General features: G+C 69.6%; 51 protein-coding genes and 2 pseudogenes (1 of these 53 running past the window's edge). 28 read left to right on the top strand and 25 right to left on the bottom strand.

Going from position 1 to position 57500, the window contains the following annotated elements:
• The 8 genes from AB0J69_RS44045 to AB0J69_RS44010 form a co-directional block, all read right to left on the bottom strand.
• On the bottom strand, positions 1–339 hold the 5' end (the start) of the coding sequence (locus AB0J69_RS44045) for an acyl-CoA dehydrogenase (RefSeq protein ID WP_364130962.1). 1341 nt of this gene lie to the left of the window's left edge; 339 of the gene's 1680 nt are visible here — the first part of the coding sequence; the start codon lies at positions 337–339; its stop codon lies beyond the left edge, outside the window.
• Positions 332–1900, bottom strand: a complete 1569-nt coding sequence (locus AB0J69_RS44040; RefSeq protein ID WP_364130960.1) for an acyl-CoA dehydrogenase — start codon at positions 1898–1900, stop codon at positions 332–334. Before AB0J69_RS44040 ends, AB0J69_RS44045 begins: the two co-directional genes overlap by 8 nt.
• The gene (locus AB0J69_RS44035) at positions 1897–3657 is read right to left on the bottom strand and encodes a fatty acyl-AMP ligase (protein WP_364130958.1); all 1761 of its coding nucleotides are present in this window, start codon (positions 3655–3657) and stop codon (positions 1897–1899) included. Before AB0J69_RS44035 ends, AB0J69_RS44040 begins: the two co-directional genes overlap by 4 nt.
• A gap of 97 nt (positions 3658–3754) precedes the next feature.
• The gene (locus AB0J69_RS44030) at positions 3755–4252 is read right to left on the bottom strand and encodes a hypothetical protein (RefSeq protein ID WP_364130956.1); all 498 of its coding nucleotides are present in this window, start codon (positions 4250–4252) and stop codon (positions 3755–3757) included.
• A gap of 22 nt (positions 4253–4274) precedes the next feature.
• The gene (locus tag AB0J69_RS44025) at positions 4275–5276 is read right to left on the bottom strand and encodes a hypothetical protein (RefSeq protein WP_364130953.1); all 1002 of its coding nucleotides are present in this window, start codon (positions 5274–5276) and stop codon (positions 4275–4277) included.
• A 47-nt stretch (positions 5277–5323) separates the two neighbouring features.
• Positions 5324–6316 (bottom strand): polysaccharide deacetylase family protein, encoded by a 993-nt coding sequence (locus AB0J69_RS44020; RefSeq protein WP_364130950.1) that lies wholly within the window; start codon positions 6314–6316, stop codon positions 5324–5326.
• A gap of 78 nt (positions 6317–6394) precedes the next feature.
• Complete coding sequence (locus AB0J69_RS44015) at positions 6395–7384, bottom strand: Gfo/Idh/MocA family oxidoreductase (protein WP_364130947.1); 990 nt, start codon at positions 7382–7384, stop codon at positions 6395–6397.
• A complete protein-coding gene (locus tag AB0J69_RS44010; RefSeq protein ID WP_364130944.1) occupies positions 7381–8694 on the bottom strand; it encodes an aspartate aminotransferase family protein in 1314 nt (437 codons plus the stop codon). The genes AB0J69_RS44015 and AB0J69_RS44010 overlap by 4 nt, the downstream gene beginning before the upstream one ends.
• A gap of 134 nt (positions 8695–8828) precedes the next feature.
• Here AB0J69_RS44010 and AB0J69_RS44005 point away from each other — a divergent pair, with 134 nt between their 5' ends.
• Positions 8829–9692, top strand: a complete 864-nt coding sequence (locus AB0J69_RS44005; RefSeq protein WP_364130941.1) for an inositol monophosphatase — start codon at positions 8829–8831, stop codon at positions 9690–9692.
• Positions 9673–10299: a LuxR C-terminal-related transcriptional regulator gene (locus AB0J69_RS44000; RefSeq protein WP_364130938.1), complete on the top strand. Its 627-nt coding sequence runs from the start codon at positions 9673–9675 to the stop codon at positions 10297–10299. Before AB0J69_RS44005 ends, AB0J69_RS44000 begins: the two co-directional genes overlap by 20 nt.
• Here AB0J69_RS44000 and mftF read toward each other — a convergent pair.
• Genes mftF through AB0J69_RS43975 form a run of 5 tightly spaced genes read right to left on the bottom strand, consistent with a single transcriptional unit; the run spans position 10262 to position 15905 of the window.
• A complete protein-coding gene (gene mftF, locus AB0J69_RS43995; protein WP_364130936.1) occupies positions 10262–11647 on the bottom strand; it encodes a mycofactocin biosynthesis glycosyltransferase MftF in 1386 nt (461 codons plus the stop codon). The genes AB0J69_RS44000 and mftF overlap by 38 nt on opposite strands.
• Positions 11644–12999, bottom strand: coding sequence for a condensation domain-containing protein (locus AB0J69_RS43990; RefSeq protein WP_364130933.1), 1356 nt, complete (start codon positions 12997–12999; stop codon positions 11644–11646). The genes mftF and AB0J69_RS43990 overlap by 4 nt, the downstream gene beginning before the upstream one ends.
• On the bottom strand, positions 12996–13565 hold the full coding sequence (locus tag AB0J69_RS43985; protein WP_364130930.1) for a hypothetical protein: 570 nt from the start codon (positions 13563–13565) through the stop codon (positions 12996–12998). Before AB0J69_RS43985 ends, AB0J69_RS43990 begins: the two co-directional genes overlap by 4 nt.
• Positions 13552–14598, bottom strand: coding sequence for a hypothetical protein (locus tag AB0J69_RS43980; protein ID WP_364130927.1), 1047 nt, complete (start codon positions 14596–14598; stop codon positions 13552–13554). Before AB0J69_RS43980 ends, AB0J69_RS43985 begins: the two co-directional genes overlap by 14 nt.
• Complete coding sequence (locus tag AB0J69_RS43975) at positions 14595–15905, bottom strand: MATE family efflux transporter (RefSeq protein WP_364130924.1); 1311 nt, start codon at positions 15903–15905, stop codon at positions 14595–14597. Before AB0J69_RS43975 ends, AB0J69_RS43980 begins: the two co-directional genes overlap by 4 nt.
• 171 nt (positions 15906–16076) lie before the next feature.
• Between AB0J69_RS43975 and AB0J69_RS43970 the strand changes: the two genes are divergently transcribed.
• On the top strand, positions 16077–17237 hold the full coding sequence (locus AB0J69_RS43970) for a Gfo/Idh/MocA family oxidoreductase (protein WP_364130921.1): 1161 nt from the start codon (positions 16077–16079) through the stop codon (positions 17235–17237).
• Complete coding sequence (locus AB0J69_RS43965) at positions 17234–18169, top strand: Gfo/Idh/MocA family oxidoreductase (protein ID WP_364130918.1); 936 nt, start codon at positions 17234–17236, stop codon at positions 18167–18169. The genes AB0J69_RS43970 and AB0J69_RS43965 overlap by 4 nt, the downstream gene beginning before the upstream one ends.
• Here the strand turns inward: AB0J69_RS43965 and AB0J69_RS43960 are convergent.
• Both AB0J69_RS43960 and AB0J69_RS43955 read right to left on the bottom strand, forming a co-directional pair.
• Positions 18166–18438: a helix-turn-helix transcriptional regulator gene (locus AB0J69_RS43960; RefSeq protein WP_364130915.1), complete on the bottom strand. Its 273-nt coding sequence runs from the start codon at positions 18436–18438 to the stop codon at positions 18166–18168. The genes AB0J69_RS43965 and AB0J69_RS43960 overlap by 4 nt on opposite strands.
• Positions 18439–18628: 190 nt before the next feature.
• The gene (locus AB0J69_RS43955) at positions 18629–21580 is read right to left on the bottom strand and encodes a BTAD domain-containing putative transcriptional regulator (RefSeq protein ID WP_364130912.1); all 2952 of its coding nucleotides are present in this window, start codon (positions 21578–21580) and stop codon (positions 18629–18631) included.
• A 530-nt stretch (positions 21581–22110) separates the two neighbouring features.
• Between AB0J69_RS43955 and AB0J69_RS43950 the strand changes: the two genes are divergently transcribed.
• The 3 genes and pseudogenes from AB0J69_RS43950 to AB0J69_RS43940 all read left to right on the top strand — a co-directional run.
• Positions 22111–23223 (top strand): integrase core domain-containing protein, encoded by a 1113-nt coding sequence (locus AB0J69_RS43950; RefSeq protein ID WP_364130909.1) that lies wholly within the window; start codon positions 22111–22113, stop codon positions 23221–23223.
• An 852-nt stretch (positions 23224–24075) separates the two neighbouring features.
• The gene (locus AB0J69_RS43945; RefSeq protein ID WP_364130906.1) at positions 24076–25170 is read left to right on the top strand and encodes a glycosyl hydrolase 53 family protein; all 1095 of its coding nucleotides are present in this window, start codon (positions 24076–24078) and stop codon (positions 25168–25170) included.
• A 27-nt stretch (positions 25171–25197) separates the two neighbouring features.
• Positions 25198–25563 (top strand): annotated as a pseudogene (locus tag AB0J69_RS43940) (discoidin domain-containing protein); the annotation flags it as partial.
• Here AB0J69_RS43940 and AB0J69_RS43935 read toward each other — a convergent pair.
• Complete coding sequence (locus tag AB0J69_RS43935) at positions 25539–25700, bottom strand: hypothetical protein (protein WP_364130903.1); 162 nt, start codon at positions 25698–25700, stop codon at positions 25539–25541. The pseudogene AB0J69_RS43940 and the gene AB0J69_RS43935 overlap by 25 nt on opposite strands.
• Positions 25701–25727: 27 nt before the next feature.
• Positions 25728–26042 carry a hypothetical protein gene (locus AB0J69_RS43930; protein WP_364131027.1) on the bottom strand — a complete coding sequence of 105 codons (315 nt, stop codon included), beginning with the start codon at positions 26040–26042 and terminating at the stop codon, positions 25728–25730.
• On the opposite strand from AB0J69_RS43930, the gene AB0J69_RS43925 reads away from it, so the two are divergent.
• The 5 genes from AB0J69_RS43925 (at position 25994) to AB0J69_RS43905 (ending at position 35197) form a co-directional block, all read left to right on the top strand.
• Positions 25994–26614 carry a GDSL-type esterase/lipase family protein gene (locus tag AB0J69_RS43925; protein ID WP_364131025.1) on the top strand — a complete coding sequence of 207 codons (621 nt, stop codon included), beginning with the start codon at positions 25994–25996 and terminating at the stop codon, positions 26612–26614. The two genes, AB0J69_RS43930 and AB0J69_RS43925, sit on opposite strands and share 49 nt — an antisense overlap.
• Positions 26615–26645: 31 nt before the next feature.
• Positions 26646–28883 (top strand): carbohydrate-binding protein, encoded by a 2238-nt coding sequence (locus AB0J69_RS43920; protein ID WP_364130900.1) that lies wholly within the window; start codon positions 26646–26648, stop codon positions 28881–28883.
• A 321-nt stretch (positions 28884–29204) separates the two neighbouring features.
• Positions 29205–31535 (top strand): CBM35 domain-containing protein, encoded by a 2331-nt coding sequence (locus tag AB0J69_RS43915; protein ID WP_364130897.1) that lies wholly within the window; start codon positions 29205–29207, stop codon positions 31533–31535.
• Positions 31536–32022: 487 nt separating this feature from the next.
• On the top strand, positions 32023–33423 hold the full coding sequence (locus AB0J69_RS43910) for a family 43 glycosylhydrolase (RefSeq protein ID WP_364130894.1): 1401 nt from the start codon (positions 32023–32025) through the stop codon (positions 33421–33423).
• A 268-nt stretch (positions 33424–33691) separates the two neighbouring features.
• The gene (locus AB0J69_RS43905; protein WP_364130891.1) at positions 33692–35197 is read left to right on the top strand and encodes an RICIN domain-containing protein; all 1506 of its coding nucleotides are present in this window, start codon (positions 33692–33694) and stop codon (positions 35195–35197) included.
• A 256-nt stretch (positions 35198–35453) separates the two neighbouring features.
• Here the strand turns inward: AB0J69_RS43905 and AB0J69_RS43900 are convergent, their stop codons facing one another.
• Together AB0J69_RS43900 and AB0J69_RS43895 are read right to left on the bottom strand one after the other, a co-directional pair.
• Positions 35454–37172 carry a potassium/proton antiporter gene (locus tag AB0J69_RS43900; RefSeq protein ID WP_364130888.1) on the bottom strand — a complete coding sequence of 573 codons (1719 nt, stop codon included), beginning with the start codon at positions 37170–37172 and terminating at the stop codon, positions 35454–35456.
• Between the two features lie 104 nt (positions 37173–37276).
• Positions 37277–38311 carry a tyrosine-type recombinase/integrase gene (locus AB0J69_RS43895; protein WP_364130885.1) on the bottom strand — a complete coding sequence of 345 codons (1035 nt, stop codon included), beginning with the start codon at positions 38309–38311 and terminating at the stop codon, positions 37277–37279.
• A gap of 182 nt (positions 38312–38493) precedes the next feature.
• Between AB0J69_RS43895 and AB0J69_RS43890 the strand changes: the two genes are divergently transcribed.
• The 4 genes from AB0J69_RS43890 to AB0J69_RS43875 all read left to right on the top strand — a co-directional run bounded on the left by AB0J69_RS43890 (position 38494) and on the right by AB0J69_RS43875 (position 41685).
• On the top strand, positions 38494–38976 hold the full coding sequence (locus AB0J69_RS43890) for a cation:proton antiporter regulatory subunit (protein WP_364131023.1): 483 nt from the start codon (positions 38494–38496) through the stop codon (positions 38974–38976).
• Positions 38977–38984: 8 nt separating this feature from the next.
• Entirely contained in the window at positions 38985–40145 is a 1161-nt protein-coding gene (locus AB0J69_RS43885) for a cation:proton antiporter (RefSeq protein ID WP_364130882.1), read from the top strand.
• A 242-nt stretch (positions 40146–40387) separates the two neighbouring features.
• Complete coding sequence (locus tag AB0J69_RS43880) at positions 40388–41206, top strand: alpha/beta hydrolase (RefSeq protein WP_364130879.1); 819 nt, start codon at positions 40388–40390, stop codon at positions 41204–41206.
• Positions 41203–41685, top strand: coding sequence for a MarR family transcriptional regulator (locus AB0J69_RS43875; protein ID WP_364130876.1), 483 nt, complete (start codon positions 41203–41205; stop codon positions 41683–41685). The genes AB0J69_RS43880 and AB0J69_RS43875 overlap by 4 nt, the downstream gene beginning before the upstream one ends.
• 426 nt (positions 41686–42111) lie before the next feature.
• Here AB0J69_RS43875 and AB0J69_RS43870 read toward each other — a convergent pair whose 3' ends face one another.
• The 4 genes from AB0J69_RS43870 to AB0J69_RS43855 all read right to left on the bottom strand — a co-directional run bounded on the left by AB0J69_RS43870 (position 42112) and on the right by AB0J69_RS43855 (position 46268).
• Positions 42112–43299 (bottom strand): MFS transporter, encoded by a 1188-nt coding sequence (locus AB0J69_RS43870; RefSeq protein WP_364131020.1) that lies wholly within the window; start codon positions 43297–43299, stop codon positions 42112–42114.
• A gap of 166 nt (positions 43300–43465) precedes the next feature.
• Positions 43466–44446, bottom strand: a complete 981-nt coding sequence (locus AB0J69_RS43865) for an ABC transporter substrate-binding protein (RefSeq protein WP_364130873.1) — start codon at positions 44444–44446, stop codon at positions 43466–43468.
• Positions 44443–45243, bottom strand: a complete 801-nt coding sequence (locus tag AB0J69_RS43860) for an ABC transporter ATP-binding protein (protein ID WP_364131017.1) — start codon at positions 45241–45243, stop codon at positions 44443–44445. Before AB0J69_RS43860 ends, AB0J69_RS43865 begins: the two co-directional genes overlap by 4 nt.
• Before the next feature lie 2 nt (positions 45244–45245).
• The gene (locus AB0J69_RS43855; protein ID WP_364130870.1) at positions 45246–46268 is read right to left on the bottom strand and encodes an iron ABC transporter permease; all 1023 of its coding nucleotides are present in this window, start codon (positions 46266–46268) and stop codon (positions 45246–45248) included.
• Between the two features lie 336 nt (positions 46269–46604).
• On the opposite strand from AB0J69_RS43855, the gene AB0J69_RS43850 reads away from it, so the two are divergent.
• From AB0J69_RS43850 to AB0J69_RS43825, 6 genes and pseudogenes are all read left to right on the top strand, one after another.
• Entirely contained in the window at positions 46605–47525 is a 921-nt protein-coding gene (locus AB0J69_RS43850; RefSeq protein ID WP_364131015.1) for a permease, read from the top strand.
• Entirely contained in the window at positions 47522–48235 is a 714-nt protein-coding gene (locus AB0J69_RS43845; protein WP_364130867.1) for a TIGR03943 family protein, read from the top strand. Before AB0J69_RS43850 ends, AB0J69_RS43845 begins: the two co-directional genes overlap by 4 nt.
• Positions 48236–48245: 10 nt before the next feature.
• Positions 48246–49064 (top strand): TIGR03943 family protein, encoded by an 819-nt coding sequence (locus AB0J69_RS43840; protein WP_364130864.1) that lies wholly within the window; start codon positions 48246–48248, stop codon positions 49062–49064.
• 364 nt (positions 49065–49428) lie between these two features.
• Positions 49429–49635 (top strand): annotated as a pseudogene (locus AB0J69_RS43835) (NADP-dependent oxidoreductase); the annotation flags it as partial.
• Positions 49636–49912: 277 nt separating this feature from the next.
• Positions 49913–50374, top strand: coding sequence for a zinc-binding dehydrogenase (locus tag AB0J69_RS43830; protein WP_364130861.1), 462 nt, complete (start codon positions 49913–49915; stop codon positions 50372–50374).
• Between the two features lie 42 nt (positions 50375–50416).
• On the top strand, positions 50417–51367 hold the full coding sequence (locus AB0J69_RS43825) for an alpha/beta hydrolase (protein WP_364130858.1): 951 nt from the start codon (positions 50417–50419) through the stop codon (positions 51365–51367).
• Here the strand turns inward: AB0J69_RS43825 and AB0J69_RS43820 are convergent.
• Positions 51359–51685 carry a hypothetical protein gene (locus tag AB0J69_RS43820; RefSeq protein ID WP_364130855.1) on the bottom strand — a complete coding sequence of 109 codons (327 nt, stop codon included), beginning with the start codon at positions 51683–51685 and terminating at the stop codon, positions 51359–51361. The two genes, AB0J69_RS43825 and AB0J69_RS43820, sit on opposite strands and share 9 nt — an antisense overlap.
• A gap of 82 nt (positions 51686–51767) precedes the next feature.
• Positions 51768–52451: a helix-turn-helix domain-containing protein gene (locus AB0J69_RS43815; RefSeq protein WP_364130853.1), complete on the bottom strand. Its 684-nt coding sequence runs from the start codon at positions 52449–52451 to the stop codon at positions 51768–51770.
• 90 nt (positions 52452–52541) lie between these two features.
• Between AB0J69_RS43815 and AB0J69_RS43810 the strand changes: the two genes are divergently transcribed.
• The 6 genes from AB0J69_RS43810 to AB0J69_RS43785 all read left to right on the top strand — a co-directional run bounded on the left by AB0J69_RS43810 (position 52542) and on the right by AB0J69_RS43785 (position 57456).
• The gene (locus tag AB0J69_RS43810; protein WP_364130850.1) at positions 52542–53042 is read left to right on the top strand and encodes a DUF1772 domain-containing protein; all 501 of its coding nucleotides are present in this window, start codon (positions 52542–52544) and stop codon (positions 53040–53042) included.
• Positions 53043–53745: 703 nt separating this feature from the next.
• Positions 53746–54183 carry an SRPBCC family protein gene (locus AB0J69_RS43805; RefSeq protein ID WP_364130847.1) on the top strand — a complete coding sequence of 146 codons (438 nt, stop codon included), beginning with the start codon at positions 53746–53748 and terminating at the stop codon, positions 54181–54183.
• A gap of 418 nt (positions 54184–54601) precedes the next feature.
• Positions 54602–55540 (top strand): cyclase family protein, encoded by a 939-nt coding sequence (locus AB0J69_RS43800; protein WP_364130844.1) that lies wholly within the window; start codon positions 54602–54604, stop codon positions 55538–55540.
• A gap of 367 nt (positions 55541–55907) precedes the next feature.
• The gene (locus AB0J69_RS43795; protein ID WP_364130841.1) at positions 55908–56150 is read left to right on the top strand and encodes a hypothetical protein; all 243 of its coding nucleotides are present in this window, start codon (positions 55908–55910) and stop codon (positions 56148–56150) included.
• Between the two features lie 572 nt (positions 56151–56722).
• Positions 56723–57052: a PadR family transcriptional regulator gene (locus tag AB0J69_RS43790; protein WP_364130838.1), complete on the top strand. Its 330-nt coding sequence runs from the start codon at positions 56723–56725 to the stop codon at positions 57050–57052.
• A 2-nt stretch (positions 57053–57054) separates the two neighbouring features.
• Complete coding sequence (locus AB0J69_RS43785; protein ID WP_364130835.1) at positions 57055–57456, top strand: DUF1048 domain-containing protein; 402 nt, start codon at positions 57055–57057, stop codon at positions 57454–57456.
• The last annotated feature ends 44 nt before the right edge of the window (positions 57457–57500 follow it).

Raw genomic sequence — 57500 nt, 5'->3', positions numbered from 1 at the left:
GCCGCCCAGCAACTGCTCAGCGAGCCTCTTCTGCTGGTCCGGCGAGCCGCCCGTCCATACGTTGACCGCCGCGATGAACGAGCTGAGGCCGTATCCGAGGCCGAGGGTGGGGTCGCGGCGCCACACCGGCCGCATGATCCTGACCAGCCCGTCGAGTGTCGTCAGGCGGCCGCCGTACGCCGAGGGCACGAACTCGGCGCTCAGCCCGTAGGCGTCCAGCTCTCGCTCAGCCGCGGCGAACATCTCCCGGCGCTCGTCGGCGGCCACGACCTCCGCGTAGCCGAGGGGATTGGCGGGATCCCAGGGATCTCCGAGCAGCCGCTCCAGCGCTTCAGGCATCGAGCACCTCCTCGGCGAGCCGGTCGTAGGCGGCACCGGCCGGCCGGCCGGTGAGCCTGGCCAGGATGTAGGCGAGCGCCGCCGTGGCCCGGCTCTCGTCGCCGCCGTTGACCACGTGCAGTCCGAGCACGGCCGCTCCGGCGAAGCAGAGCTCGTACCGCTGGGCCAGCGCGAAGGACTCGGGGCTGACGTCGCGAACCGCCGGTGCGACCCGGGCCAGTTGCTCGTGCACCTCCTCGCACGCCTGCCGCAGCTCAGCCGCGCCTGGCAGCTCGGGCAGATAACCTGCGCGCAGGCGCTGCACGAGGCTGGAGCCGTTCCTGGAGGACAGGGCGAGCTCGTGCGTGTCAGCCGCCGGCGGCGGGAGGGACATGTCGAGCGTACGGCGCAGGCCCGGCTCGTCCACCGTGCCCTTCCGGTAACCGCGGGCCAGGGCCGGGAAGTGGTTGATCAGCGTGTTCTGGTTGACGAACGAGCTGCCGTCGAAGATCGCCACCACGCGGTGGTCGCGATCGAGCTTCTGGAAGGCGCCGTGATCGAGGACCTCGGTGAGGAACGCGCGGGCGCCCAGCAGCGTCCCGCACGCGGCGATCAACTCGTCGACCCTGGCCGGCACGAATGCCTTGGCCACGGCTGAGACGACGGCCATCTCGCCGGGGAGGGTGTGGATGGATCTGGCCGCGACCGTGGTGACGGCCTCGGCGACGATCCTGCCCGCGTGCGCCTCACCCAGCGTCCTGCGCACGTGGGGCATGTCGATCAACCGCCTGCCGTACAGATGCCTGTTCCGCGTGAACGACGTGGCCTGGCGCAGCGCCTGGTCGGCTGCGCCGAGCGACAGCCCGGCGCAGAAGGTCCGGGTGAGCTGGAGTGCCTTGAGCACGAGTTCCAGCCCGCCGCCGGGCTCGCCTACGAGGGTCGCCGGCGCGTCACGGAACTCGATGCCGCTGATGTCGGCGCCCCTGATGCCGTGCGTCGGCACCTTGGGTAGGTGGCGGTAGCTGCCCTCCGGCAGGGTCCGCTTGTCCGCCAGCATCACGCTGAACCCGCGGGGCCCGCCCGCGCGGGACGTGCGGGCGAGGACGGTGAGCAGGCTGCTGCGGGTGGCATTGTTGATCAGCCACTTCTGACCCGTCAGCCGCCCGCCGTAGGCGGTGACCTCACCGGCCAGCAGGTCGCTGCCATGGCCACGCTCGGTGAGCGCCCAGGAGACGGGGGTTCCGGCACGGACCTCGCGCGCCAGCCTCCCCGCCTGGTCATGGTCGCCGGCCAGCCACACACAGATCGACCCGAGGAACGTCTTGGCGTGCGCCACGGCGACCGTGAGGTCCCGGCGCGCGACGGTCCTGATCAGCTCGAGCAGCTCCGGGTAGGAGCGCAGGTCCCCGCCGAATCGGGCGGGCGCGTAGTGCGCCGGCAGGCCGAAGCGGTCCAGCTCGCGGCAGTGGTCCGCCGGAAACTCCTCGGCCCGGTCGAGCTCGGCGAGGCGCGCGTAGGAGAACAGGAGCCGGGGGTCGGCCGGGTCACCGAGCACGCGGTCCAGATCCGCGGCCGTGGTCATGTCGCGCTGTCCCGGTAGCAAGCGCGCACGGCGGGCGTGAGGTCCTCGTGCAGGGCAGTGAGCTGATCCTTGGTGAACAGGTCGCGCGTCAGCCCACGCTGGATCTTCCCGCTGGTGGTCCGCCGCACTTGGGACGGCCGGACCAGGACCACACCGCCGACCGCCACGCCGAAGTCACGCCGGATGGCTCCACGGATCTCTGCGGTGAGCCCGGACGGTGTCATGTCCACCAGGACGTGTGCGCGGCACTCCTGCACGATCACGATCTCCTCGTCAGGGGTGGGAACCGTGAAGACCGCGCCGACCCCACGGGCGAGCGCCGGGTGCGCCGCGCGCACCGTCGCCTCCAGGTCCTGGGGGTAGAGGTTCTGCCCGTGGACGATCAGCAGTTCCTTGATGCGGCCGGTCACGTAGAACTGGCCCTCGTGGATCGTCCCGAGGTCGCCGGTGCGCAGGTATCCACCGCGGCCCCGGTCGCTGGTCGCTCCGAAGACGGCCCTGGTCGCGTCCGGACGGTTCCAGTAGCCGCGCGCCACCTGGGGACCGCGTACCCAGATCTCGCCGATCCGCCCGTCCGGCAGGATCTCGCCCTTCACGGGATCCACGACGACGACCTCGTCGCGGGCCAACCCGCTGGAGATCAGCAGCCGGGTGTGCTCCTCGGCACCCACCACCGGGCGAGCGGGCACGAAGCGGCCGAGGGCGAGTTGGATGGCGTCCACGTCGGCGGTCACCATGCCGCGCCCAGGATCGGTGCAGGTCACCGCCAAGGTCGCCTCGGCCAGTCCGTACGCCGGGAGCATGGCCGCGGGATCGAGCCCATGAGATCTGAAGCGCTCGATGAAAGCGTGCTGGGTCGCGGCGCGGATCGGCTCGGACCCGTTCAGCACATGGGTCACCGAGGAGAGGTCGAGCCCGGACACCTGCGCCTCGGTGACCCCTCGCACGCAGAGATCGAAGGCGAAGTTCGGGCCACCCGTGAAGTTGACGCGGTGCCGGTCGAGCAGCCGCAGCCAGGCGTACGGCCGTTTGACGAACGCGAGAGGGGACATCAGCACCGTCGTGGCGCCCAGGCACAGTGGGAACAGCAGCAGGCCGATCAGCCCGAAGTCGTGGAAGGTCGGCAGCCAGCCGCCGAAGCGTGTCCGTGATGAGGCGCCGGTCAGGCGGCGGAACAACTCGGTGTGCTCCCGGATGTTGCCGTGGTCGACCATGACGCCCTTGGGGTCTCCGGTGGAACCGGACGTGTACTGCAGGAAGACGAGGGTCGCCGCGTTGATCGTCCCCGGGTCGGCCCACTGCCCGGCCGGTGGAAGCGCTCCGTCGACCGCCAGGCAGGCCATCGTCTCCAGGCGGGCGTCGTGCGCCCACTCCTGGACGGCGTCGAGCCCCTCTCGCTCGGCCAGTGCCACTTTGACGCCCGCGTCTCTGGCGATGCCGGCCAGGCGGGCCTGATGACTGCGGTGGCCGCCGGGCGGCGGCGCCGGAACCGCGATCATGCCCGCGTAGACGCAGCCGAGGAAGGCGAAGACGAAGCCGAGGCCCGGCTCGCTGAGCAGCAGGATCCGATCACCCGGGTTGGCGTGCAGTTGGAGCAGCGCGGCCACGCGGCGCGCGGTTCGATCCAGCTCGGCGTAGGTGACGCACTGGTCGGCGGTGGCGTCCATCGGGTCTGACGCGAAAACGACCGCTTCCTGATCGCCGTGGACGACGGCCCAATCCCGCAGGAGTGCCGTCAAGGTGTCGTGGTCAGGCATGCAACCCTCCCGGATGGAACCTGATGGGGATGATTTCGCCCGGTTCTCGGGGGCGACAGCCGCATTCGAGCGGCCCTTGGGCTATGCCTGATCGGCTTCATAGCCCCGCCCGGACGGCCGCGTACCGGACCCGTGCGTAGAGCGTGTTCAGATCGTCGAGTTCAGAGCTCGGATGGGGTGAGAGGAAGTGCGAGGGCACCTCGTTCGCCAACCTGGTCGAGGCGGGCACCACCGCGTCGAGGCCGTTCGGGGCGCTCCTCCCCGGATCCACCCAGCTCTCGGCCGTGTCCAGGGTGGCCAGCAACTCGCTCACGTTCCCGGACGGTCGGCGCCTGGCCACGAACACCCCTCGGGACAGGTAGCGGCCGGGAGTGACTGCGGCAAGCACTGGGAGCAGGGCCCGGTTGGCGAGTGTCTCGCAGGCCAGGACCGTCACGACCGGCCGGTCATCCGGCTGCTCGCCCGGCGGCCCAGGCCGGGCATCACACCAGGGACAGGTGACGGCACGCAGGCTGACCTGGGGATCGAGTACCCCCGGTGGCGCGGGGATCGAGGGCGGGATGAGCAGCAGTGCCCGTGCCTCACGCCGTGCCATTCGCTCGGTGATGGTCGCTTCCTCACGCACGGACGAGCTCCCCCTGCCGCGGCCGGGTCGCCGCGCGACCGCGTTCGACGGCCTCGACGCCGAGCCCGATCAGGGCCCTGTACGAGCGCTCGTCTAGGCGGGCGCGGTCGGCGGCGCTGAGTCCTGAGGCGACCCACGAGGCGATCGCCCGGTGGAGGATCCAATCCGCGCCAGGCCCCGCGCGTTCACCGGCGTCCGCCCCGAGGATGTAGGCCGCGGCCCACAGCTCCCGCGCGTACGCCGGGACGTCCCGGCGCGGCAGGGTGGCGAGGATCCGCCGAGGATCCAGGCCGATCAGGGCGGACCAGTCCGCCCAGTACCAGCCGAAGGGATGCTCCACGGGCTCGCCTTCACGCAACAGCCGCAGGAAGCACCGGGAGTCGATCAACTCCACCGCGAAAGCGCCGCGCTCCCGGTCGTCGCACGTGCGCCAATGGCCGGGGGCGAGGTGCCGGCCGCCGGCGTAGACGGTCGCGTGGAAGGAACCGGGATGCCCGGCAAGGCTCGGCGTGTCCTCATGGTCGACCAGGTGCGGCACCGCGGCGACCACGGGCAGCCCGCGCTCGACGCAGAAGAGCGCGACCATCTCGTCGTCGTCGCGGATGTCGTCGCTGATGGGGGCGAGGAAGGCGGCCAAATCCCTGGCCCGCTCGGCGGGGAGCACAAGTCCTTGGGTCGGGATCCACTCCGTGTGCGACAGCGGCGCCCACGCGGACCCGGCCGCGGCCGCCCGCCTGACGAGATACGAGTTCTGCGGGCTGTTCCAGTTGGAGTGGAGGGCGACGGCGTACCGCGGCCGCGCGCGGATGGCGTCGGCCAGGTGGGCGGCGAATCCGGCGCTCAGCCGTACGTCGTCCTGCAGGACGAGATGGTGGGTGGCCTCGTCGGGCACGGCCGCCCAGGCTCGCTTGGCCGTGCGTAGCGGGCTGGGAGTTCCCGAGGGGTCGGGATCCACGATCACCTGCGCCGCGAGCGGGGCGCAGGATGCGAGCAACGAGGGAATACGATCGGCTCGACGTGGATGATGCATGATCGCGACGCTTATGCGGATGTCCATGAAGGTGCCACGCACTCTTTCTGCTCGTCGACGTCGATCAGGTCTTCAACGGGCACGAATCTGCACCCGCTCACCATGAGGGTCTCCAGGATCAGCGGGAGCGCCTCGATCGTCTGCGAACGGTCGCCGCCGCCGTCGTGCAGGAGGATGACAGATCCGAAATCCGTGTCGCCGATCACCTGGTGGGCGATCGCCGGGGCGCCGGGGAGCGCCCAGTCGGCGGCCTCGACGTCCCAGAGCACGGTGGTCTGCCCGTGCTCGGCCAGCCACCTGAGCACGTCGGCGTTCCGGCCGCCGAAAGGTGGCCGGAACAACGTCGGGACCTCCCCGGTGATGCCGGCCAGGACCTCGGCCGTCCGGTCCACCTGGGCGAGGACCTCGTGCTTGGTGAGGTCGGGCAAGTAGGGGTGCGACCATGTGTGGTTGCCCACGCTGTGGCCTTCCCCGGCGATCCGCGCCACCAGGCGGGGGTGGGCCGCGGCGTGCAGCCCGAGGCAGAAGAAGGTGGCGGGCACTCGGTAGTGGTGTAGCAGGTCGAGAAGGCGCGGCGTGTGGTCGGGGTCGGGGCCGTCGTCGAAGGTGAGCGCCACCCTCGGGTGTGCGCGGCGGCCGTGCAGCAGGCACCGGCCCGAGGCGACCTGCTCGGCCTCGACGAGCGCGGCCGAATCCAGGTCGTCCTCGATCCGCTGGTCGAGCCCGGTGAGCGTGCCAGAGTCGGAGGCGATCCTGGTCAATCGTGACCTGCGGGTCCGGCCGAGCCCTGCCAGGACGACCGGATCCGGCGAGCCGAACGCCCGCCGCGGCGGGGCGACGTCGCCGTCGGCGCGGTAGACGTCGAGTCCCGCGGCGGTCAGATAGCCGTCGATGACTCCATTCGTGCTGTCGATGACGCACATCAGCGGTTCCCGTTCGGCCAGCCGGAGGAGGCGGGCCACGACGTCCCGCACGCCCACGGTCTCGAGACGGATTGGGGGCACGACGTGGGCACCTGCGTGATCGAGGACGGCCAGCTCGTATGCGCCCCTCTCCCATCCGACGCCCGCGTACCACATCAGTCAGCCCTGCCTGAGCAGGACAGGCCGGCCATCATGCCGAGCCGACGTGTACGCCGCCTCGATGACCTCGGCGGTGGAGACGATGTCGTGGACAGGCTCGGCCCACGACGCGGGTCTCGCCAGCAGAGAGGTGAAGTCGGCGAACAGGTCCGCGAACCATTCCTCATGGGTGGAGCTGTGGGTCGGCGGCTCCAGGGAGCGTTCCTCGTCACCTCCCGGCCCGGTCAGGACGGCGGCGCCGTCCGTGATGGTCACCGAGGAGGAGGGGCCCTCCAGGCTGTAGTGGTTCGTACGCCGGTCGCCAACCCAGCTCAGCTCGATATCGGCGGTTCCCGAGGGGAAGTTCAACCGCACCTCGATGGCCTCGTCGAGGCCTTCGGTCTGCCAGCGGGCCAGGGCGGAGACCTTGGCGGGCGGTTCCCCGAAGAGGCGGGCGGCCATGTAGACGCAGTGCGAGCCGTGGTCCAGCAGAATGCCCCCGCCGGCGACCTCCGGGTCGCGCCGCCAGTCCGGCCGGTAGGCGTCGTTGCCCCTGGCATGCGTCTGCCGCTCGATGCGGAAGCACAGCGTTCGCGGGGTCCCGGCAACGGTCGCGCACTCCTCCAGCAGCCGCATCATCGGCGAGAACAGGTAGTTGTGCGCTGGGTAGAGCAGCCGCCCGGCCCGCCTCGACGCTTCGGCCAGGTCGAGCGCGTCCGCCGTGCGGAAGGCGACGGGCTTCTCACAGATCACGTGACTGCCGGAGGTCAGGGCCGCCACGGCCAGGTCGCGGTGGTAACCCGGCGGTGCGCACACGTCCACGATGTCCGGCGCGTGTTCGGCGCTCAGCGCGGTGAGCGCGGGATACGCGCTGAGGCCTGCCCGCCTGGCCGTCTCGCGTCTGGCCGGCGACGGGTCGACGACCGCGACCACGTCCACGTCCGGTATGCGGTTGTAGGCCGACAACCGGGCTGCGCCGGCGACGCCGAAGCCCGCGATCGCCACCTTCATCGGGAGCCTCCTGTCAGAGTCGCGCGAATCACGCCGGCGGCCTCGCGGGCGAGGTCGGCGTCGACGTTGAGCGGCGGATAGAGCCGCAACGTGTTACCGCCCGTCATGACCAGGACCCCGGCCTCCAGCAGCGCGCGGAACGTCTCGCGAAGCACCTGGCCGGACACGGGTTCCTTCGTGGTCTTGTCGGCCACCAGCTCGATGCCGATGGCCAGGCCCAGCCCGCGCACGTCTCCTACCAGCGGCGCCTCGTCGGCGAGCGGGCGCAACAGCTCCAGCAGCTCGGCGCCGAGCTTGCGCGCGTGTTCGGCGAGGTCCTCCTCGACGAGCACGTCCGTGGTGACGGCCACCGCCCGGCAGGCCATGGGGAACGCGCCGAAGCTGGACGAGCTGGCGCTGGGGCCGGAGAAGGGCGCGGCGGACATGTGGGCCGCGGTGGAGATCACCCCGGTGACCGGATACCCACCGCCCATCCCCTTCCCCACCGTCACGATGTCCGGGGTGACGTCTTCCTGCTGGTAGGCCATCGCCGCTCCGGTACGGCCGAAGCCGGTCATCATCTCGTCGGCGATGAGCAGGGCGTCGAACTCCTCGGCCACCTCCTTGAGCGCAGCGAGATACCCGTCGGGCGGAACGACGTTGCCCGAGCGGCCCTGCACGGGCTCGACCACGATGGCGGCGAACGCCCCTGTCGATTCGCGTTTGATGACGTCGCGCGCCAGGTCCACGCACGCGAATCCGCACGAGGGGCTCTTCAGCTTCAGCGGGCAGCGGTAGCAGTTGGCGTACGGCGCGCTGAAGAAGCCGGCGGGCAGCGGGCCCAGCCCGGCCCTGGCTCCCGACGTGAGCGCCAGGCTTCCCATCGTCTTGCCGTGGAACCCCCCCCAGAAGGACAGGAATTCGTGTTTCCCGGTGACCGACTTGGCCAGTCTCAGGGCCGCCTCCACAGCTTCGGTGCCGCCGCTGTAGAGCTGGATGCGGTCGAGGGGTGCACGCAGCACGCGGCGCAGGGCGTTCACCATGTCGAGTCGGGCGGGCGAGCCGAACGCGCCCGCGGGTGTGGCGGTAAGCTGGGCGGCCAGCTCCGCGACGTATCGGGGATGGGAGTGTCCGATCGAGTTGACGCCGCCGGCGCCCTGAAAGTCCACGATCTCGTGCCCGTCGGCGTCCGTGAGCATGGCGCCTTCCGCATGCTCGACGCACAGCTTCGACCACAACATCACGGCTTGCAGGCCGGGCCCGATGACCCTCTGCTCGGCGGCCCAGTGCGCGTCCGACCTGCTGCGCTCGGACGTCAGTCCAATTGCCATCTCCAGGCCCTTCCAGGTGGGTGTGCTCCAGCGTGCCGACTGTCCGGACGGGACATAAGCGGCGATCGGCCGGGCGAGAGGGCATAGCCGAACGAGCCGATGCCGCGGCGCCCTCACCTGCCTAGGGTGAGGAGATGGATCATGTCGAGTTGGTCGCCCTCGCCGCGACGGCCGCCGTCGAAGCCGGCTCGCTCCTCGTCACCCGCTACGGCCACAGCGTCAGGATGCGGGCCAAGAGCGGCCGGCATGACGTGGTAACGGAGGCGGACGCGCAGGCCGAGTCGCTGATCCGGGCCATGTTGTCGGCGTCCTGTCCCGACAGCGTGATCGTCGGGGAGGAGGCGGGCGCGAGCGGCGCGGGCGAGGTCGAGTGGTACGTCGATCCCATAGACGGCACGCACAACTTCGCGCGCGGCCTCGGCCTGTACGCGGTGTCGATCGGGGTGTCGGTGCGCGGCGAGCCGATCGGCGGAGCCGTATACGAGCCGACGCGCAGCGAGTTGTTCACCGCGGCGGAGGGCGTCCTCCGGATCGACGGCCGGCCGCACCCGCTCGTCGCTGAGCCCGATCCGCTGCCGATCGTCCTGACCGACATCCCGACACCCGGGGTCCGGGACCCGGCCGAGGCCCGGTTGCACGCGGAGCTGGTGGAGACGGCAGACGTGCGCAGGATCGGATCCTCGGCACTGGCGCTCGCCTACGTCGCCGCGGGCCGGGCGGACCTGGCCCTGAACGCGGACGTATTCGTCTGGGACGTGGCCGCCGGGCGATCACTGGTCAGCGCAGCAGGAGGGGGTTTCGCGGTAGTGCCCGGGGAGCCCGGGACGGAGAGCCGATCTGGTTTCGTGGCCTGGGGTCCGCTCTTCGCCGCGCACGGAAGGCGTCTGGCGGACCGCCTGGCGGAATTCGCGGAGCTCGCTGTCCGGAACTCGTCAAATACCTGGCCCTGCCGAACGACGACCGTATTTGATGCGAGTCATGACGCCGACCTTTCCTGAAGGCACAGAAACCGCACAGATCAACGTCGCGATCCTCGTCGGCAGCGAGTTAATTCATCGGGGTCTGGAGACCGTTTTGCGGCAGCTCCCCATGGTGAATCTCACGGTCAACGGCGAGGCCTGCGACGTCCTGATCACCACGGAAGCGCTGTCCGGCACGCGTGACAAGGACGTCAAGACCATTCTCCTGCTCGACGAGGCCCAGGTGGCCGCCCCGGCGTTCACCCTCTCATCAGAATTCGACGGTTATCTCATCCAGGAGGAGATAACGGCGAATCATCTGCGCAACGCCATTCTGCGGGTGGTCGCGGGCGAGCTGGCGATCCCCGACCGGTTGGCACGGGAGCTGCTCACGCGCGCGTCAGGTCCGGCGGCCGGCGGGGACGCGCCACAGCGCCGGCCGCCGGTCAGCCTCACCGCCCGCGAGAGCGTGACGCTGTCCCTGCTCGCCGACGGTCTGAGCAACAAGCAGATCGCGCGCCGCCTGTCGATCTCGGAGCACGGCGCGAAACGGCTGGTGGCCAGCGTGTTGCTGAAGCTGGACTCGCCCAACAGGACGGCGGCGGTCGTCACGGCCATGAGGGCCCACCTGATCGAATACGCCTGAGGCGCGGTGACAGCGGCCGGAACGTACGCTCGCGCAGCATCCCCTTCCACAACCCGACCGCCCCCACGACGTCGTCCAGCACGTGCGCGGCGACGTACCTGACCGGGTCGAGCGGTGGGCGGCGCTCCACCCACTCGGCCAGCGCGGGCAACGTCAGCGCGGCGACGAGCGGGAGGCGCAGCCGGGGAACGGCGATCGCGGCGGGAAGCGCCAGCGGCCACCACACCTGCGTCACCGACGCTCCGGCCAGGCGGCCCGCCGTCAGCGTGTCGGCGCCGGCGAGCACGGCCGCCCGCGCGGGCTCGCCGGGCAGTTCCCTGGCCAGCCTGGCCGCGTGAGCGGCCACGCAGGCGGCCGCCAGGCCCACGCGGGCCGCGCGGCCAGGGGCGCACACCGCCACGGCCCAGGCCAGAGCACTCCAGGCGGAGGCGTCGAGCGCTGGGATGGCACCTGGGTACCTGCGGTCCAGCGCCGCCACCGCGGTGCCGTACTGGACACGGCGGGCCAGCCAGGTGCCCAGCCGGATCCGGTGACGGTGCGCGACCCTCGCGCCGGGCTCGTAGCGGACCTGCCACCCCGAAGCGGCCAGCCGCCAGACGAAGTCGACGTCCTCCCCCAAGGCGAGCCGCTCGTCGAAGCCGGCTCCCGCCGCCGCTCGCCGGACCACGAGCGCCGCCGTCGGTACGTACGGCACCGGGCCGTCGGGCCTGACCACCGCAGCGGTGTCCCCCATGTCGAGCGCGGAGCGGGCGGCCTCGTAACGCGACAGCCACCCGCCGCCGGCATCGTGCGACACGATGCGCGGGGCGACCGCCGCCACCTCCTGGGCGGCGAAGTGCGGCAACAGCCGGTCCAGCCAGCCGGGTTCCAGGACGCAGTCGGAGTCCACGAACGCCACGTAGGGCGTGGTCACAGCGGCCAGCCCGGTGTTCCTGGCGGCGGCCGGGCCGCCTTGCGTGTCCCGGCGCACGTAGGTGGCCCCGGCATCGGACGCGACCTTCGACACGGCCTCCTCGTCCGGAGAACCGTCGTCCACCACGATCACCTCGAGCCCGCGCAGCCCGGCGAGGCACGCGGCCAGCTCTCGCACCCGTCCGTGCACGGGGACGACGACGGTCACCTCCGCGTCCCGGGGCCCGCCTGCTTCGGGCTCAGGCCGCAGCAGCCCTGCCTCCACCAGCAGACGGGCGAGGGCGCGATGCGAGCCGGAGACCGGCCGCCCTGCACGCCAGCGGGCGACCTCGTCGGCTTGGGCTCGATCGAGGTGCAGCACCCGGCGGGGAGAGCCGCCCACCAGGATGCGCCCCTTCGCCAGGACACGCGTGCCGGGGTCCAGCCGCGGGATCACGCGTACTCCCCGAGCCGCGCCACCGGAACATCCCGGGAGAGCTGGTCGACCAGCAACCGTTCGAAGCCCCACAGGTACCGTTCCATGGCGTCAGGAGGCATGTACGTGGTATCGGCGCACAGCGACAGCAGGACCGCGCCGGGATACCCGGGTGTGTCCCCCACTTCCAGGAAGAAGGTGATGCCGTCCTCGTCGGTGCTGTCCGCCCAGCGGAATTCGGATGCGACCGGGGCGCCGTGCGCATTCGCCGGTGCGGAGTTCGTCCTGAAGTCGTTGAAGAAGGAGCGCAGCTCCGGATGCCCACCCCTCTCTTCACCCAGGTCGGCGATGATGTCCCAGGCTTTGTCCGGATCGAACCTGCCGTGGCGGTAGGCGCGGACGGACGATTTCCAGGTCGCCCGGATCACGTCGGAGAACGCCGGGCCGGCCACCTCGATCAGTGCGGGGACGTCCTGCGTGAGCGTGCCGACCGCATGCCGTAATTCGGCCGGGATCCGGTTGCCCGCCACGAGCAGCAGGCCCACCTCGTGGCGACCGGTGACCGCGCCTAGCATCGCGGCCGCGGCGGCCAGGGCCACGGTCGAGCTGCCGACGCGGTAACGGGCGGCCAGCGTGTCCAGCGCGGCGGCGGCCACGTACGAGCCTAGGCCGCCCTGCCGGTAGCGAGGCGTCTGAACGGGCCCGGCCGGTCGCGGGAAGTTGGCGCGTGGGAAGGCGCTCAGCGTGGAGCGGACGTGGGCCAGCGCGGCCGACTCCATCCGCCGCCCCGAGGCGGACTGTTCCACGGCCGCCACGTCGAGCGGCTGGGCCGCCAGTGCGGGCTCCGGCAACGGGCCGCGCTCCGCCCGGCAACGGAGCATGCGCTCCAGCTCCGCGGCGAGCAGCCGGGTGCTCAGCAGATCCGCCGCCAGATGAGTGACGCACACGACGACCGCGTGCGGCACGCCGTCGCGCGCCGCCACCGCCGCGCGGAAGGGCACGTCGGCGGCGTGGTCGAAGTACGCGCAACGGAGCCGGGCCGCCAGCACGTCCACCTGTTCCGGGCCTGTTTCCGAATCATCCAGGACACCAACCAGCACCTCGCCGGAGGCGAGCACCCGCTGTCTGAGCCCGCCTTCCTCGGTGAAGACGGTGCGTAGGGACTCGTGCCGTCCGATCAGCTCCGCCGTCAACTCCAGCACGTCGTCGAGGCTGATCCCCGCGGCGACGGCCAGCGGGCAGGCGATGTTGTACGGCGTGCCGTCCGGCATCTGGCGTATGTCACGCCAGACCTGTCGCTGGCCCCACGTGGCCGGCCCCGTTTGCGCACGTGTCCCGGTGAAGGGGACCTTATGCCAGGTCAGTTCGTTCATATCCCTTCCTCGGCCAAGGCCATCAGGCGGACTTCCAGGTACATGTCGTTGAGCTCGGCTTCGGAGTCCGGCGCGTGCGGCCCGGTGAACATCGGCCGGAGATCGCCGTCTCGCGCCCTGGTTACCGCCGGCAGCGTCGCCTCGCCGACCTCGCCCGCGGTGCCGTGCCCGTCCACCAGGGCGTCCGCCCAGGTCTCGCTCCGGTCGACGGCCCGCAGGTCCCGGCCGCCCAGCCGCGCCACGGCCCGCGTCCGGTACGCAAGTGGCCCGGTTCCGCGCTCGATCGCGACGGCCATGGGCAGCACCGCCCGCGGAGTCAGCCATTCGCAGCCGAGCACGGCGAGCGTGGGTAGATTGGTCTCCTCGCCGGTCACGCTCCAGTGGTCGAACGGCGGATCGGCGCCGACGGCACCGCAGACCGGGCACGGCACCATCCGCACCACCACGTCGGGAGCGGGCGGACAGATGACACCGGGTGGCTGGTCGGGGGCGATGAGGCGGTTCAACCGCGCCTCCCGGCGGGCCATCCGCACCGCCACGATCCGCAGGTCATCAGTCCGCGACATCGGCGGTCCTCCTGACCGAGAAGCCTTCCAGGCACGCCTCCACCAGCACGTCGCGCCCTTCCGGGCCGAGCCGCGACAGGTCGGCGGGCCGGAGGCCGGACTCGACCCAGGTGGCGAGGGCCGGCCGCAGCCAGTCCGCGCGGCGCAGCTCGGGAGTGTCCGCTCCAAGCAGGTACCCCGCCGCCCAGACCTCGGCCTCTATGCCCCGCCCTGGGACCGCGCGCGGGTCGATGCCGATCAGTGGCGCCCAGTCATGCCAGTACCAGCCGTACTCGTGTCCTGCCGGCTCCTCCGTGCCGGGGCGGGTGAAGCGCAGGTAGCATCGCGAGCCGCGGAGCTCGACCACGTGCTCCCAGGGGTCCGCGCGCTCGAACCTGGCCGCCAGCGCAGCATCCTGTGCGGCATCGCGCACCCAGTGAGCCGCCGGCGGCGGGGCCGGGCCGGCGAACACGGTCGCGTGGTACACGTCCTGGTGTGCGGCGAGGGATTCGACGTTCCCCTTCTCCACGAGGTGAGGCACGGTGGCCAGCATCGGCAACCGCCGCTCGCGGCAGAACCGGGCGATCATCTCGTCGTCGTCGATCACCTCGTCGGGAATGGGCGCGAGATAGGCGGCCAGCTCACGGGCCAGATCGGCGGGCATCAGGAGAGCGACGGCGGGCGCCCAGTCGGTGCGGGAGAGCGGGGCCCACGCGGCGCCCGCCGCCGCGGCCCGCCGTACGAGATAGGAGTTCTGCGGGCTGTTCCAGTCGGAGTACAGGGCCACCACGTGCCGCGGCCGGGCCGCGATGACGGCCTGGACCTGCGCGGCGAAACCGTCGCAGACCAACGCGTCGTCCTGGATGACCAGATGGTGGGTGGCGCCCTCGCCCACGGCGGCCCAGGCCCGCTTGGCCGTGCGCAGGGGACTGCGGATGCCCGACGGATCGGGATCGGTCACCACTCCGGCGGTGAGCGGGAGGCACGATCCCACGAGCGCGCCCACCAGGTGGGCGCGGGCGGGATGATGCATGATCGCGACGCTGATGTTCATCGGGCCTCCCCGGGAAACCCTCTCCGGACGAACCTGGACACGACCAGCGGCGCGATCAGCATGCCAGTGGCGTTCAGTACCGCGACCGTCCAGTAGAGGCCCTGCACGCCGGCCGACTCGACGATCAGGGCTCCGACGGCGACGCTGCCGAGGAAGTACGGGAGGTTCATCATGAGTGCGATGAGCCCGCCGCCGATCTGCTGGAGGATCACGATGGCGGTAACCGTCACTCCCATGCATCCGTAGGTGAGCCCGACGATGGTCAGGAGGTGCTCGGTCTGCCCGGCCACGTCGGGCGCTCCTGCGATGAGCGCGGCCAAGGGCGCCCGCGGCAGCCACACCAGCAGGGCCAGCACTCCATAGGTCAGCCACGCCAGCCCCAGCCCGGCCCGCAGGGCCGGCAGCAGCAGATCGGGCCTGCCTGCACCGCGCAGGCGGTTCATGGTGATGGCCGTGGCGGAACCGATCGCCGTGGACGGCACCAGGATGAGCGCCTCCAGCGTCGCCGCGGCCGAGAACCCGGACACGACATCGGGCCCGAAAGGGGCCACCACCCAGATCAGGCTGAAGTTGCCGACCGCGATCACCAGGAAAGAGATCGTGACGGGCCCGCCGACTCTCGCGAGGCTGGAGATGGCCTCCGGTCGTCGGCCGAGCGAGCCACGAGCCCGCCAGATATCCGTTCTGACCAGCGCGGCGAAGGCGAAGGCGAGTCCGGCGCCGCCGCCTGCCGCCGTGGCGATCGGCAGCGTGTACATGCCGATGTCTGTGCCGAATCCCAGGACGGCAACCACGCCGACCTCCACGCCCGCGCCCAGGAGGACCGCGCCGGCCGCGCGCCGGGCGTGGCCGTACCCCCGGAGGCTGGAGGAGGCCAGCGAAAGGGGCAACCACAACAGGTTCGCGACGCAGAACCAGCGGACGAAGGACACAAAGTCGCCGGTGGAACCGGGCGGGACTTCGAGTAGCGACGCGATCAGTGGAGCGCAGATGACGATGACGAGCGTGAGAGCACCCCAGACCGCGGCGCCCACGCGGATCATGTTCATCGCCGTGGGCAGGACGTCCTGGGGCCGCTCGCTGCCCCGGCTGACGGCGGCGGCGACCTGATTGCTGATCTCGAAGCCCACCTGCAGGGCGATGAACAGGAAGGCAAGGGGCATGTAGAGCGATCGGGCGTAGAGCGCCTCCTCGTCCACGCGGCCCATGATGGCCACGACGACGAGCGGCGTGATCACCCCCACGACCTCGCCGTACAGGATCGGAAAAGCCAGGCGGGCGATCTCCCGGCGACCGGCCCACAGCACAGACTCAGGTGGACGAACGACCTGCGCCACGTTTTCCCCTTCCGGGTGAATGCAATATACGCTGCATTTCGGCAACCATAACCAGGATGAAGAAGGGCGACCAGCTCCCTGAATGGCTATGCCCGTTCAGGGCCCTATTGCCAGAATAGGCAACGGGTTAGGGTACTGGACATGCAGCGATCAATGGGCGTCGCAATAGTGGGATGTGGATATGTCGCCGACTACTATGCGAGCACACTCCCCAACCACCCGCAGCTCAGAGCGGTCGGCGTCTATGACAGGAATCCGGCACGGGCTGCGGATTTCGGCCGCCATCACGGCATTCACGTTTTCGCTTCCATGGCCGACTTGCTGGCCGACGAATCCGTCCGCATCGTGGTCAATCTCACCAATCCGCAAAGCCACGCGCACGTGACCAGGTCGGCGCTCGAGGCGGGCCGGCACGTCTATTCGGAAAAACCTCTCGCCCTTTCGCTCAGTGAGGGGCGCGAGCTCGTGGAGCTGGCCGGGTCCCGCGGCCTGACTCTCGGCGTCGGCCCGTGCACCCTGCTCGGAGAGACGGCACAGACGTTGTGGCGCGCGCTTCGCGACGGTGTCGTGGGGCGGCCCAGGCTCGTCTACGCCGAGCTCGACGACGGGGCCATCCACCAGATGCCGTACCGGACCTGGATCAGCGAGTCCGGCGCGCCGTGGCCGTACCTGGACGAGTTCCGCGTGGGCCCGGCCCTGGAACACGCGGCTTACTACCTGAACTGGCTGACCGCCTTCTTCGGCCCGGTCACGGAGGTCACATCGTTCTCGGCGCTGGTGGTCCCCGACAAGGTTCCCGGCGTAACCGGCTCGGAGTTCGCCCCTGATTTCACGACTGCGAGCCTGCGCTTCACCTCGGGAGTGATCGCGAGGCTGACCTGCTCCACGCTGGCCCCCGAGGACCGTGCGCTGCGGATCATCGGCGACGACGGGGTGCTGCGCGTCGCCGAATGCTGGGATTACGGGGCCGGCGTGACCTTGCGGACGCTGGTGCCCGCCGAGCGGCGCGAGTCGTGCGATCACTACCTCGAGCCGCCGGTTCCCTTTCCCTTGGTCCGGCCGGCCGACTACCGCTACCGCTACAATCAGTCGCCCGAGCAGGACCTGCACGACATGGACTTCGCGCGAGGGGTGGCCGAAGTGGCCGACGCCGTCATCGAAGGCCGCGGGGCCCGCGTGTCAGCCCAGCAGGCGTTGCATGTCCTGGAGATCATCCTGGCGATGATGGAGTGCGGCATGAACAAGATCGAGTCCACGTTCGAGCCTGTGACTCCTATGCCGTGGGCGGGCCTTCCGGCATGACGGCGCTCGGCTGGGGCGTGCTGGGGGCGGCCCGCATCGCTCGCTCGGACTTCCTGCCGGCGGTGGCGGCCTCCCCCGTGGCGCGCCTGGCCGCCGTCGGCGCGCGCGATCTCGGCAGGGCCGCGGAGATGGTCACCGGCCATCCCGGCAGCCGTGCGTACGGCTCTTATGACGAGGTCCTGTCCGACCCCGCAGCCGACGCGATTTATGTGGCGCTGCCCAATTCCCTGCACGCAGAGTGGACCGTGCGCGCGCTGGAGGCCGGCAAACACGTGCTGTGCGAGAAGCCGATGGCGAGATCATCGGCCGAGGTGAAGGAGATCGCCGCCGCCGCCGATCGAGGCCGACTGGTGGCGATGGAGGGGTTCATGTACCGCTTCCACCCCCAGTACGACACGCCGGCCTTCAAGTCGCTGCTCGCCGAACTCGGCGAGATCACCACCGCGCACGCGCACTTTTCCGTTCCGCTCGAAAGCCAGGACGATTTCCGCCTTTCCGCCGAGCTGGGCGGCGGAGCGTTCTGGGATCTTGGTTGCTACTGCGTTCACGCCCTGATGTGGCTGCTCGGTAATGTGTCGGAGGCCCACGGCACGTTCGCCGGCCATCCGGACGTGGCGGGTTCCGCGTGGCTGCGCTTCGGGTCGGGTGCGACGGGCACGGCGTCCTGGGGGTTCACCGGTACATTCGCCGAACGGCTCCTGCTGGTGGGCACGGCCGGCGTCCTCGAGCTGGAGCTCCCCTTCCTGGCGTCTGGCGCGGGCACCATCCGCCTCTCGACCGCTCACGGCGACCGGATGTGGACCCCCGCGGCGGGCAACCAGTTCCGCACGCAGGTTGAACACTTCACCGCGGTGGTCAAGGGAGTTGCGGACCTTCGCATCCCGCTCTCCGAAACCCTGCGCTGGGTGACCGTCGCGGAGAATCTGTGCTAAGGAACCAGCGTTCCGATCACGGCGGCTCGCCGGCCCCGCCGCTGCTTGCCCGCCCGGGCACGCATGCCCCACGACTGCGCGCGGCTGGCGAGCAGGATGCCCAATTCGAGGCGGCTTCGCGCCCCCACGAGCGTCATGGTGCGGGAAACGTGCCGCTGTACGGTGCGCGAGGAGATGTCCAGCCGGTTGCTGACGGCCTCGTCGGTGTATCCCGCGGCCAGCAGCAGGATGACCTGCTGCTGGGTCCTGCTGATCAGTCCACTACGCATGCAGGCATCGAGCCATTCGGTCAATGGATACATGAGTCTCCCTCGAGAGCGGGGCTTCAGACAGCGGTGCACCGCCCGCCCCACTGCACCGTCACCTGCCGGGCTTACGGTTTCCTGCCGGTAATCCGGTGGTCGGAGCGCGATCGCCGCAGAGCCTCGTCCCATCGGATCGAGCGGCCCGATCCGGATCTCACAAAGCCTGGAGGGTGACCCTGATGTGCTGGGCCTCGGGCACGCCGAGCTGGGTGTAGAGGGCGAGGGCGCGCTCCCAATGTGCACGTGCCTGGTCCAACAGGACGAGGTCTCGGTAGGTTCGGGCGAGCGCGTCGTGGATTCTGGCCTGGTCGTCGAGCTGGTTGAGCCGGGAGGCGAGCTCGAGGGCGCGCTGCTGGTGGATCAGGGCCTCCTGGAGGTGCCCCGTCGCGTGGAAGGTCACGCCAAGATCGTGGAGAGCCTCGAACTCAAGGTTGCGGTCACCGACCTCACAGGCGATGGCGAGGGCCTCCCTGTGGTGATCGAGGGCTTCGTCGTCGCGGCTCCATGCATGATAGACAACGCCCAATTCGATCAACGCATATCCGGCGCCGGCCTGATTACCGACCTCCCGGAACAACGCCAGGGCCTGGCGGTGGTAGTCCATGGCCTCGGCCTCCCACCCGGATTGCTGGCAGACCAGTCCGAGGTCGTTGAGCGCGTAGGCCTCGCTGCTCCGGTTGCCGACCTCGCGGAACAGCGCGAGTGCCTTGCCGTGATAGTCGTAGGCCTCGCTATGCCGTCCTGACCGCAGGCACAGTGCGCCCAGACTGCTGAGCGCGTAGGCCTCGCCATCTTTGTCCGCGTGTTCTCGGAAGAGGGCGAGTGCCTGGTGGAAATGATCGAGGGCCGTCGGGTAACGCCCTAGCCGCCAGTAGAGGGCACCGAGGTCACGGAGCGCGTGGCTCTCATTGATGCGATCTTCGTGGAGACGCGCCACCTGGAGGGCCAGGTTGTGCAGCCGCAGGGCATCGGAGCTGTGAGCACGCAGTTGCAGGTACCGCCAGAGAATCGCGGAGATACGGCAGGTATGCGTCGGCCACCCGTGACGGGCTGCGTACTCCGCGACAGCGAGCAGATTGGCCCGCTCGGCGTCCAGCCACGCGAGTGCCTCGCCTTCGCTGGCGAAATCCTGGCGGGGAGCGGCGATGGGGTCGATATGGGGACGTCGGTGCTTCTCGTACGGGGCCACCGCGTCCATGGCCATGGCCGCGGTGTGCAAGTAGTAATCGAGCAGGCGGGTAACCGCCAGGCGGCGGGTATCGTACGGCTCCTCGGCGGTGACGATCTCGGCGGCGTACGTCTTGAGCAGATCGTGGAAGCGATAACGATCTGCTTGTTCCTCCTCCAGGAGATGCACGTCCACAAGATCTTGCAAGAGCCGGTCGGCGCATGCGGGGGAGATGTGGGCGAGCGCCGCCGTCGCGTAGCCATCGGTGTCAGCACCCGGGTGCAGGCTCAGCAACCGGAACAGCCGCCGCTGGTCAGCGTCCAGATGACAGTACGACAGGTGAAACGCGCCCGCCACGTCGCGCTGCCCGGCGCTGAGCTCGGCCAGCCTCCGCCGCTCGTCGCCCAGCCGCTGAGCGAGGTCGGCGAGAGTCCAGGCAGGGCGCGCACGGAACCTGCTGGCCACGATGCGAATCGCCAGAGGCAGCCGACCGCACGACCGCACGACCTCGCCGATCGTCTCGGCCGACTCCCCCGCGAGCCGATCCTCGCCAATGATCTGGGTGAACATGGCTACCGCATCATCGGCGGAGAACGCGCCCAGCGTGATGGGGCGGGCCTGGTCCAGCCCTACCAGCCGCCGACGGCTGGTCACTAAGAGCAGGCATCGGGGCGCCGCCGGAAGCAGGGGCCGCACTTGCTCCTCGTCGAGGACGTTGTCCAACACCACAAGCATTCGCCGATCAGCGAGATGGCTGCGGAACAACGCCTCACGATCGGCGGTGTGCAGGGGAATCCGCTGCGTCGGGACACCGATCGCGCGCAACAGCCCGTCCAGCGTGTCAGCGGGAGAGATCGGCATCACGCCGGGGGCGAACCCGTGCAGGTCGACGAACAGTTGCCCGTCCGGATAACGCTCGGCCACCCGATGCGCCAGGTGGATGGCGAAAGCGGTCTTGCCCATCCCCGCCATTCCGTCGATGGCCACGACCACGGGTGTCCCGGAGATGTCCTTGTCCAACACCGCCTCGACTCGCGCGAGCTCCGCCGTACGGCCGGTGAAGTCCACGATGTCGGGTGGCAGTTGTCGCGGCACGAGCAACCCGGCAACCTGTTCGTCCGAATCCTCCGCCGACGCTAGCGTGGCGGGCGGATGCCGGGGGGTGGGGGACGCCACGACCTCGGAGAAGGGAACCGTGCCGTCATCCTCACCGCGTAGGACTGCGAGATGAAGCCGCTGGAGCTCGTCCGGTGGATCCAGGCCCAGCTCGTCGGCGAGCAGTCGCTTGGCGTCTTGGTAGACCTGCAGGGCCGCGGAGACTCGCCCGGTGCGCTGCAACGCCAGCATGAGCTGACCGGTGAACTGATGTCGCTCGGGATGTTCCGCGGCCAGCGCGGTGAGCTCGTCGATGATCGTGTGGTGCAGCCCCAGCCGCAGCTGGGCGGCCAGGCGCTCTTCCAAGGCCAGTAACCGTGTCTCATCCAGAGCTTGGGTCAGACGCAGACGGGTCTCCTCCGGCGCCGCGTCCGCCAGGGCCGGTCCGCGCCACAGTCCCAGCGCCTGCTCCAGCAGCGCGACCCTGGATGTGTCGTCGTCGCTGCCCCGGGCCTGCTGCACCAGCGTATGGAATCGGTGAACGTCGATGCGCCCCGCGTCGCAACGCAAGCAATATCCGGCGCCATGACTCGTGAGCGACACCGTCTTGGCATCGGCGCCGGCCAGCGTGATGCGAAGACGGCTGACATGCCCCTGGACGATCCCTCGAGCGGTGGGAGGCGGCGCTTCAGGCCAGATCAGATCCATGAGCCGTTGAGTGGTCACCAACTTGTTGACTTCCAAGGCCAAGACGGCCGCAACCAAACGCTGCTTGCGTGCGCCCAAGTGGACCGGCTGATCCACGAGCCGGGCTTGTACGGGGCCCAGCAGCAGGAACTCCATGCGACAGCTTTCCTCGCCATCATCGTGGACGTATTCGGTCGAGGGGCCTACCCCGGGTTACGCGTAACCCTACTGGAGAACATTTCTAAAGGAAGGCGAAGCGCCCGGATGAACCTGTTCGGAGGACGCCGACCGCTTGGGCGATGTCCGCGGAATCCGCTGGCAAGCACAGGTTTTCGGCAGGAAACCACAAGCCGACCAGATATCGTTCCGATTGGATCAGGGGCCTCCCATGTCTTGGGTTCCACAGATGTGTCTGAGGAAAAGTACCCGAATCCAGGGGCTGAGCTGCGGTAACGCATGCTGGAACGCGTGCGCGGCGTGTCACTAGGGCTGGGTGTTGCCGCTGGTCAGGAGGGGATGCCCGGTATCGCCTCGATGACCTTCTTCTGAACCGCCCCGGCTTTGATGGAGACTTCAGCGGTTGATTGCTTGGGCTTCGTGGGGTGGTGTTGAGCGTAGTAGATCGCCTCGAACTCCTCTGGTGGGAGGTGTCCGATGGCTGAGTGCAGGCGGGTGGTGTTGAATCTGTGGGGCTCAAGAACACGATTCGTCGCCGGCGCTGGGTTCATCGCCTGGTCGGGCCGGGCGTTCCTGGGACAGTGGGCGGCTGGTGTTCGGGTTGCCTGGGATCATCGTTCGTGCTCTTGTCCACGGTGTACGCCGTCACTCGACGTCTGCTGTCTCTGCCCGCGCTGTTGTTTCGCAGTGACGTCTCCAAGGAAGCGGAATTGCTGGTGCTCAGGCACGAGAACGCGGTTCTGCGCCGTCAGGTCCCACGGGTGCGCTATGAACTGGCCGATCGCCTGTGGTTGGCGGCGCTCTCGTCTCTGATACCCCGACGCCGCTGGGTGAAGATCTTCTCGATATCCCCGGCTACCCTGCTGACCTGGCACCGCAAGCTCGTGGCGAACAAGTGGGACTACAACTGGCGGCGCCGTCCCGGGAGGCCGCCCACCGCGGCTGCGGTCAAGGCCCTGGTGCTGCGCATGGCCGCCGACAACCCCACTTGGGGCCACAGGCGGATCCACGGCGAACTGACCCGCCTCGGCCACAAGATCGCCGCTTCTACTGTGTGGAACATCCTGAATCAGGCCGGGATCGACCCCGCCCCGCGTCGCAGCGGGCCAACGTGGAAGCAGTTCCTGGCCGCCCAGGCCGAGCACATCGTCGCCGTCGACTTCCTGCACGTCGACACCAACAACCTCAAACGCATATACGCCCTGGTCCTGCTCGAACACCGCAGCCGCCGCGCCCACCTGCTCGGTGTCACCGCCAACCCCACGGGCGAATGGACCACCCAGGCCGCCCGCAACTTCCTCATGGATACCGACACGACGAACATCAAGTTCCTGATCCGCGACCGTGCCGGCCAGTTCACTGATGCCTTCGACACGGTCTTCGCCGACGCGGGCCTGCGCGTCCTCAAGAGCCCGCCACAAGCCCCGAGAGCCAACGCACACTGCGAGAGAATGATCGGCACCCTACGCCGCGAACTCCTCGACCGCACGCTCATTCTCAACGAGCAACACCTGCGCCGGACTCTCACCAGATACCTGGAGCATTACAACAGTGCCCGGCCCCACCGTGGTATCGGGCAGTTAAGCCCATCCCAAGCTGAAGCGGACCGCCATCGCCAGTAGACCTGGCCAGCAATCGCGTCTACCGCAGAACCATCCTCGGTGGCCTCATCAACGAGTACCGGATCGCCATCTGGCACCACCAAGAACCAGCAGGGCAGACGTCGAATCCAATTATTGAGCCCCACAGGCTGTCGGGACGGTCGACGGCCGCCGCGACGTACTCCAGCGGCATGGCCGGCCGAACCGGCTACAACAGAGCACCGGTCGCCCCCGCCAAGACTCCTGACGTCATCCGGTTCGCTGTGCCACGCCCGCGCGGTCGGCCGGTTTCTCCATGCGCCCGATGGCCGGGGGCCGCATGTAACTTTCACGTCCGCACTCCGCAGATCGCAATCTCTGGGAACGTGCACAGACAGGAAGATGGCCTTTTCGCCGACGATTGCAGTGGCCTGCTTGCTCACAGCGCCCTTACCTCGGATTTCAAAGAGGCCCTTTCAGTACGCCATGCTCTGCATTACTGTGCACGTTCACAGAGCTTCATCCAGTCTGTGAGGAGGACCTGTGGTCGCATCCCCCACCCCACTCGCGACTTCGCGCCCGATCCCAGCCATAGCCCGCCGCAGAACAGGCAGCGACACGACATCCGCCTGACTGCGACCGTCGACACCAGCCCGCTCATGTGAACTGTCCGCCCACCCGCGTCCCAGCACGCGGGCGCCACTGGGCCGGTCCACTGGGCCGGTCCACTGGGCCGGTCCACTGGGCCGGTCCACTGGGCCGGTCCACCGGGCCGGTCCACCGTGTCCGCAGCCGGCGACACCGCCAGCTGTGCACGGTCGGCCGCGCCATCAGCATGGGCAGGCGCTGGGGTGATCCCTGCTTTCGATCCCTGTTCCGACCGCCGGAGAACCCATGAAAAGGATCTTGGTGGCGTTGGCGTTATGCGCCGCCGCGACCGTCCCCGCCGGGCAATCGGCCCACGCCGCCGCCGCTTCGCTCGGCATGCTGGGCGCCGATGTCTCCTCCCTGCGACGCGCGCTGGATCTCGGCGCGAAGTACTACGACGCCGCCGGCGCGCAGCGAGATCCGCTGGACATCCTCAAGGGCATCGGCGTCAACTACGCCCGCCTGCGGATCTGGCACAACCCGATCAGCGGCTACAACAACAAGGCCATGGTGTTGCAACAGGCCCGGGCGATCAAGGCCAAGGGCCTGAAGCTGATGGTCGACTTCCACTACTCCGACACCTGGGCCGACCCCGGCAAGCAGTTCAAGCCCGCCGCCTGGTCCAGCCATGGCATCAGCCGGCTGCAGTCCGACGTCTACAACTACACCTTCGACGTGTGCAGAAGCCTCAAGGCGCAGGGCACCGTCCCGGACAGCGTGCAGATCGGCAACGAGATCAACACCGGCATGTTGTGGAACGACGGCAAGGTGACCAACAACGACTTCACGAACCTGAGCCTGTTGCTCAAAGCCGGGTACAACGCGACGAAGGCCTGCAACCCCGGCACCCAGGTGGTCATCCACACGGCATTGGCCGAAAACCTGTCCTCCGCCCGCTGGTTCTACGACGGGATCCGGGCCAAGGGCGTGTCCTGGGACATCACCGCCCTGTCGTACTACTGCATGTGGCACGGCACGCTGTCCAACCTGTCCACGGTCATCGCCGACATGCGCGCCCGGTACGGCAAGGACGTCATCATCGCCGAGACCGCCTACCCCTTCACCGCCGACAACGCCGACTCCACCCGCAACGTGGTCACCTCGGGCTGCTCCGGATACGGGATGACCTGGCAGGGGCAGGGCGCGCAGTTCGCGGCGGTGCAGAGCACAGCGCGTAACGCCGGTGCGATCGGGGTCTTCTACTGGGAGCCGACCTGGTACGCGGTGCCCGGCAACGGCTGGGACCCGGCGAACATCGCAAGCAGCGGTAACGAGTGGGACAACATGGCCGTCTTCAACTGGAGCGGCCACCTCAATCCCCACGTCAGGTGGACGCCGTAAGGCAGAGCCCGAAGAAGCTGGACAACCATGGGCCCTCACGAAAGAGCACGAATCATCATGGGTTTATCTCGGTCAGGCCATCGCGTAGTCGGACCGCCGGGTTTCACGAGACTCGCCCCTCTGACGGGCGTGCTCGCCGTACCGCTCGCGACCCCGGCCGAGGCGGTGACGGACTTGGCGCTGGGCAAGGCCGCGAGCGCCGACTCCAGCCAGTCCGGGCGCGGCCCGTTCCTGGCCAACGAGGGCGACACCGCCACCCGCTGGTGTGCCGCCGACGGCAGGACCGGCCCTTGGTGGCAGGTCGACCCCGGAAGCGCGGCGACGCCGACCGGCACGGAAGTGCGCTGGGAGTTCGCCCGCACCTGCCGCTACCACGTCTCGGTCTCCACCGACGGGTCGGCCTGGACACGGATGGCCGACCGCACGGCGCACACGTCCCCCGCCCAGAGTGACGCCGGCACCGGCACCCCGCCGGGGCCGGATCCGGATCCGGCACTGCGTTCCAGGCGCACCGGCACCTCGCCGATCACCTACCACTTCGACGTCCAGCCGGGCAACTACGACGTGACCGTGATCCTGGGCGACCCAGCCAGCGCGGGCGTGACCAGCGTGCAGGCGGAGGTCCGCCGTACGGTGTTGCCTGCCGTATCGACGGCGGTGGGCTCGTATGCGCGGTATTCGTTCACGGTGAACGTGCGCCAGCCCGAAGGGCAGCCCACCGGGCCGGGCGGCACCGGGAAGTCTGGGCTTGACCTGGTCTTCTCCGGGACGGCCCCGGAGTTGGACGGGATCGGGCCGGCCCGGGCGAGCGGGCCGGTGCTGCATCTGGCGGGCGACTCGACCGTCTGCGACCAACCGGTCGCGCCGTGCACCGGGTGGGCAGCAGCTCCCGCAGTACTTCAAGCTGGGCCTGTCGGTGGCCGACTACGGCGACTCGGGCGAGAGCTCGGGCAGCTTCCTGTCCAACGCGGCGCTGTTCCCCGCGATGAAGCCACTGATCCGCAGCGGCGACATGGTGTTGATCCAGTTCGGGCCCAACGACAAGTCGACGACGGGCTCGGCGTTCGCCCCGAACCTGACCAGCCTGGTCACCCAGGTCCGGTCACAGGGCGCGACGCCGGTGCTGGTCACGCCTCCGGTGCGTCGGCTGTTCGCCGCCGACGGCACGCTGACTTCGACGGCGCTGCACGTCAACGGTGTGGGCGCCGATCTTCCGGCGACGATGCGGCAGGTGGCGGCCGCGCAGAACACGTCGCTCATCGACCTGACCGCTGCGAGCGCGGCGCTGGTGGAGGGGCTCGGCCCGAACGCCTCGGCCGCGCTCTACCTGACCGAGCTCAATGACACCACGCACTTCTCCTCCTACGGAGCGAACGAGATGGCCAGGCTCGCCCTGCAGCGCATGCGCGAGCTGAACCTGTCGCCGGTGCCGTACCTGCGATAACCACCCCCGACCCACCTGTTGGAGTTCCCTCATGTCCTTACGTAGACCACGCACCGCGCTGCTGTCCGCCGGCGTCGCCCTGACGATGGCCGCCGCAGGCCTCGTCATGGCCACGGAGGCCTCCGCGGCGACCCGCTACGAGGCGGAGAACGCGCCGGCCACGTGCGACGGCTTCGTCGAGTCCAACCACGCCGGCTTCTCCGGCAGCGGATTCTGCAACGGCAACAACGCGGCCGGCGCGGCGGCGCAGTTCGCCGTGACCGCGGCCGCGGCCGGCGATGCCACCATCGCGATCCGGTACGCCAACGGCGGGACCACGGGCCGTCCCGCGGACCTGCTGGTCAACGGCGCGGTCGCACATGCCGCCAGCGCGTTCGACCCCACCGGCGCCTGGACGACGTGGGTGACCAAGACGCTGACCGTGTCGCTGAACGCGGGCGACAACATCATCCGGTTGAGCCCGACCACCGCCGACGGCCTGGCCAACATCGACTACGTGGAGACGGACCAGGGCGGCGGCCCGACCCCGACCGGCCGCCAGATGGAGGATCTCAACCGCGGCCTGGTCAGCGTGCGCTCGGGCAGCGGCAACCTGGTGTCCTGGCGGCTGCTGGGCACCGAGAGCGCCGGCACCGGGTTCAACCTCTACCGAGGCTCGACCAAGCTGAACCCCTCGCCACTCACCGGCGCCACCAACTACCTGGACAACGGCGCGCCGGGGGACGCCTCCTACACCGTTCGAGCGGTCGTGAACGGGGCCGAACAGGCCGCGTCCGAGCCGTCGCTGCGCTTCACCGGCGGCAACTACCTGGACGTGCCGATCTCCCGGCCGGGAAGCAACTACACCGCCGGAGACGCCAGCGTCGGCGACGCGGACGGCGACGGGCAGTACGAGATCTTCCTCAAGTGGGACCCCAGCGACCAGAAGGACAACTCCCAGTCCGGGGTCACCAGCAACGTCTACATCGACGCCTACCGGCTCAACGGTCAGCGGCTGTGGCGCGTCGACCTGGGCCGCAACATCCGGGCCGGCGCGCACTACACGCAGTTCCAGGTCTACGACTACGACGGCGACGGCCGGGCCGAGCTGGCGGTCAAGACCGGTGACGGCACCGTCTCCGGCACCGGGCAGGTGATCGGCAACGCCGGCGCGAACCACCGCAACGCCGACGGCTACATCATCACCGGGCCCGAGTACCTGACCATGTTCAACGGGCTCACCGGTGCCGCCATGTCCACGGTGAACTTCGACCCGGCCCGCGGCAACATCAACGACTGGGGCGACAACTACGGCAACCGCGGTGACCGGTTCCTGGCCGGCACCGCCTACCTGGACGGCCAGCGGCCCAGCCTCATCATGGGCCGCGGCTACTACGCCAAGAGCGCGATCGCCGCCTGGGACTTCCGCGACGGCCAGCTCACCCGGCGCTGGAAGTTCGACTCCAGCAGCGCCGGCAGCCAGTGGACCGGCCGCGGCGCGCACTCGCTGTCCATCGCCGACGTCGACGGCAACGGCACCGACGAGACCATCTACGGCGGCATGACCGTCAACGCCAACGGCACCGGCCGCTACACCACCGGCTTCTACGCCCACGGCGACGCCCTGCACGTCGGAGACTTCGTGCCCGGCCGTGCCGGCAAGGAGATCTGGATGATCCACGAGCAGAGCTCCGGCGCCTCCGCCACGCTGCGCGATGCCAACACCGGCTCGACCATCATGCAGAAGAACAACACCTGTAACTGCGAGGGCCCGGCCCGCGGCGTGGCCGCGGACATCCACGCCGGCAACGCCGGCGGCGAGTTCTGGGGCACCGGCACCGGCCTGGGCAGCCTCTTCAACGCCTCCGGCGGCAGCATCGGGCGCAACCCCAGCAGCTACAACTTCCTGGCCTGGTGGGACGCCGACCCGGTGCGGGAACTGCTGGACGGCAACCACGTCGACAAGTACGGCACCAGCAGCGACACGCGCCTGCTCACCGCCTCCGGAGCGCACTCCATCAACGGCACCAAATCCACGCCGTCCCTGTCCGGCGACCTGTTCGGCGACTGGCGTGAAGAGATCATCCTGCCCCGGGACGACAACGCCGCACTGCGCGTCTACGCCACCACGGCCCAGACCGACCGGCGGATCTACACGCTGATGCACGACGCCCAGTACCGCGTCGCCATCGCCTGGCAGAACACCGCCTACAACCAGCCGCCCCACCCGAGCTTCTTCCTCGGCAACGACATGAGCACCCCGCCGCAGCCTGACATCTACGTCCGCTGAACACGTAGCCGACCGGCTCCCCGGCGCCCTCCGGCGCCGGGGACCGATACGACCGCCTTCGGTTCGTGGCCGTGCAGTCCCAGTAGCCGGCCGGGACTGCACGGAGACGGCCGATCGCGGATTCCTGACCGAGACCTTCGACGTCGGCAGGGCCACCGACGCCTCGCCGACGACCACACCCACTGCGAGGCGGCCGATACCTCGGCTACTTCTCTTGGCCATTCGATTGGATCCGACCACTGCGACCGGACCGCCCCACGTCGACCACCTCGACGTCAGCGGGTGAGAGCGCCGGCGCCACGATGAACGAAGGGCAGCACCATGATCGGTACCTTACGCACAACGCTGGAGCGGGGAGGGCTCGTCGCCGCGGCATGGCTGGTCATGTCAATGGCGGCATCCGGTGCCCCCGCCGCGGCGGCTGAACCCCTGGAGGCTCGCGACAGCCACGTCTCCCACCACTCTGCCGCGGACTACACCGCCGGCTCGTGGGCGGCCTTCTCCTCAGCCAGGGACTCGCTCACTCAACGAGGAGGCGACGACGCCACCGCCCACGAGAAACTCCGGACGGCCGCTGATGGTCTGGTCATGGTTCGTGGCCTGAAGAGTCTGGTCGCGGACTACAAAACCCGCCCCGCCGGCAAGTACACGAGCGACTCCTGGGTTCCCTTCACCAAGGCGTTGGCCAACGCGGACGGCGTCGCCGCCGACGCCTCGGCGACCGCGTCGGAAGTCGCCGCCGCGAAGACGGCGCTGACGACCGCCGCCGGCAACCTCGTGGCTGCCGACGAGGGGACGTTCCAGACCATCACGAACGATGTCTTCTGGAACGACACGAGCGGCAACCCCATCTATTCGCAAGGCGGCGGTGTCTTCAAGTTCGGCGACACCTACTACTGGTACGGCGTGCACTACACGGGCGCCGAGCTCTACCGGGCCGATCCGACGAGAAAGTACGACGGCGACGTCACGTTCGTCTCGATCCCCGTGTACTCGTCGAAGGATCTGGTGAACTGGAAGTTCGAGAACCGCGTCGCCACGCGCTCCACGAGCCTCGCCAGCGGGGCCACCCTCGGCCAGGCGGGCTGGGTAGGCCGGCTGGGCGTCTCCTACAACGAGAACACCGGCAAGTACGTGCTTGTCGTGCAGGCGTATCTCCCGGCGATGGGCGGTGACGGCGTCCTGTTCCTCCAGGGCGACTCGCCCACCGACACCTTCGACTATGCCTACTTCCAGACCCAGGTCGTCAACTCTCCGACGACGGGCACCGGAGATCAGACCGTCTTCACCGACGATGACGGGAAGGACTACCTGATCTTCTCCAATCGGGAAGGGCGCTCCCGTGCCTTTGTCTCCAAGCTGAGAGAGTCCGACTCGTTGCGGGTGGAGCCGGCGGTGCAGATCGGCTACAACTCCGCCGGGCGCGAGGGCAACGCCATGTTCAAGCTCGACGGCAAGTACTACCACGCAGCCTCGGACCTGCACGGCTGGAACACCTCGGTCACCCATGTCCTCGAGTCGACCAGCGGCAACATTCAAGGCTCCTACACCGGCGAGTACACCCTCGCCGGCACCGAGATGGACTACAGCCACGTGACCCAGACCGGGTTCTTCGTGACCGTCAAGGGAACCAGGCAGAACACGGTCATCTACGCCGGCGACCGCTGGGCCGACTTCGCCTGGAACGGCATCGGCTACAACCAGTGGATGCCGGTGACCAGGACCGGCGCCCGGCCCCAGTTCCACTCCGTGAGCCAGTGGCAGTTCAACGCCACGACCGGAGAGTGGCGTGTCGGCCCGGGCAACAACTACGCTCTCAACCCCAATTTCCAGGCCGACCGCGTCATCGTCTCCCAGGTGCAGGGATGGACCAACTTCCGCGAGGCGGGGCCGACCTCCCTGGTGACCAACGTCGACGGCGCCGCGAACGGGTCGCGCTTCGCACTGCGGATCGGCGCCACGCAGTCCTATGCGGGTGGCGTGCGGCAACAGATCACTGTGCCGGCCGGCGTCTACAGGCTGTCCGCCTTCGCCAGGACCACCGGTTCGCTCAGCGCCGCGCAGGTGACGATCGCGGACGCCGGCGGTGCCTCGCGCACGCTCGACATTCCGGCATCCAGTGGCTGGACCCGGCGCGAGCTCGCGGAGATCCCGGTGTCCGCCGGCACGGCCACCATCACGATCCGGGCGGCTTCCGGCAACGGATACCTGTTCGTCGACGACCTCGGACTCGTCAGGACGTCCGGGGACACGCCGGCGGGGCAGCGGTATGAGGCGGAGACCGCGCCGGCGGTGTGTCAGGGCACGATCGACGCGAATTGGGCCGGCTTCTCCGGCAGCGGTTTCTGTAACGGCGACAATGCCGCCGGCGCCTATGCCCAGTTCACGGCGAACGCTTCGGCGGCCGGTACGGCGACGCTCGGGATCCGGTTCGCCAACGGCGCCGGCGGCGCCAGGGCTGCCACCCTGGTCGTCAACGGGTCCACGGCGGCGACGGTGACGTTCGAATCCACCGGCGCCTGGACGACATGGGCCACCCAGCCCGTGACGGTCCCGCTGAACGCCGGCGGCAACACCATCCGGTTGGATCCCACCACCACAGCCGGACTGCCCAACATCGACTACCTCGACCTCGGCACCACGGCCGGCTGACCACTCACTCCGTGCGGCCAGGAGGATGTCCGCGGCGCCGCAGTGTGCGGGCTCACAACGTGGGAGCCATCGAGGGCCCCTACTGCGGGCCCGCCTAGCACGCCGTACTGGGCCACGGCTGGAGCCCTCTCCTGACAACGCGCACGACACTCCTGCCGCCCCTCGCGATCAAGCACAACGGGACCGACCACCGACCTGAACACCCGGCAATGGTCACCCGTCGCCGCACCACGCCCGGCCGGCCGCGCCACGGCACCGTCCTGCCGAGCACCCAGGCCCAGTACGACCGGCTCCTGCAACACTGGGGCTGAGCCGCCAGCCGCTCGACACGCCGCGCCCCACCCGTGTGATCACCCGTCAACGGCTCGACCCGCGCGGCGGCGCGGTCGCCGATCCCTATGACGGCGCCTGACCTGGCCGGATGATTCATCGACTGTCCACCCAAGACTGATAGCGCTAACATCGATGTGCTCGGAAAGAGGCACGCATGACGGTGAGCAGATGGGCGGCCGCCACGGCCGCGCTCGTTCTGGCCTGCTTCGACCTGGTGACCACGGCCGCTCCGGCGCTCGCCGCGACGCTGCCGACCGGCGCCCGTTCCTTGGAGTCGGTCAACTACTCCGGCCGGTACGTCCGGCACGCCGACGCGCTCGGCCGCGTCGACCCGGTCACCTCGGCCGCCGCGACCCAAACCAAGCTCGACGCGACCTTCACCATCGTCAACGGCCTGGCCATGCCCTCCTGCTACTCATTCCAGACCAAGGACGGCCGATTCCTGCGGCACCGAGACTGGCGGCTGCGTGTGGACGCCAACACCGGCGACGCGACGTTCCGGGCTGACGCCACGTTCTGCGCCGCCGACGGTTCCGTCGCCGGATCGACGTCGCTGACCTCCTACAACTATCCGAACCGGCGGATCAGGCATCGCGACTTCGAGCTCTGGCTGGACCCCTACCAGGACACCGCGGCCTTCCTCGCGGACAGCTCGTTCCGGATCGCCGCGCCCTGGGCGCCCAAGACCAACCGGAACCCGGTGATCCCCGGCCTGTTCGCCGACCCGCATGTCACCGCGATCAACGGCCGCTACTACCTGTACGCCACGACCGACGGCTACGCGAGCTGGCGCGGGACGTACTACAAGGCATTCTCCTCCGCCGACCTGGTGACCTGGACCGACCACGGCGTTGTCCTGGATCACGGCCCCGACGTGTCCTGGGCAGACGACTCGGCCTGGGCCCCGGCGGTCGCGGCGGCCAATGGCCGCTACTACCTGTACTTCAGCGGCGGCGCCGCCACCGGAAACACCGCCAAGCAGCTGGGCGTCGCGGTCTCCGACTCGCCGACGGGGCCGTTCCGGGACGCGCTCGGACGGCCGCTCATCGCCGCCGGCCAGTACTCCGGCCAGGCGATCGATCCGATGGTCTTCACCGACGACGACGGCCGCTCATACCTCTACTGGGGCCAGGGCGTCGCCCGCGTCGTGCCGCTGAACGGCGACATGACCTCCTTCGACCCAGCGCAAGTAAGGACGATCACCCCATCGGGCTACAACGAAGCGCCGTTCGTGTTCAAACGCGGCGGGATCTACTACCTCATGTGGTCGGAGAACGACACCCGCAGCGAGGACTATCGAGTGGCGTATGCGACCGGGTCGAGCCCGCTGGGACCGTGGACCACGCGCGGCGTGGTGCTGCAGAAGCGGCTGGAGGCCGGAATCAAGGGCACCGGGCACCATTCGGTCGTCCGCCTACCCGGCACCGACACGTGGTACATCGCCTACCACCGGTTCGCCGTGCCGGCGGGGAACGGGACCAACAGGGAGGTGGCCGTCGACCGGATGGAGTTCGCCGCAGACGGAACGATCCGTCCGATCGTGCCGACCCTCTGAACCCGTGAATGGCGATTCATCATCCGGCCAGGTCGAGCCGCATGCCGATACTCCCTCAGGATGCCCCCAAGTCGATCACGTCGAAGGCTTCGGCGAACACGGCCGACCTAGGTCACCGCCGCCGTCCCCTACGTACGTAGGAATGTCCGACAGCCGCCGGTCCTGCTGTTGGAGCAGCACGATGCGCGCGGCCCGGACGTGCGTCAGCAACATGATGTCTGCAAGTGAGGTTGGACCCAGGAATTTCGATCTAGTGATTGGAGATTTCATGACACTGATCACGGCGTCTGATGGTCACTCCTCAGGACCGTCGCGGAGCACCCGGTCGTCGCGCCGGTTACTGATCGCCCTTGTGGTAACCGCGCTCACCGCAGTGGCAAGCCTCGTCGTCTCCGCGCCGCCGGCCGATGCCGCCACCAGCCAATTCCGAGGCATGAACTGGGCCGTGCTGGGTGACAACTTCAGCACCGGCACGCTCGTCGTGCAGGGCCTGAGCCAGTCCGACAGCAACGCGACAGTACGGGCGAAGGCCAACGCGCTCTACGACGACATGGCCTCCACCATGGGGATCAACACCGTCCGGCTGCCCATCAACACTCACACCGTGGCCAACACGACCTGGTGGAACGCCTACCGCGGCGCCATCGACGCCGCCACCGCCCGTGGATTCAAGGTCATCCTCGCCTATTGGGAGGACGGCGCCGCCTCCGGCGGCAAGATCACGAACCTCGCCGCATGGAACACGATGTGGTCCAGCGTGACCAGCACGTACGGCTCGGACAGCAACGTCTACTTCGAACCGATGAACGAGCCGCACGGCTACACATCGGCGGAATGGCGCAACGTCGCAGCGAACTGGCTCAGCTATCACACCTCGGCAGTGCCCGGCCGGGTGCTCATCGGCGGCACCGGCTACAGCCAGGACCTGCGCGACATCTGCAACGACAGCCGCTTCAACTCGACACTGCTGTCCTTCCACCACTACGCCTTCTTCTACAGCGCGATGACCTACGACGCCTTCCGAAGCCACATTCAGACGCGTCTGGGCAACTGCGCCTCCCGCGCGGTCGCGACCGAGTTCGGCGCGCCGATGTCCACCGGCCTCAACTACGGCGACGCGAACAGCACCGACAACTTCGTGCGCCACATCCGCGCCATGGCCCAGGTCATGCGTGACAACCAAATGGGCGGCACCTACTGGCCCGCCCTCGGCGGCAAGCCGGGCGACATCGGCTACGACTGGTACTCGATGTACGCCCTGAGCGGCAGCGGCACCAATCTCAACTTGACCGTCCGCAACCCCTCCGGCGCTGACCGGATCCGTTATGCCTGGGGCGACACGATCGGCGGCGGCGACTCCACCTACAGGATCAACGTGCGCCACAGCGGCAAGGCCATGGACGTCCAACAACCGAACACCGACAACGGTGCGCGCGTCGGCCAGTACACGTACGGCGGCAACGCGTGGCAGCAGTGGCAGTTCCAGGACGCCGGCAGCGGCTACTGGCGCATCATCAGCCGCCACAGCGGAAAGTGCCTCGATGTGGTGAGCGCTTCAACCGCCGACGGTGCCGAGCTCATCCAGTACACCTGCGGCACCGGCACCAACCAGCAGTTCCAGATGGTCGCCAACGGCGGCTACTTCCAGCTCCGGGCACGACACAGCAGCAAATGCGTGGACGTACCGTCCGCATCGACCGCGGACGGCGTGATCCTCAAGCAGTATCCGTGCAACACCGGCACCAACCAGCAGTGGTCGCGCACGGCCGTCTAACGGTCGTCTCGACGTGACCGCCGATCCGCGGTACGGCCCTCACGCCCCCGGTGCCGAGCTCGTGCTGTGTGCTCGGCACCGGGGAGCCGGACGGATCGGGAACGAGCAAGCGGTCGACGATACCAGCGGCGCCTGGCCAATCTGCCGGCGCGGCGCCGTGACGTGATCGTCGAGCTGTCCGCGGCGGGCCCTATCGCGAATTCACTCATTTCCGGGCGCCGCCTCAGCCGGGCCGGTCGCCGCGGCGCGGGGTGGATCAGGTGACGGCATGGTCAGACTCCGCCCCGTGCACAGCCTGGTCCTTGGGTGGGGGCGGCGTGGCCGGGCGCGAGTGGTGGGCCCGCCCGCTGAGGAGCCCGGCGCGCCAGTGCGGGCTGATCCGGCCCGCTCCGCCGGCGGAGGTGGGCGGGCCGGCCTGTGCCGGTGACGATAACGCCGGCGTGTTCGTCGTGCCGGGCGTGGCCGGGGTACGGCCGGGGTCTGACTCGCCGTGCTCGCCGTACCAGTGGGCCAGGCGGCCGCCTCGGCCGACGGCACGCAGGCGGCGTTCAACCTGGGCGCGGGTGGCGGGGGTGGTGACGATGAGGACTTCGTCGCGTTCGCGCAGGAGGGTGTCGGGTTCGGGGACGATGGTGTCACCGGCGCGGATGATCAGGGTGACGATCGACGGCTTGGGCAGGCGCAGCTCGAAGATCTTCACGCCGTGCAGGCGGGACCCGAGCGGGACGGACAGGGTGAGCAGGTCGGCGTTCAGGACGTCGAGGGGGGCGGCTTCGATGTCCACGTCCCTGGCCTGGTGCGGCTGGGTGACACGGAGCAGCCGGGCGAGCAGCGGCAGGGTCGGTCCTTGGATGAGGGTGAAGACGACGACCAGGACGAAGACGATGTTCAGCAGCTGCCGGCTGCCGGGCACGGCGGCCACGATGGGGAAGGTGGCCAAGACGATCGGCACCGCGCCGCGCAGTCCGGCCCAGGAGATGAACGCCTGCTGCCGCCAGGGGACGCGAAAGGCGGTCAGGCAGGCGATCACGGAGGCGGGCCGGGCCAGCAGCAGCAGGACCAGTCCGACAATGGTGGCCGGCAGCAGCGCCGCGGGCAGCTCGCGGGGGGTGACCAGCAGGCCGAGCATGACGAACAGCCCGATCTGGGCCAGCCAGCCGATGCCTTCGGCAAACGAGCGGGTGGCCGCGCGGTGCGACAGCACGGCATTGCCCAGCACGAGCCCGGCCAGATAGGCGGCCAGGAAGCCGGAGGCGTGCGCGGCACCGGCGGCGGCGAAGGCGATGACGCCCAGACCGACGGTGGCCAGCGGGTACAGGCCGGTGGCGGGCAGCGCGACATACCGCAATGCGAGCACCCCCGCCCAGCCGACCGCCAGCCCGATCGCGGCCCCAGCCGCCAGCTCGAAGCCGATGCGCGCCGCGATGGCGGCGACATCGGGCGGGCCGGTGCCGACCGTGCTGAAGACCAGCACCAAGATGACGGCGGGGGCGTCGTTGAAGCCGGACTCGGCCTCTACCAGAGCGGCGACGCGGCGCGGCAGCGGCAACGCCCGTAGGACGGAGAAGACGGCGGCGGCGTCGGTGGAGGAGACGATCGCGCCCAGCAGCAGGGCCAGCTGCCAGTTCATGCCCAGCAGTAGGTGCGCTCCGGCCGCGGTGATCAGCACGCTGACCGCGACCCCGGCGGTGGCCAGCAGCGCCGACGGCGCCAGCAGCCGCCGGATGTCAGCCCACTTGCCGCTCAGGCCGCCCTCGATGAGGATGATGGCCAGCGCCGAGGTGCCCAGCGTCTGCGCCAGCTGGGCGTCGTCGAAGTCGATGCCCAGGACGTCTTCGCCGAGCAGCACGCCGAGGGCGAGGAAGAGCAGCAGGCTGGGCAGGCCGAGCCGGCTGGCGGTGCGCGCCGCGGCGATACCGGCCAGCAGGACGATGCCGCCGGCCAGCAGCACCGCGTACAGCTGGGGCAGACTCATCGCCAGCCCCTACGCGGGCTGGGTGACAATCCACGGCTCATCGTGCTCCCCCTGGTGAGACGGGCTGGTGAGGCGGCGTACGGGGTGGGGGTGGGCTGCAGCGGTCAGCGGTCGACGGTGAGGTGGCGCAGTGCGCGGTGTTTGTCCTCCTCGGTGGGCCGGCTGTAGACGCGTAGCGTGTCGAGGCGGGCGTGGCCGGCCATCTCGGCGATGGTGACGAGGTCCTCGCCGCCGCGGATGAGCTGAGTGACGAAGGTGTGCCGGCCGATGTGGGCGGTGATGGGATCCTCCAGCCCGGCGGCCTCGGCAATGGAGGTGAAGACGGCCGAGGCACCGCGCACCGACAGCCGGTCGCCGCGGCGGTTGAGGAACAGCGCCCGCTGGGCGGCGGCGCCGGTCCAGGCACGGCGTTCGTCCAGCCAGTCGATCAGCGGCCGGCGCAGCGCCGGATGAATCGGCACCTCGCGGATCTTGCTGCCCTTGCCATAGACGACCAGCACGCCCTTGCGGGCCGAGAGGCGTACATCGGCCGCGTCCAGGGCGACGGCGTCGCCGATGCGCAGCCCGGCGTAGAACGGCAGCAACGCCAGGGCGCGGTCGCGGGCGTGCGGCCAGTTCTCGATGGCGCGCAGCCAGCGGACCTGCGCGTTCGCATCCATGGCGCGCGGCGCGGTCTGGGGGATGTCCTCGCGGCCGATGTCGGCCTTGCCCAGCCCGCGGCGGAGGTAGAAGTCGTCCAGGGCGGCCAGGGCGTTGTTCACGTACCGCACCGAGCGCGGGGGGTCGGCCTCACGCAGCAGCCAGCGCCGGTAGTCCCGCACCGCCCGGTCGCGGGCCCGCGCATCGGCCAGCGGGTCGCCACGCACGGCCGCGCCATCGCCGGCGCGGGAGCGCCGGCCGGCCAGCCAGGCCAGATACGTCCGCACCCGGGAGGTGTAGGTGCGGCGAGATTCGGCGGCCAGCGGCATCCCCTCCAGGGCCGCGGCATAGTCGGCCAGCACCGCGGCCAGATCGGCCGGCAGCGGTGTGGGACGGGCACCACGCCGTCGCGACGGCGCCCCGCCCGGCCCGGTCTGCGTGTTCTCGGAAGTGCTCCCGGGCGGTTGTGACCAGCCGGGAGCCGGATTCTCGGAAGTCACACCGCGAGTGTACTTCCGAGAAGACTTCATTCTCGGAAATGATCGATGGTGCGGCCCCGGCGAGCCGGACCGGACGCCCGAGGACGTCGCTGCCCGAGGGTGATCCACCCGTTGTCGCAGTAGGTGGCCGCATTGGTACGGTACAGGCGGCCATGCCTGGTTGGGAGTAGATGGGGCTGATGGTGGAGATCGAACAGACGGCGTTGCCCGGCATCGGGTTGCGGCATGAGTTCACCACGCGATCCGGGCGGCGCGTCGGGATCGTCTCACACCGCACCGGCCGTCGCGATCTGGTGATCTACGATCGAGACGATCCCGATGGCGTGTGTGAGACCGTCAAGCTCAACGATGAGGAAGCCGACGCGCTGGCCGAACTGCTCGGCGCGCCGCGGGTCGTCCAGCGCCTCAACGACCTGCACCGCGAGGTCGCGGGCCTGGTCAGCGAGAAGCTGCCGATCAGCGACGACTCGCCGTACGCGGGCCGGCCGATGGGAGATGCGCGGGTACGGAGCCGAACCGGTGCGTCCATCGTGGCCATCGTCCGCGCAGGGCAGGTGGTTACCAGTCCAGGCCCCGACTTCGCGCTGGCGGCCGGCGATCTGGTGGTCGTGGTGGGCAGTACGGAGAGTGTCAACGCCGTCGCCGACATCCTGGGCCGCGGGTAGGGGCACGGGTGCACCACACGGCTCTTCTGTTCCTGGAATTCGGCGCGATCATCCTGGGTCTGGGCCTGCTCGGCGCTTTAGCGCTGCGGGTGGGCATCTCGCCGATTCCGCTGTATCTGATCGCCGGGCTGGCGTTCGGCACCGGCGGCATCCTGCCGCTGGCCACGAGCGAGGAGTTCGTCGCGGTCGGCGCCGAGATCGGCGTCGTCTTATTGCTGCTCACGCTCGGGCTGGAATACAACGCCGATGAGCTGGCGGCCAGCCTGAGGGGCAACGCCCGGGCCGGGATCGTCGACCTGGTCCTGAACGCGGCGCCCGGCGCCATCTTGGCGCTGTTGTTGGGCTGGGGGCCGGTGGCGGCGGTGGCGATGGCCGGGGTCACCTACGCCACCTCCTCCGGCATCACCGCCAAGGTACTGTCCGATCTGGGGTGGATCGGTAACCGCGAGACGCCGGTGGTGCTTTCGCTGCTGGTGTTCGAGGATCTGACGATGGCGATCTACCTGCCGCTGCTCACCGCGCTGCTGGCCGGATTGAGCTTCGTCGGTGGCGCGATCACGGTGGGCATCGCGCTGGCCACGGTGAGCGTGGTGCTGCTGGTGGCGCTGCGCTACGGCCGCGTCATCGAGGCGTTCGTGCGCAGCCCCAACAATGAAGTGCTGTTGCTCAAGGTGGTCGGGCTGGCCTTGGTGGTGGCCGGGGTGGCCCAGCAGTTACAGGTGTCGGCGGCAGTGGGCGCGTTCCTGGTCGGCATCGCGCTGTCGGGCGAGCTCGCCCACGATGCGCAGGCGTTGCTGGCTCCGCTGCGGGACCTGTTCGCGGCGGTGTTCTTCGTCTTCTTCGGCCTGCAGACCGACCCCACCAAGATCGGCCCGGTGGCGGGGCTGGCCGCGCTGCTGGCGCTGGTCAGCATGGTGACCAAGCTGCTGACCGGGTTCTACGCCGCACGCCGGGCCGGGATCGCGCAAGCGGGCCGGGCGCGGGCGGGCATCGCGCTGATCCCGCGCGGCGAGTTCAACATCGTCATCGCCGGGCTGGCGGTGGCCGCCGGCGCCCACCCCGACCTCGGCCCGCTGGCCGCTGCCTACGTGCTGATCCTGGCCGCGTTCGGGCCGCTGGCCGCCCGCCTGGTCCAACCGTTGATCACCGCGATCGCCAAACGCGCCTGAACCAGCGCGGGGTGCCGTACCACGACCTACCCGCGAGCTACCCCCGCCAGCAGCCCGGCCCTGCCCAGGTCAACAGCGTCGCGACGACCGCGCGTTCTGGCTCCGATATGCCTGCCTGGCCGAAGGTGTGCTGGTCGATCCGGATCCCGGGCAAGGCCAGCTGGGGCGGCTGGTCTCGGCGACGGGCTTCGTGGCGAACCATCTCATGTGGTGGGGCCCGCTTTGTTCGCTATGTTTAGTAGATGGTGAATCTGCCGTCAGCGCTGTCGCTGCAGGGTTGCGCCCTCCGCTACGCCGACAGCGGCGGCGACGGCGTGCCGCTGGTGTTCTCGCACGGCGCCGGGGCCGACCACGTGATGTTCGACGCCCAGCGCGAGCACTTCCAGGCCCGCGGGTATCGGGTCGTCACCTGGGACCTGCGCGGCCACGGCCTGTCCCGCCCGGCCGGTGCCCGGCTCAGTGCCGAGCGGGCGATCGCGGACCTGCGCACGCTGATCGACCACCTGGGGCTGGATCGGCCGGTGCTCGTGGGACAGTCGCTCGGCGGCAACCTCGGCCAGGCGATCGTTCGGCGGCACCCGGACCTGGCCCGAGCGCTGATCGTCATCGGTGCGACGTGGAACACCGCGCCGTTGTCATGGAAGGAGCGTCTGCTGCTGAAGGCGGCCGCGCCGAGCCTGTCGATGATGCCGGCCAAAGACCTTCCGCGCCTGCTGGCCGAGGTCTCCGCGGTGAGCGAGGCCGCGCGGGCCGACGCCCGGCGGGCCTTCGCCCAGCTGTCGAAGAAGGAGTTCGTCCAGGTGTGGCGGGTCGCCACGGAGTTCCTCACCCCACATCCCGGCTATCGCACGCCGGTGCCGCTGTGTCTGATCCGCGGCGAGCAAGACCGGACCGGCAACATCGCCACCGCCATGCCCGCGTGGGCCCATGCCGAAGGCGTCGAGGAAATCGTCATCCCCGCCGCGGGACATATCGCCAACCAGGACGACCCCCAGGCGGTGAATGAGGCGATCGAGGCGTTCCTGCGCACGGTCCCGGTCTCAAAGGCGGCACAGCGATGAGCACGACCAGGCGGCGCGCGTTCATCACGTCGGTGGGTGACCTGCTCGCGTCGTGGAACCTGCCACACGCCACCGGCCGCGTCTACGGACTGCTCCTGATCACCGAGGAGCCTGTCTCGCTCGACACGATCGCGGCCGAGCTCGAGCTGAGCAAGGGAGCGGTGAGCACCGCCGTGCGGCAGCTGGACTCCTGGGGACTGGTCCGGGTGATCCCGCAACCCGGCAGTCGCAGGCTCCTCATCGAAGCCACCGGGGGGATCGAGTCACTGCTCGAGGCCAGCCGCGCGCGGGCCAGAACCCTGATCGCCGCCCTACGGGACGGCGAAGACCTGGTGCCCCCCGGCCCTGCCCAGGACCGGCTCCACGACGTGATCGCGCTGTTCACCAGCTATGTCGACGTCGGTAGCCAGATGCTCAGCACATGCCGCCGGCAGCAGCTTGGGCCCGACCCGCGCGACGCCCCACCCCAAGGAACGTAGGTGAGCAGTCGTCGCAGCCATGAGTCTTCCCACTCGGGGCCCTCCGACCAGCCGCCGTTTCCCGCTACAGCAGCCCGTTCCGGCGCCCGCTCGGCCCGCATCGCGTGATCCACGGCATGCCGGGCCCGGACAGCTCGCCGACGCCGTTGTCCGGGTTCGCGCCCGCCACCGACCACCCCACCGGATCCCAGGCGCTGCGCGAGCAAGCCCCTTGACCAGCTGGTCGGGCTCTTCGGCCCCGCCGCAGCTGAACCGCTCGAATACTCGTCCAGGACCGGAAAGCCGAACCGTTGACCTGCCGCCCGGCCAGAACCTCGGCACGGACCACACCCGGTTCGGCCATCGCCTCTACCGGCGGTCAGCGCTGGACGGAATTGTCGTGGACGTGATGGAGCGGATGGTGAACGTGGGCAGGCTCGCACCTTGTCAGGTTCCCTCTTGCCGGGAGAGGCCGCGACTGCTGGGAACCAGGGCCGCCGCGGCGGGGGCGAGGAAGCACACCAGCGCGCAGAGGGCCAGAACCGGCTGCCAGCCGAAGGCGTCGATGGCAGGTGCGAGGAAGGCCAGGCCGACGGGGGCCAGGCCGTAGGAGACGAGGAAGTCGAGCGAGGACACCCGGGCGAGCAGGCGCGGCTCCACCTCGCGCTGGGTGGCGGTGAACCAGGGCACGTTGAACAGCTCGATCCCCAGCCCGGCCACCGCATAGGCGGCGAACACCACCACCGGGTGCACCGGCAGCAGCAGGCTCAGCGGTGCGAAGCCGTACAGGGCCAGGCCCGCCAGCGCGACCCAGCCCTGGGCGCGCGGCTTCCAGCGGGCCACGAGCAGCGCTCCGGCGAGCGCGCCGAGGGTGTAGGCGGTGAGCGCCGCCGCGAGGACCGCCTCGGTGCCGTAGCGGTCGCGGCTGACCAGCGGGAGCGCAACGCCGGTGGCGGAGTAGCCGGTGAAGATGACGGCGGCCAGCGCGCCCAGGCCGGCGAGGAACCAGGGGTGCCGCCGCGCCTCGCGTACGCCCTCGCCGAACTCCTTGAACAACCGCGTACGTTCCGCTGCGCGTGCCGGGGCACGCAGTCCCCGAGGCGGCAGCAGCGCCGCGACCAGCCACAGCAACCCGGTGCCGACCAGCAACCACCAGGTGCCCAGGACGACCGCCAGCAGCGCGGTGCCCGCCGGTGCGACCAGGGTCGTGACGCGCACGGCCAGCGTCATGGCCGCGTTGGCCTGCTGGCGTCGTCCGGTGTCGACCACTTCGGCGGTGAGCGCCTGGAACGCGGGCCGGCACGCCCCCTGGCCGGCGCCGACAACCGCCGCCGCCACGGCCATGAGCAGGACCGACCGGCCGAGCCCGAGCGCGACGAACGGGGTCGCGAGCGCGGCGCCCAGCCCGGCCCACAGCACGACGGCCCGGCGCGAGTACCGGTCGGCCAGGACCCCGCTGATCGGCACCGCGAGAAGGAAGCCCACCGTGCGGGTGGCCAGCACGACCCCGAGGCCGGCGGCCGTGAGCGTGCGGTCCAGTACCGCGAGCCCCAGCACAAAGGGCAGCGCCCACGTCGCCAGGCCCGAGGCGGTGGTGCCGCACCACAGCTGGATGAACCGCCTCTCGCGCAGGATGGACCGCGTAGGAAGCGGGAACCTGCCCGAGTCGGTGGAAGTGGTCACAGCGGGGATGTCCTCCGTAAGGCCGGAATGAGGGTATGGAAGTGGGGGGATCGATCCGGCTCGGCGGGGCGAGGTTCGCCGGACGGTGGCGCGACGGACCGGACGAGGTTTCAGCCGGTCACTTCGGAAGCTCGCGCAGGTATTCGGCGAAGCCTTCGAGGCCGTCGATGTTGCGCGGCCCGCTGATGCCCTCGTTGTAGTCGAGGATGTGGAAGCGGTCGTTGACGACGGCGGGCAGCTTGCTGGTGGTGGGGAACTCCTTCAAGAACTTGATCTTCTCTGCGGCGGGCTTGTCCCCGTAGTCGAGGATGATGATCACCTCGGGCTTGGCCTGCACGACGGCCTCCCAGGTGACCTCGCTCCAGCGGGCGTCCAGATCGCCGAAGATGTTCCGGCCGCCGGCGAAGCGGATGATGTCGTTGGGCGGCACCTGGCTGCCGGCGGTGAACGGTTTGTCGGTGCCGGAGTCGTACAGGAAGACGGAGGTCGGCTCGCCCTTGGGCGCCTGGGCCTGTACTGCCTCGACGCGCTTGCGGTAGTCGGCGATCAGAGCCTGGGCTTCGTCCTCGACGCCGAAGATCTTTCCGAGGCGGTCGAGGTCGGTGTAGAGCGCCTCGAACGGTGCGACCCGCTCGGGGTAGCCGGGATAGTTGAAGCACGATTCGGTGTGCATGAAGCTCTGGATCTTCAGCCCGTCGAGGATCTCGGGGGTGATGCCGCGCTGGTCACTGAAGCCTGAGCGCCACCCGGCGACCACGAAGTCGGCCTTGGCGTCCACGACGAGTTCGCGGTTGAGCAGGTCGTCGCTGAGGAACTTGACCTTGGCGTACTCGCTCGCCCAAGGGGATTCCGTGACCGGCGGGTTGGCCGGCGGCATGACGTAGCCGTGGACGTGCTGGGTGAGCCCGAGGGCGAACATCTTGTCCGCGCTGCCGCCCTCGTAGACGACGGCGCGCTGTGGAGTGGTGTATTCGATCTCCTGCCCGCACCTCTTGACCGCCACCTTGCGCGCGGCGGTGCCGCCGTCCTCCACCTGCGCGCCGCACCCGGCGAGCAGGAGTGTGCCCGCCAGGAGCGCGGCGAAGGTACGTGTGTTCACGCGACGTTTCCTTTCATGGTCGTGGTCGTGGCCGAGCCCAGGTCGTAGAGCACCTGGGGAACTCCGGTCAGCGGATGCGGGACGACGCTCGCCTCGACGCCGAACGCCTCGCGGAGCAGCTTTTCGGTGAGGACCTCGGCGGGTGGGCCGCACGCGACGAGGCGTCCGTGGGACAGCACCGCCAACTGGTCGCAGGCGGAGGCGGCGAGGTTGAGATCGTGCAGGGTGACCAGCACGCTCAGCCCGGAGTCCTTGAGCATCGACAGCAGCCGGATCTGGTGGTGGAGGTCGAGATGGTTGGTGGGCTCGTCCAGGACCAGCACCTGCGGCTCCTGCACGAGCGCCCGGGCCACCAGGACGCGCTGGCGTTCCCCGCCGGACAGCGACAGCACACCGCGCGCCGCGAGGTGCAGCACCTCCGTCTGGGCCATGGCCTGACGGCACAGTTCCCGCTCGCGGGCGCTGAGCGCCTGGTTGCCGCGCAGGTGGGGGGCGCGGCCGAGGGCGACGATCTCCTCGACCGTGAAGTCGAGGTCGGCCCGTCCTTCCTGGGTGAGCGCGGCGATCATGCGCGCGCTGTCCCGCAGGGGCATCCGCGACAAGTCCTTGCCGTCGATCCAGACCACGCCACCCGTCGGCCGCAACGCCCGATACACGCACCGCAGAGCCGTCGTCTTCCCCGACCCGTTGGGCCCGACCAGACCCACCACCTGGCCCGCCTCGACCGCGAGCGCCAGGTCCTCGACGATGGCGGCACCGTCGATGGACATCGAGAGATCGTCCAGCAGCAGGCGCACCATCAGCGGCCTCCGAACAGGTAGCCGCGGCGGCGCAGCAGGATGACGAAGACCGGGACGCCCACCAGCGCGGTGATCACGCCGAGCGGCAGCTCGCGCGGCGCCACCAGGGTCCTGGCCACCAGGTCGGCCCACACCATGAAGATCGCCCCGACCAGCGGGGCGATGGTGAGCACGCGTACGTGCGCGGCCCCGACCCACAGGCGCACCAGATGCGGCATGACCAGCCCGACGAAACCGATGGCACCGCTGACCGCGACCATGGCGCCGGTCGCCAGCGAGGTCAGCACGAACAGGCCCCGGCGCAGCTTCACGGTGTCCACGCCGAGGCTCACCGATGTCTCATCGCCCAACGCCAGGATGTCCAGGCTGCGCGCGAACCGGCGCAGCGCCACGGCGGTGACGACGGTGACCGCCGCCACGACCGGCAGCGCTCCCCAGGTCGCCGCGCCGAAGCCGCCCATCGACCAGAACAACACCGTGCTGGTCGACTCCCCGTCGGGGACGAAGTACACGATCAGGCTCATCACCGCCTGGAAACCGAAGGCCATCGCCACCCCGGTCAGCACCAGCCGCAGCGGCATCAGGCCCCCTGCGCCCCGCGAGGCCAGATAGACCAGGCCGGAGACGAGTAGCGCCCCGAGAAAGGCGCCGGCCGAGACCGCGTAAATCCCCAGGGCGGTGAGCGCGCCCGTGACGCTCACCAGCACCGCCCCGGCCGACGCGCCCGACGACACTCCGAGGACGAACGGGTCGGCCAGCGCGTTGCGCACCATCGCCTGAATGGCCACGCCGACCACGCTGAGCCCGGCCCCCACCAGGACCGCCAGCAGCACGCGCGGCGCCCGCACCTGCCAGATGATCTGGTAGGCCGTGACCTCGTCGGCCGTGATCGAACCGCCGGTCACGGCCGCCCACAGGAAACGAAGCGTCTCCCCCGGCGGCACGGCGGCGGCACCCAAGCCGATCGCCAGCAGCACCGACACCGCGAGGACGACGGCCAGCAGAGCTGCGATCAACGGCATCGCGAATGTCGTGGTGAAGCGGGGGTCTTCAGCTTCCGGGGCCGCTGGTGGGGGTGCCAGGTCGGAGTCCGAGGAGCCTGACTCGGGCAACGATCGCAAAGGTACTCCAGAAAATGAGAATCATTTCCGGGAGACCGTATCATCACAAATGCCCCATCCGTGTTCGGGTGAAGGGGGTGGGACAACCCCGCTAGTCTGCTGCCGCGTGCCTGCTTGCGAGTGGGGAGGGTGATGTCGCAGCCGAGTACGACGAATCGGCCGGGCCCGGAGAGCCGCTTGCCGCCGGAGCCGGAGGCGCACCGGCACACCGGCGGGTTCCGGCTGCCGTGGGCGTTCATGGGGCTGGTGGCCCTGCTGGCGGCGGGGCGGTTCCTGCTGGCTCCGCATCTGACGTCACCGGCGCTACAGACCTGGGCGACCGTGTTCGTGGCGGTGTGCGTTCAGGCGCTGCCGTTCCTGGTGTTCGGGGTCGCGCTGTCGGCGGCCATCACCGCCTTCGTGCCCGCGTCGTTCTGGACGCGGGCGCTGCCCCGGCGTACCTGGGCGGCGGTGCCGGTCGCGGGCGTGGCAGGTGCCGTGCTGCCCGGCTGCGAGTGCGCGTCGGTGCCGGTGGCCTCCGGGCTGATGGCGCGCGGCGTGCCGGCACCGGCGGCGCTGGCGTTCCTGCTGGCCTCTCCGGCGATCAACCCCGTGGTGCTGGTCGCCACCGCCGTGGCCTTCCCGGACGACCCGGCGATGGTGGCCGCCAGGTTCGCCGCCTCGCTGGCGGTGGCCGTACTGGCCGGCTGGATCTGGGCGCGGTTCGGGCGCGCCGCGTGGCTGCCGGCGCCGCGCCGTCCCGCCGAGGCCGGCCACGGCAAGGTGGCCGCCTTCCTGGACACGATGCGCCATGACCTGCTGCACGCCGGCGGGTTCCTGGTCGTCGGCGCGCTGGCCGCGGCGACCCTCAACGTGCTGATCCCCCGCGACTGGCTGACCGCGGTGGCCGGGGTGCCGGTGGTGTCCGTGCTCGTCCTGGCCCTGCTGGCGGTACTGCTGTCGATCTGCTCGGAGGCCGACGCGTTCGTGGCGGCCTCGCTCACCGCGTTCTCCCCGACGGCCAAGCTGGCGTTCCTGGTGGTCGGCCCGATGGTGGACCTGAAGCTCATCGCCCTGCAGGCCGGCACCTTCGGCCGGGCCTTCACCCGGCGTTTCGCGCCGCTCACGCTGGCCCTCGCGATCGGGGTCAGCTTCGTCACGGGCTGGGTGTTCCTGTGAGCCGCCATGCGCAAGGGGCCGTCCTGCTGATCCTCGGCGCGACGCTGCTGAGCATCTCCGCGTTCTCCACGACGTACGTCAATTACGTCAAACCCGGCTTCCGGCCGCTGCTCATGGGAGCCGGTGCGGTGCTGGCGGTTCTCGGCCTGCTCTCCGTCGTCGCGGACGTGCTGGGCCGGCCCGCTGCACACGACCACGACCACGACCACGGCCACGGTCACGGCCCGAGGGTGGCGTGGTTGCTGGCCGCGCCCGTCTTCGCCCTCGTGCTCGTCGCCCCGCCCGCGCTCGGCGCCTTCGCGGCCCGGCGCACCGACGGCCCGCCGGCACCGCCCCGGACCGCGGCCTATCACGCGCTGGCCGAGAGCGAGGTGACGGAGCTGACGCTGGGCGAGTTCATCGGGCGCGCCTACGCGCCGTCAGGCCCGTCGCTCACGGGCAGGAAGGTCAGGCTGATCGGCTTCGCCGTCCCGGCCGAGGACGGCAGGGGCTGGTATCTGGCCCGGATGCAGCTCCGCTGCTGCGCCGCCGACGCTCTCGCGCTGGAGGTCGCCGTCCACGGCGCGCCCGCACCGGCCGAGGACTCGTGGGTGGCGGTCACCGGCACGTGGATCCCGTGGCAGCACGGGGTGCCCGATGACTATGTGGTCCCGGCCGTGACCGCCACCAGCGTGACCGGCATCGAGCAACCGGCAGAGCCGTACGAATAGGGTTGCGCCGGTGAATCGGGTCACGCAGAACCTGCTGCTCCTCCTGCTCGGCGGGGCGCTGTTGAAGATCTCCGTCTTCTCCGCGGACTTCGCCAACTACGTCAAGCCGGGTTTCCGGCCGCTGGTGATCGCGGCGGGCGCGGTGCTGGTCGTCCTTGCCGCGGCCGCGCTGGCTCTCGACCGCCACAGGAGCATGAGCGCGGCCCGCCAGACGGAGCTCCTCCGCGCTCGCGGTGCCGAGGAGGCGCATCTGGCACGGCTGGTCGGCCGCGATCCGGTCGCCCCTGCGCGAATCCATGCGCACGAGCGCGAACACGAACACGTGGGAGGGCACCGGGTGGCATGGCTGCTGGCGGCTCCGCTGGCGGTGATCTTCCTGGTCGCTCCCCCGGCCCTCGGCTCGTTCGCCGTCCGGCAGGCCGAGCAGAGCTCTCACGTGCCGCCACCCACGCTCGTCGACGCCCGCCCCACCGTGCTGAAGAACGGCCGGGTGAACGTGCTGAGCATGATCGAGTTCGCCAACCTGGCCTGGGACGACCCCAGCGGATCCCTGCGAGGCAAGACCATCCGGCTGACCGGCTTCGTCGTGCCGTCCGGCCGGGATGACGCGTGGCACCTCACACGCATGCGGATCAGCTGCTGCGCCGCCGACGCCCTCATGATGCAGGTCGTGGTGAAAGGCGCCCCCGTCCCCGAGACGGATTCCTGGGTACGCGTCACCGGCACCTGGATCCCGCGGAAGATCCAGAGAACGGGCACCTACACTCCGCCCGAGATGACCGCATTGCGGGTCGAGCGGATAGCAGCGCCCGACGAACCATATGAATGATCTCGCCGAGCAATCGGGCTGAGAATGCACAGCTGATCTCCCGCATCGACCCCGAGTCGCGCGTCGCCATGGTTGGGGCCGGCGCAACCTGGTCTGCGGTGAACGCCGCCGCCGAACAGCATGGCTAGCTCGGACCGGCCGGCTCAGCCCCGACTGTGTCCGTTGCTCCACCGTGTGACGCAGGAGGCTGCCCACCTCGATCAGCGCGAAGTACGCGCCGAGTTCGGCGGGATCGAGCGGCGGAGGGACGCTTCTTCGGTCATACCGCATCGTACTTGCTTCGAGTTCGAAGCAGTGCTAGCTTCATTTCGCTGAGCTGCTTCGAATCCGAAGCATATTGCCTCCTCGAAGAAAGAAGTTGGTCATGAAGGCAGTGCGATTCCACGAGTACGGCGATGCTGATGTCCTGCGCTACGAGGACGTGGCGCTGCCCGTCCCCAGCGCTGGTGAGGTTCGCATCCGGGTCGCGGCGACGTCGTTCAACCCGGTCGACGCCGGTATCCGCAGCGGTGGTCTCCAGGGCCCGTTCCCGGTGACGCTCCCGCACACGCCTGGCATCGACGTCGCCGGAACGGTCGACGCGCTCGGCGACGGCGTCGATGCGGTGGCGGTCGGTGACGAGGTCGTCGGATTCCTCCCGATGATCGGCGACGGCGCAGCCGCTGAGTACGTCATCGCGCCCGCCGAGGTCCTGGCGGCCGCGCCTTCGAGCGTGCCGCTCGCTGACGCGGCGGCCCTGCCACTGGTGGGCCTGACCGCATGGCAGGCGCTGTTCGAACTCGGCGAGCTCACCCCCCGGGCAGCGCGTGCTCATCACCGGTGCCGGAGGCGCTGTCGGTGCGTACGCGGTGCAGCTGGCAAAGAACGCCGGCGCGCACGTCATCGCCACGGCGAGCCCGCGCAGCGCGGACCGGGTCCGGGCCGCCGGTGCCGACGAGGTCCTCGACCACACCGCGACCGACGTGGTGGACGCGGTGACCCAGCCGGTCGACCTCTTGCTCAACCTCGCACCGATCGAGCCCTCGCAGCTCGCCGACCAGGCCGCTCTCGTGCGGTCCGGCGGGGTCGTGGTCAACACCACGGTGTGGATGCAGGCGCCGAGCGACGAAACGCGCCATGTGCGCGGGCTCAACGTCTTCGTCCGGAGCGACGCCAAGCAGCTGGCCGGCCTCGTGGCGGCCATCGACCGAGGCGAACTTCACATCGACATCAGCCGCCGTATCCAGCTCAAGGACCTCCCGGCCTTGCACGCGGAAGTCGCCGCCGGTGCCGTGTCCGGCAAGGTCGTCGTCCTTGCGCCGACCGCCTAACCCTCTCGTCCCTCACTGGACTCGAACCGAACGGAACCGAACATGTCCCTCATCCTGGATCCCGAAGTCGCCGAAGCCATGGCCCCGATGGGCGAAGCGATGGCCGGCATGACCCCGCCGGTCGTCGGCGACGTCGCCGGACGACGCGCCATGTGGGAACCGATCCTTGACGCGTCAGGGAAGGCCCAGCCGATCCCGGAGGACGTCACCACACACCACTACGTCGCCACCACGGACGACGGCGCCCAGATCACGATGCGCTGGTACGCCAAGAACGAGAGCTCCCCCGGCTCGGCCGTGCTGTTCCTCCACGGCGGCGGCTACCTTTTCGGCCACATCGAGCACTTCGACGGACCCGTCACCCGGTACGTCTCGGCGAGCGGCGTGCCCATGCTCTCCGTCGAGTACCGCCGAGCACCCGAACACCCCTACCCCACCCCGCTCGAGGACGCCTACACCGCCCTGAAGTGGCTCAACGGGCACGCCGCCGAGCTCGGCGTCGACCCCGACCGGATCGGCGTCATGGGCGACAGCGCCGGTGGGGGTATGGCGGCCGCACTCTCCATCCTCAGCCGCGACCGCCGCGGCCCGCAGATCGCCCGGCAGATCCTCCTGATGCCGATGCTCGACGACCGGAACACCACCCCGGACCCGCACATCGCGCCCCTCGCCGTGTGGACCTACGACGACAGCCGCACCGCCTGGCCCGCACTTCTCGGCGACGCGGCCGGCGGGCCTGACGTCCCGGCCACCGCCGCCCCGGCTCGCCTCGAGAACGCGACCGACCTGCCGCCGGCCTACCTCGAAATCGGGCAGATCGACGCCTTCCGCGACGAAGCCAGCGCCTACGCCATCACGCTCAGCCGCGCCGGCGTCCCGGTCGAGTTTCACCTCCATCCCGGAGTCCCGCACGAATTCGACTCCATCGCCTTCAACGCGGACGTCTCCCGGCGCGCGATCGCCGACCGCGTCCGCGTCCTGAAGTCAATCTGAACCCTTCGGAGCACGCTCGCCCTCGCCCCGCGAGCGTGCTCCGAAGGGTTCCTGTTCTGCCCTTGGCGCACAGATCGCCTGTTCGACAGGGGATCGCTCAACCAACGCTCCACCCGCGATCAGTGCCGCTGCGACGCCGGCTTCCGGTCCCTGAAGGAAGCCCTCGACACCACCTCCCCCGGCGGCCGCCTCGTCTTCCACGTCTTCCATGTCTTCCACGTCTTCGCCGCGCTCGCCGAGTTCATCCGCGAGCTTGCCCGAACCGGGCCGCCCTGCCGTCGAACAGTCAACGGTGTGATCCGAGCTGGATACGGACACTACTCTCCAGCTCAGGCGGGCCCAGGTTCCACCACCAGGAAGATCATGAGGCCTGTTCCCCCGGCTTGGGCTTCGGGCTGACTCAGTTCGCGAGCCATTCATCGTGCGGGTGTTCGAGGAGAGCCGCCGCGAGCATCGTGGCGAGCCACTCCTCGTATTCGCCTTCGCTCCATCCGCACACTTCGGTCAGCTTCTCGAAGTTCTCCGTCGAGGTGAGGACGTAGATCTGCGCGGCCGCTCTGGCGGGCGGCAGGTCCGGGCGCAAGGCGCCGATGGCGTGGAGGTGCTCGGCCGGTCCGCGGCTTCCGGTCAGCCGTTCGTGTTCGATGCCGGTCAGCATGTCCTGGAGTCCGGCGTCGGTCGGGGAGGCGGCGGCCGCGGCACGCAGCACGCGGTGCACGGGTTTGATGCGCCGCAGGATCGCGGTGGCCATGGCGGCGTAGCGGGCCAGCTTGCGTACGGGGTCCGGTTCATCGATGATCGCCTGCACCTCAGGGCGGTCGCACTGCGGCAGGGGCCGGGCGTCTCCGGCCAGGGTGATGTCGTAGACCAGCTTGGCCAGCCCGGGTTTGCCGCCGGGGCAGGACGTGTACAGCGTCTGGACGGCCACGCCGGCTTCGCGTGCCACCTCGGCCATGGTGGTGTCGGCGTAGCCCTTCCTGATCATCAGCTGCCGCGCCGCTGTCGCGATCTTCTGCCGGGTGGCCTGGGCGTGCTCCTGGCGCAGGGCGCTGGAGTAGGGGCGGCGCTTCTTCTGTTCGGTCATCGGATCCATGGTCTCAGATACATATTGATTAGATTCACCTCTAATGAAAGAGTGTTCATCTAGTCAACGGCTGGATGGGGAGGTCGTACGGTGTCCCTGGTTCTCATCGTGTCCCGGATGGTCGCGTTGTTACTGGTCGGCGTGTACACGGGCGGCGTCTGCTTCGTGGTGATCGCCCCGTCGGTGGCCCGGATGCCGGGGCCCGCGTACGTCAGGTACTGGCAGGCCCTCAACGTCGACTACGGCCGCGGCATGCCACCACTCCTGCTGGCCGCGGTGGCGGCGACGGCGGTCGCGTCGGTCCTGTCGTGGCGGCGCGGATGGCTCGTCCTCGGCGCCAGCTCGGCCGCCCTGATCCTGGTGATCCTCACGATCGTCCTCACCCTGGCAGGCCTGGAACCGCTCAACCGGATCGCGGACGCCTGGGATCCCGACCAGTTGCCCGCCGACTGGCAGGAGAGCCGTCAACGGTGGCTCCACCTGCATCTCGTCCGAACGGCACTCGCCCTCGCGGCGTTCGCCTGCTTGATCATCGCCCAGGGCTTCGACCATGGCGCAGGGGAATCCACATGGCACGATCCGCCCCGTTGACAACATCGGTCGCTCCGCAGCCCATGGGCGGTCCCACCCCGCGGCCACTCCTGCCTGCCCGTCCTCGCCCCGGCAGCCGCAGCCTTGACGCGCGGGCGCCCGAGGCGCTCGAGGTCTACCAGCGCGTGCGCCGGGTCATGGTCGAGGAACCGGCGATCGTTCCTGGATCCGAAACGGGCCCAGGTTCTCACGGCGCGGGCGGCCGAGATGGAGCGGCTGCGTGACGACCTGGTGAGCATGGATGGCATTTCGGCAGACGCAGCGTTCGACTCGATGGCGACCGACCGCACCTACCGGAGTGCACGCTCCATTCACGACGGGCGACTGGCGTCACCAAGCCGCCGGCGTAGGGCTTCACCTGCGCATCCACCATGCGGACGCGAGACACGAGCAGCGGGACGAAGCGATGTCGCCTTCATGAAGCGTGACATCCATTCACCCCACTGCTCCCACGTGACCGGCGAATATCTGATCGACTCGGTCGTCACGCTCTAACCCTTCTGCCGGCGGTCGTCGCCCTTCCTTCGCCGCAGCCGGGCCGAGCTTTCCCGCCGGTCGCGCACGCGTACGGACGCGGTACGGGGCCGGCCGGGTGACCTGCCGGGGAAAAGGCGGGATGATCACCTGGACGAGGAGGCGCGGGCGGGACGACGCCTGAGCCTGTTCCTCCGTCAGGACGAGTCCGATTTCGGAGAGTGAGAGCATGAACAAGCGCCAGGTCTCGGCCACGCGGATCATCCGTGCGAACAGTGACACGATCTTCGACCTGCTGGCCGACCCGCGGAAACACAGCCTGATCGACGGGTCGGGAACCGTGGTGGCCTCCAAGACGGACGCTCCGGAGCGGCTCAGCCTGGGCGCCCGGTTCGGGATGGACATGAGAATGAGCCTGACGTACAAGGTCCAGAACGAGGTGGTGGAGTTCGAGGACGGACGGCTCATCGCCTGGCGGCACGGCGGCGGCCACCGGTGGCGCTGGCAGCTCGAGCCCGTCGGCGAGCAGGAGACCCGGGTGACCGAGACCTTCGACTGGTCGACGGCGAAGATCGGCGTGCTGTTCCCGCTGCTCGGCTTCCCGTCCAGGAACAAGGTGGCGATGGAGAAGAGCCTCGAACGGCTCGCGAACCTCCTCGAACGCTGAGCGCGATGTCGGGATGCCCGCCGAGCAGCATCAGCTCCAGCGCCGTGTGCTCGCCGAAGGACGGCCCATCGCCCTTGGCGTCGGCAGCGCGCCGTGCGCGGTGCGCCGGCCGCCGGCCGCCGGCGAGTCCCGAACGCGTCCCAACCTTGGCCTTCCACGGCCGCGTGGTGGGCGAGTGCGGTGACGAACGGCCGCGCCGCGGTCGAGCTCGCCGGCTGCCTGAACCCGACATCGCTGGGTGCCGATATAACATCCGGCCAGGTCAAGCCGTATGCCGGTACTCCATCGGGGCGCTCCCAAGTGCCGTCTCTCCGGCCCCGGCGAGGTCGTATCCAAGGAGAGGGCGGGATACCCTGCCTGCGATGCCTCGAACCACGTGACCGGAGGAGTCGATGCTGGGATGACGGCAGGGCGACCGATGCCCACACAGGACGACGTGCTCGGGTACTTCGACACGCTGTCGAACTGGGGACGGTGGGGCGACGACGACGAGCTCGGCACTCTGAACCACATCACCGACGACGTCCGGCTGGCGGCGGCGCGGGCCGTGCGCCACGGCAGGAGCGTGTCGTGCGCATGGGAGGTCGCCGTACCGGAAGACATGGAGCGGTCGACGACGGCGTGCCCGTGCGCCGCCGACATGCCGGGTGCCGAGAACATGCCGGTGCCCGGATTCCGCAACGACCGGCGCTGGGGCTTTTCGACCGAGCGGCTCGGCATCACGTTCCACGGCAACACCCTCACCCACGTCGACTCGCCGTGCCACATCTTCTGGGACGGCGCGATGTACAACGGGCGGTCGCACTCGTTGGTCGACGCCGCAACGGGATCGGCGTGGGCGGCCGTCACGGCGGCGGCGAACGGGATCGTCACGCGTGGTGTCCTGCTGGACATTGCGCGGGTCCGCGATGTGCCGTGGTTGGAACCGGGGCAGGGTGTGTTTCCCGAGGATCTCGAGGAGGCCGAGCGTCGCCAGGGTGTGCGGGTGCGATCCGGCGATGCGGTACTCCTGCGGACCGGCTATGGCCGTGTCCGGCACGAGGCCGGTGTGGCCAGCGGTTTCACGCAGGCCGGCTGGCACGCCTCCTGCCTGCCGTGGCTGCATGAGCGGGAGGTCGCGCTGATCGGCGCTGACAGCCCCCAGGACGTTCTGCCGTCGGGGTACGAAGCCGTGTTGATGCCGGTTCACGCCGTGAGCCTCGTCGCGATGGGTCTGTGGATGCTCGACAACTGCGATCTGGAGGCGTGCGCGACAACGGCTGCCGAGCTCGGCCAGTGGGACTTCCACCTCGCAGTCGCGCCGGTCCGCTTCGCCGGTACGTCCGGCAGCCCGGTCAACCCGATCGCCACCTTCTGACCGCGGTTCACGAGGGGGTGCGATGCCATGGAGGACCCGGCCCGCACCCGGAACCCGGTCGTGGTCGGTGAGGACACGCCGCGCTGGCCGGGAACCAGGCGGCACGAGCGCCTCAAGGCGGGATGTAGCAGCGTGCGATAGCCGCCGGCCGGACTGACGTTGGACCCATCGTGTGGCGTTCGTCGAGCCGTTCGACTCGTCGGAGGCGGGTGCCTCCGACGGTGGTGCTCGGCCGCGGCAGGAGAATGACCAGGCGGGCACCGAGCCGCCTCCATGACCTCGACCAGGTCACGGTCAGAGCCGAACAGGGCGTCGATTCTCGGCACGGATGGCTTGGACAGGCGATGCTCGACGGGTCAGAGTCTATTTGCACCGCATCTCGGACGCGACCGACCTGGTGGACTTCGGCCGCAACCCGGCAGCGCCGGAGTTCGGCCGGTACGGGATGCTCAACGTCCGGTACGGCAAGGCGAAGAAGGGACAGCACACCCAGCGCCAGAACGTCCTATCGGCGGTGAAGCGGTGGCCGACTATGTGGGCCACGTACGGCCCCGGTTCGGCTGCACAGATCACCCTGCGTCACGGGCCATCGAGCGTGGCGGACGCGTGAAACCGGCATTCTTCCCGGCGACGAGCACGATGGCCGATCTCGACGGACGGAGAAGCGGTGACGGCCAAGCTGGACTACCAGTGGCATCCGCGACGGGCTGGCGAAGAAGACCAAGGTGAGCCGGTGTCGGTGACCTGCGGCCGAAGCTAGCTCGGAGCAGTCGGGCCGATGGCTGAGTGAACGGCCAACCCGACGCCATTGATCGCGTCACCCGCGACGAGCCGTGACGACGGGCCGCGATGCACGTGCAGGGCCGGCGGAAACTCAGGCAGAACGCTGCAGGGACAGCACGCTACCGCGTCGGCCAGGCGCGCCAGGCCGGCGGATGCCCCCGGCGGTGAGCGGGTTGGCCGTGGTGTCGTGTCAGCACGGCGACGGTCCCGTATCAGCGCTTCCGGCGATGGTGGATGCCGTGAACGCGGACTCACCCGCGAACAGCGATCAGGACGCCCACACCCACACGCTCATGATCCCGGATCGCAGCTCAACTATTCGGCGTTGCTAAGTACCAGTAGTTAGTGTTACTTTGTACCAGTAGTTAGCGACACCAAGTAGCTGAAAGGAGGTGTTCCATGGGCAAGCTGGTGACCGAGATGCTCAAGGGGACGCTGGAGGGCATCGTCCTGGCGATCCTGTCCGCCCGCCCCGCGTACGGCTACGAGATCACGGCGTGGCTGCGCGATCAGGGCTTCGCCGACATCGCCGAGGGCACCATCTACGCGCTTCTGGTCCGCGTCGAGCAGCGCGGCCTGGTCGACGTGGAGAAGGTCCCGTCCGAGAAGGGGCCGCCGCGCAAGGTGTACTCCCTCAACGACCAGGGACGGGAGTACCTCGAAGAGTTCTGGAGGACCTGGGGCTTCCTGGCCGAGAGGCTCGAACAACTCCGCAAGGGAGGCACGTAGAGATGACGACAGGGTCGAACGAGCCGAAGAGCCGCTACCTGCAGTACCTGGAGATCGTCACCGGGTCATTGGAGGAGAAGCGGCGCTACCGGCAGTACAAAACGCGCATCAAGCAGCTTCCCGAGAACTACCGCACGGCGGTCGAAGCGCTCGAGCGCTACCTGATGCACTTCGGGCCGGCGGACGGCGCCGGCGCGATGGCGATGTACGAGGACCTCGCCGACTTGTTCGAACAGGGCGCGGCGGACGGAACCCCGATCCGCGACCTCTTCGGGAGAAACCCCGTGGAGTTCGTCGAGGCGTTCATGGCCAACTACCCGCTCGGCCAGTACAGGACCCGCGAGCGCAACCGCTTCACCAGCGCCATCGAGCGCGCCGCGGGCGAAGAAGACAGGAGAGTCTGAGATGACGACACAGCAGACCCCGGCGATCCAGGTGCACGGCCTGG

The sequence above is a fragment of the Nonomuraea sp. NPDC049709 genome, from assembly GCF_040674815.1.
Lineage (GTDB): Bacteria > Actinomycetota > Actinomycetes > Streptosporangiales > Streptosporangiaceae > Nonomuraea.
This window is presented reverse-complemented; position numbering and strand designations above follow the sequence as displayed.

Excerpts from the sequence above, each read along its gene's own strand:
- AB0J69_RS44040 (WP_364130960.1), bottom strand. The coding sequence starts at position 1,900 with ATGACCACGGCCGCGGATCTGGACCGCGTGCTCGGTGACCCGGCCGAC.
- AB0J69_RS44035 (WP_364130958.1), bottom strand. The coding sequence starts at position 3,657 with ATGCCTGACCACGACACCTTGACGGCACTCCTGCGGGATTGGGCCGTC.
- AB0J69_RS44030 (WP_364130956.1), bottom strand. The coding sequence starts at position 4,252 with ATGGCACGGCGTGAGGCACGGGCACTGCTGCTCATCCCGCCCTCGATC.
- AB0J69_RS44015 (WP_364130947.1), bottom strand. The coding sequence starts at position 7,384 with ATGAAGGTGGCGATCGCGGGCTTCGGCGTCGCCGGCGCAGCCCGGTTG.
- AB0J69_RS44010 (WP_364130944.1), bottom strand. The coding sequence starts at position 8,694 with ATGGCAATTGGACTGACGTCCGAGCGCAGCAGGTCGGACGCGCACTGG.
- AB0J69_RS44005 (WP_364130941.1), top strand. The coding sequence starts at position 8,829 with ATGGATCATGTCGAGTTGGTCGCCCTCGCCGCGACGGCCGCCGTCGAA.
- AB0J69_RS44000 (WP_364130938.1), top strand. The coding sequence starts at position 9,673 with ATGACGCCGACCTTTCCTGAAGGCACAGAAACCGCACAGATCAACGTC.
- AB0J69_RS43990 (WP_364130933.1), bottom strand. The coding sequence starts at position 12,999 with ATGAACGAACTGACCTGGCATAAGGTCCCCTTCACCGGGACACGTGCG.
- AB0J69_RS43985 (WP_364130930.1), bottom strand. The coding sequence starts at position 13,565 with ATGTCGCGGACTGATGACCTGCGGATCGTGGCGGTGCGGATGGCCCGC.
- AB0J69_RS43980 (WP_364130927.1), bottom strand. The coding sequence starts at position 14,598 with ATGAACATCAGCGTCGCGATCATGCATCATCCCGCCCGCGCCCACCTG.
- AB0J69_RS43970 (WP_364130921.1), top strand. The coding sequence starts at position 16,077 with ATGCAGCGATCAATGGGCGTCGCAATAGTGGGATGTGGATATGTCGCC.
- AB0J69_RS43965 (WP_364130918.1), top strand. The coding sequence starts at position 17,234 with ATGACGGCGCTCGGCTGGGGCGTGCTGGGGGCGGCCCGCATCGCTCGC.
- AB0J69_RS43960 (WP_364130915.1), bottom strand. The coding sequence starts at position 18,438 with ATGCGTAGTGGACTGATCAGCAGGACCCAGCAGCAGGTCATCCTGCTG.
- AB0J69_RS43955 (WP_364130912.1), bottom strand. The coding sequence starts at position 21,580 with ATGGAGTTCCTGCTGCTGGGCCCCGTACAAGCCCGGCTCGTGGATCAG.
- AB0J69_RS43945 (WP_364130906.1), top strand. The coding sequence starts at position 24,076 with ATGAAAAGGATCTTGGTGGCGTTGGCGTTATGCGCCGCCGCGACCGTC.
- AB0J69_RS43920 (WP_364130900.1), top strand. The coding sequence starts at position 26,646 with ATGTCCTTACGTAGACCACGCACCGCGCTGCTGTCCGCCGGCGTCGCC.
- AB0J69_RS43915 (WP_364130897.1), top strand. The coding sequence starts at position 29,205 with ATGATCGGTACCTTACGCACAACGCTGGAGCGGGGAGGGCTCGTCGCC.
- AB0J69_RS43910 (WP_364130894.1), top strand. The coding sequence starts at position 32,023 with ATGACGGTGAGCAGATGGGCGGCCGCCACGGCCGCGCTCGTTCTGGCC.
- AB0J69_RS43905 (WP_364130891.1), top strand. The coding sequence starts at position 33,692 with ATGACACTGATCACGGCGTCTGATGGTCACTCCTCAGGACCGTCGCGG.
- AB0J69_RS43900 (WP_364130888.1), bottom strand. The coding sequence starts at position 37,172 with ATGAGTCTGCCCCAGCTGTACGCGGTGCTGCTGGCCGGCGGCATCGTC.
- AB0J69_RS43880 (WP_364130879.1), top strand. The coding sequence starts at position 40,388 with ATGGTGAATCTGCCGTCAGCGCTGTCGCTGCAGGGTTGCGCCCTCCGC.
- AB0J69_RS43875 (WP_364130876.1), top strand. The coding sequence starts at position 41,203 with ATGAGCACGACCAGGCGGCGCGCGTTCATCACGTCGGTGGGTGACCTG.
- AB0J69_RS43855 (WP_364130870.1), bottom strand. The coding sequence starts at position 46,268 with ATGCCGTTGATCGCAGCTCTGCTGGCCGTCGTCCTCGCGGTGTCGGTG.
- AB0J69_RS43850 (WP_364131015.1), top strand. The coding sequence starts at position 46,605 with ATGGGGCTGGTGGCCCTGCTGGCGGCGGGGCGGTTCCTGCTGGCTCCG.
- AB0J69_RS43825 (WP_364130858.1), top strand. The coding sequence starts at position 50,417 with ATGTCCCTCATCCTGGATCCCGAAGTCGCCGAAGCCATGGCCCCGATG.
- AB0J69_RS43815 (WP_364130853.1), bottom strand. The coding sequence starts at position 52,451 with ATGACCGAACAGAAGAAGCGCCGCCCCTACTCCAGCGCCCTGCGCCAG.
- AB0J69_RS43805 (WP_364130847.1), top strand. The coding sequence starts at position 53,746 with ATGAACAAGCGCCAGGTCTCGGCCACGCGGATCATCCGTGCGAACAGT.
- AB0J69_RS43800 (WP_364130844.1), top strand. The coding sequence starts at position 54,602 with ATGCCCACACAGGACGACGTGCTCGGGTACTTCGACACGCTGTCGAAC.
- AB0J69_RS43790 (WP_364130838.1), top strand. The coding sequence starts at position 56,723 with ATGGGCAAGCTGGTGACCGAGATGCTCAAGGGGACGCTGGAGGGCATC.
- AB0J69_RS43785 (WP_364130835.1), top strand. The coding sequence starts at position 57,055 with ATGACGACAGGGTCGAACGAGCCGAAGAGCCGCTACCTGCAGTACCTG.